Origin of the sequence: Microbacterium sp. (assembly GCF_031179285.1) — a bacterium.
Taxonomy (GTDB): Bacteria; Actinomycetota; Actinomycetes; order Actinomycetales; family Microbacteriaceae; genus Microbacterium.
On record NZ_JAPSHY010000020.1, the window covers coordinates 1,750 to 55,404 of the forward strand.

The following is a 53,655-nucleotide window of genomic DNA, read 5'->3' on the forward strand; positions in this document are numbered from 1 at the left end:
CGGGTGCGCCGCCCGGCGGGCGGGGGTGGGGGGTGCGGATGCCGGAGCATCCGCACCCTGGAGAGTCGCGGTCACTGGACCGCCGCTGCCCACTTCTCACCGAGCAGCGTGCCGGCGTTCGAGCTCTGCTCCTCGGTGGGGACGACCGTTTCCTCCGGAACCTCCGGGAGAGCATCCGCCGCGGCCTGGTCGATCGTTCCGGCTTCGATCATCGCCTCCATGCGTGCAGGACGGGCGCCGCCATCGAGCCAGAGGTTCTGCACCTCGTCGCTGTAGAGGAACTCCTGCCAGAGGCGTGCAGCAGCCGGGTGCGGGGCATCCTTGTTCACGGCCTGGTTGTAGTAGCCGGCATAGCCGACGCCGTCGAAGACGACGACCTCCCAATTGGGGTTGTCCGCCCGGTGTGAGGCGTTGAGGTAATCCCAGTCGAAGACGACCGGGGTCTCACCGCTCGCGACGGTCGCTGTGGTGACATCGACCTTGAGCAGGTTGCCGGCCTTCTGCATCTCGGAGAAGAAGTCGATCCCGGGCTGGAAATCGTCGAGCGTGCCGTCGGACTGGATGGTCGTGAGGCCGACGGCCGCGAAGGCGGCTCCCGCCTGCGTCGGGTCGCCGTTGATCGCCACGGCGCCCTTGTAGTCGGCGGAGAGGAGGTCTGCGAGCTCGGCCGGCGCTTCGTACTTCGACGAGTCGTAGCCGATGGACATGTACCCGCCGTAGTCTCCGACGAAGAGTCCGGTCGGCTCCTTGAGCGCGTCGGGGATGTCGTCCCACGTCTGCACCTTGTACGGCGCGAAGACGTCGGTGTTCTGCAACGCCACGGCGAGCCCGAGGTCGAAGACGTCGGGTGCGGTGTCGAGGCCCTCGTTGGTCTTCGCCGCCTGGATCTCCTCGGCGCTCGACACGTCGGGCGACGCCTCGTTGATGGTGATCTCGGGATAGCGCTCGGCGAAGAGGTCGAGGATCTCTCCGTAGTTGGCCCAGTCGCGGGGCAGAGCGATGACGTTGAGCTGCCCCTCCTCTCTCGCCGCGGCTTCGAGTTCTTCGAAGCCACCGAAGTCCTCGACGGAGGTGGCGGTCGCGGCGTCGACGGTGTCGGTGTCGCCGTCGCTGGCTTCACCGCTCTGAGCTGCGCACGAGGTCAGAGCGAGGGCGGCGGCGGCTGCCAGGGCGATGCCGGCGACGCCGCGCATACGGCGGGGGAAGGGTCCCATCAGGTGTTCCTCTCGGTTTCCGGCGCTGTGAGCCGGGCGGGTACGTCGGACGTTACGGGGCGGAAGTTACCCGCCTCGGCGCTGTCGGTGAACGAGAGATGTCCACCTCGTGTCCCGCCCGTGGCTCGAGGTGCCATCTCGCTCGACGCGATGGCTCGCGCTCGCCGGCGCCTCACGGCGAAGGCCGGGGAGGGATCGTGTCGATCCCTCCCCGGCCCGATGTCGACGTATCAGACTCGGCTCACCCGGATGCGCCGGATGAGCAGGAAAGAGCCCGCGCCGAGCAGAACCACGCCGAGAATCAGCACGCCGGCGGCGAGCTCCCCACCGGTCGCTGCGAGGTCGTCGTCGGAAGACCCGGGTGCGCCTGCCCCCGCGCCGTCCGACGGATCGGCGGGATCGGTGGGATCAGCCGGGTCGGTCGGATCGGTCGGATCGGTCGGATCGGTCGGATCGGTCGGGTCTGTCGGCTCCGGTTCGACCGCCGCGAAGGGCACGAGAGGGTTGGGGATCGTCACCTGACGAAGCTGCGTATCCGCGGCGAAGTCGTGGGCGGTGATCACCACTCGATCCCCGAACGAATCGACGGTCAGGCCGCGGTTGATGTCTCTGGTTGTGACCTCGCGGATCCCCGCAGTGTCCTCACCGACGGCATCCCACTCGGTCTGGATCGCGAGTGTGTTCACCGCATGGAAGCCGTCCGGATGACCGCCGTCCGTGCGGCGCTGCACCGACCAGTCGCCGAGCTCTGCCGGGTAGTGCGTGTGTCCGGTGAGGAGGATCACGTTCGGGTAGCTGCCGAACAGTGCCGTCAACAGGTCGTTGTGCTGGTGGTGCCGGTGATAGCCCGGGATCCAGCTGGCCGAGACGGTGTCGCCGAGCGGGAAGTGCGTGATGACGATGACCTGCGTGTCGAGCTCGGTCCAGTGCGCCAGCCGCTCCTCCAGGAAGGCGAGTTGCTCCGCGGACATCGCGACGTCGGACGGCCCTGCGGCTTCCTGGCCGACGGTGATCACCGGCAGATCTCCGGACGCGCCCTCGAGGACGTACTCGCCCCATACCCGATCGCGTTGCGCGAACGCCAGGAAGCGGTCGCGGTTCGCTTCGAACCCGCCTGCCGCGTAGCGTTCGTGATTCCCGATGGCGGCGACCGTCTGGCGCGGACGGATGTCGGACGTCTCGTCCATGACCGCGTAGATCTCGTCCCACTCGGCCTGTGTGCCGGACGAGACGATGTCACCCACCATGAGCAGGCCATCAGCGTCGGGGGAGAGACCGTTGAAGTCCCGCAGGCCGTGTGCGAGGTCCTGCGGGTGTCCCTGGATGTCGGACACGACCCAGGCGCTGGTCGCCTCCTGCTGAATCGGCTGAAGGGTGCGCTGAACGGTCACGGAGTCGATCGCCCAGTAGTGCGAATCGGCAGCCGCGGAGAACTCCCACGAGAAGACCGCGGTCTGTGCGCCGGCGGTCGGCTGGACGACGACCTCCTGCTCGCTGTTCAGCTGCATCCCGTCGAAGCCGATGGTCACAGTCGACTCGTCCAGACGCAGCAGTTCGATCGGCGCCCCGCCGTCGAAGCTGACCCGCACCGTGCCACTCTGATCCTGAGCGCCGCGGAAGTGGCTGTCGAAGGTGAGCACGAGCGGTCCCTCGTCAGCGACCGGCACGGGTTCGCTGGTGAGGATCGACGAGAAGCCCTCCGCGCCGAACTGTGCGGCGTCGGCCACCGCGATGACATCCTGCGCCCGCCCGAAGCGGCCACGCATGAGGTCGAGCTCGGCTGTCCAGTCGGTGCGGGTGCGGAAGGTCCAGCCGCGCCACTCGTCTGTGCCGACGCCGGCCATCGAGTCGATGAACTCGACATCCCACCCGGAGTCTGCCTCGAAGCCTTCGCGGTAGATGACGCCGTCGGTGCTCGGGTCCGTCTCGACGGGCTCGACCGGGGACTCGACCGGCGGAGAGGTCGGGGCTGCGGTCAGCGTGAACGGCACCGGAGTGCCGAGCGCTTCATAGCCGTCCTGAGCGAGGAACCAGACCACATAGGCGCCGGGCTCGAGGGTGGACATCGAGAAGTCGATGCTGCCTTCCGCGGCCGGCGCGTAGTCCCAGATGCGAGAGCCGGGGTCGCCGTCAGGGGTGCCGTCGCTCGCGCGATAGATCCCGATCCAGTTCTTCGCGTGCGGCTCGTCGGTCGACCAGTCGATGGAGAGCGTCTCGTCAGTGCGCAGGGTCGTCGCGCTGAGCGTCAGGGCCGATCCCTCCGGTACGGCCGCGGCGACCGGAGTGGCGGTGAAGGCCAGGGCGACGGCGAGGAACGCCGCGCCGATTGCGGCGAGCGGGCGTCGCAGTCGCGGTCTGCGAGCGGTGGGCGGGTTGGGCATGGGAGTTCCTTTCGCTCCGACAGGGGTGCACGACAGACGGTAGGGGTGCGGTGTGAATCGCGTCCGCCGGGTGAACCGTCCGCTGGCGACCCCGGGGGAAACAGCGCGTGAAGCACCCTGCCGATCCGTGCCGAATGTCAGCCGCCGAGTTCGCCGCATCTTCGGCCTCTGTTCACCTCCCCGCCACGCGTGACGCGGAGACTTCACGACGGACAGGACGAACATGACCGCAATCATCGACGCGCCTCGCCGGGGACCCCGGTTCGAGAGCATCACGAGCGATCTCGTCGATCGCATCCGCCGGAACGAGTTCCCCTCCGGAACGGCGCTGCCGTCCGCGACGGCGCTCGCGGCGGAGTACGGCGTCGCGCGGGGCACGATCCGTCATGCGCTGGAGTTGCTGGAAGAGCGGCACGCGATGCTCACCAGGAACGGCGTGCGCTGGATCGTCCACGAGCCCGCGCACCCGCACAGCTTCAGCGTGCTGCGCTCGTTCGCGCAGTGGGCCATCGCGACGGGACACCGCCCGTCGGGAAGGACGGTCTCCACCGAGCGCGGGCGGGCGAGCAGGGCTGAGGCGACGGAGCTCGGCATCCGCTATCGAGACCCCGTGCTGCGGTGCGTGCGGGTGAGGTCACTCGACGACCGTCCCGTGATGGTGGAGCGGACGACGTACCTCCGGCGCCTGGCGGACGTGATCGAGTCGCTTCCTGCGGACGTGCCGTCCGTGACGCAGATCCTCGCGGACGACCATGGCGTCATTCTCGCCCACGCCGAGCACCGCATCAGCGCTGTCGCCGCCAGTGGCGCTGACGGCGAACTGCTCGGAGTGAGCCGAGGTTCCGCTCTGCTCCGCGTGAGACGCGCGGCGCGTTCGCTGGACGGGCAGGCGTTCGAGTACAGCGAGGATCGTTATCTCGCCGACTCCATCGAGATCTCGGTCGTCAACTCGAAGTGATCTCCGTCGTCAGCGTGAAGTGATCCCGCGCGCGCTCTCCCCAGGGAAGCCCCGTCTGAAGCCCTTCATCGATCTGGCATTGTTGAACCGATGGACATCGGCACCGTGCTCGGGCTCGAGCAGCTCACCTGGGGCACTCTGCTGCTCATCGTCGCCGCGGCCTTCGCGGCCGGGTGGATCGACGCGGTGGTCGGCGGAGGCGGGCTGCTCCAACTGCCCGCCCTGCTGCTGATACCCGGCATCACCCCGATCCAGGCGCTCGCCACGAACAAGCTCGCCTCCGTGTTCGGCACGGCCACGAGCAGCGTCACGTACTACCGACGTGCGAAACCGGATATCCGCACGGCCCTCCCGATGGCGGCGATCGCGCTCGCCGGGTCGTTCGGCGGCGCCGCGGTCGCCACAGTGCTCCCGGCATCCGCCTTCAAGCCCATCATCGTGGTCGCGCTGCTCGCCGTGGCGCTCTTCACCGCGTTCCGGCCACAGATGGGCGCGGCGACCCGACTGCGCTTCAGCGGGCACAAGCATCACATCACAGCCGGCGTCGCGGGTCTCGTCATCGGGTTCTATGACGGCCTCATCGGCCCGGGGACCGGCACCTTCCTCGTGCTCACCCTCGTCGCCCTCCTCGGATACGACTTCCTGCAGGCCAGCGCGAAGGCGAAGATCGTGAACTTCGCCACCAACGCGGGAGCGCTGATCCTCTTCATCCCGCACGGCGCGGTGCTGTGGCTGCTCGGCGGCATCCTGGCAGTGGCGAACGTCGCCGGAAGCTACCTCGGCTCGCGCATGGCGATCTCGCGCGGGTCGACGTTCATCCGCGTCGTCTTCCTGGTGGTGGTGATCGCACTGATCGGCAAGCTCGGTGTGGATGTGTGGAATGAGAACGTCCTCCCGGCGCTGGCAACGCTCTGATCATCGCGTCGCGCCGCGATGAGTCAGGCCTCGTCGTCCCCCGGATCGACGTCGACGCCCGCCTCGGCGGTGTGTTCGTTGTGGACGAGCTCCCAGACGTGCCCATCCGGATCGCGGACATACGCAGTGAAGGATCCGTCGTGTTCAGCGGGACCTTCTGCGGTGCCGCCCGCCGATATCGCACGCGAGACGACCCTTTCGATCTCGTCCCTCGTGGCGATCGCCGCCGAGAGGATGCATGCGCCGTTCTCGAAGCGAGGTCGGCCGGGTACTCCGGCTCGATCGAGGTAGGTCTCGAATTCGTCCCGCTCGATCAAGAACAACGACAGGTTGGGCAGCTCGACGGCGACGACACCGCCGTCGGGGTCGGCGGGCGCGAGACCGAGGCCGTCTCGATAGAAGCGTGCCGAGCGATCGAGGTCTGTGACGGGGAGCGAGAGAACGGTTGTGACTGGTTTCATGCCAGCAAGTTAGCATGACTGACCGTTCATATGAAACATGAGTCATACTTGATTCATGGACGACTTCGCGGTGATCGCCGATCCCACCCGGCGCGCGATCATCGAGCGGCTTCACCGGCGAGAGCATGATGTCGGAGCGCTCGTCGATGCGCTCGGCATATCGCAATCCCTGGCCTCGAAACATCTGCGCGTCCTGCGTCAGGCCGGTGTGGTCGAAGCCGCTGCCGTGGGGAAGCGTCGCGTGTACCGATTGACCGACCGGCCGATGCCGGAGGTGATCGCCTGGGTCCGACCCTACGTGAGCCGGTGGGCCGACAGCTTCGACAGACTCGCGGAGGCACTCGATGCGGTGGAGGAACGGGAAGATGACTGAAGCCTCGCGCGACGAGTCCGTCGCTGCGCAGATCCGTTTCCCTCTCGAGATCCGCCTCGAGCACGATGAATCGGACTGGACGCTGGTGATGCGCCGACGATTCCCTCACACGCCCGCGCGGCTGTGGCAGATGATCACTGAGCCCGAGCTCCTCGCACGCTGGTCGCCGGTCGTCCCCGATCGCCCTCTCGACAGCCCAGGGCCTGCGACCTGTCGCGAGAAACCGGAGGACGAGCCACTCGACGCAGAGGTCCTCATCGCCGATCGGCCGCGCAAACTCGTGCATCGATGGGACGCCGAGATCCTCAGCTGGACGATCACGAGCGGTGATGACGGGACGACTCTCGAACTGCGACAGTCTCTCGGCGACCATCCGCGTGCGAGCCAGTACGCTGCCGGCTGGCATCTGTGCCTCGCGCGCCTGGCCGTGGAAGACGATGGCTTCGACCATGAGCGGGTCGTCGGCGGTCGCGCCTGGGCCTACGGATGCGGGGACCTCATCGAGCGATACCGGGACGTTCTCGGTTCGGACGCCGACGACGTGCACCCACAGCGATGATGCCAGAAGAGATCAGGCCTCGCCGTCCTCCGGCTCGACGTCGACGCCCGCCTCGGCGCGCTGCTCGGGCGTGATGGGGGCGGGGGCGGCCGTGAGCGGGTCGAAGCCGTTGCCGGACTTCGGGAACGCGATGACCTCACGGATCGACTCCGTCTTGGTGAGGTGCTGCATGACCCGGTCCATGCCGAGCGCGATGCCGCCGTGCGGGGGAGCGCCGAACTTGAACGCGTCGAGCAGGAATCCGAACTGCTCGTCCGCCTGCTCGTCGCTGATGCCCATCACCGCGAACACGCGCTTCTGCACGTCCTCACGATGGATGCGGATCGAGCCGCCGCCGAGCTCCGAGCCGTTGCACACGATGTCATAGGCATAGGCGAGAGCTGAGCCCGGGTCGGTGTCGAACGTGTCCTGGAACTCCGGCTTCGGACCGGTGAACGCGTGGTGCACCGCCGTCCAGGCTCCGGCGCCGACGGCGACGTCGCCCGAGGCGACCGCGTCTGCGGCCGGTTCGAACATCGGCGCGTCGACGACCCAGGTGAACGCGAACTCGTCCGGGTTCAGGTAGCCGAGGCGGCGACCGATCTCGACGCGAGCTGCACCGAGGAGGGCCCGGCTCTCCTTCGTCGAACCGGCGGCGAAGAACACGCAGTCGCCGGGCTCGGCGCCCACGAAGTGCGCAAGGCCGGCCTGTTCGGCCTCCGTCAGGTTCTTCGCGACGGGACCGCCGAGCGAGCCGTCCTCGTTGAACAGGACATAGGCGAGGCCGCGGGCACCGCGCTGCTTGGCCCAGTCCTGCCAGGCGTCGAGCTGCTTACGGGGCTGGCTCGCACCGCCCGGCATCCGCACCGCGCCGACGTACTCGGCCTGGAACACCCGGAACGGCGTCTCCGAGAAGTAGTCGGTCGCCTCGACCAGCTCGAGTCCGAATCGCAGGTCGGGCTTGTCGGAGCCGTACTTCGCCATCGCGTCGGCGTAGCTGATCCGGGGGAGCGGCGTCGCGACCTCGACGCCGATCGTGGCCCACATCGCGACGACCAGGCGCTCCATCAGCGTGATGACGTCTTCCTGGTCGACGAAGCTCATCTCGATGTCGAGCTGCGTGAACTCCGGCTGCCGGTCGGCGCGGAAATCCTCGTCGCGGTAGCAGCGCGCGATCTGGAAGTACTTCTCCACACCTCCCACCATCAGCAGCTGCTTGAACAGCTGCGGCGACTGGGGGAGCGCGTACCAGCTGCCCGGGTGAAGGCGGGCCGGAACGACGAAGTCGCGCGCGCCCTCCGGCGTCGATCGGGTCAGCGTCGGCGTCTCGACCTCGGTGAAGTCCTCGGCGTGCAGAACATCGCGCACCGCCTTGTACACGTCGGAGCGCAGGCGCAGAGCGGATGCCGCCACGGGACGGCGGAGGTCGAGGTAGCGGTACTTGAGGCGCGCCTCCTCACCGATCGTCTCGGTCTCGGCCAGCGCCGTCGAGACCTGGAACGGGAGAGGCGCGGACTCGTTGAGCACCTCGACGGTCGCGGCGATGAGCTCGACGGCGCCGGTGGGCAGGTTGGGGTTCTCGTTGCCGTCGGGTCGGCGGGCGACCTCTCCGGTCACTTTCAGCACGAACTCGTTGCGCAGCGGATGCGCGACCTCCTCGTCGCGGATCACGACCTGGGCGATGCCCGAGGCATCCCGCAGGTCGATGAACGCGACTCCGCCATGGTCACGACGGCGATCGACCCACCCGGTGAGGGTGACGGTCTGACCGATGTGCGAGGCATCGAGAGAGCCTGCCGGGTGAGTGCGGAGCACGGAGGATTCCTTCTGATCTGGAAAGGGGGAACCCGCCCATTCTACGTGCGGTGGCACCGCGTCCCCGGCGCCGGCCGATCCCTCAGTATGATCGCCGGGAACGGAAGGCGCACCCATGAATCTCGCTCTCGTCCCCGCGGAGGCGGGCGGCATCCTCCCCGGCTTCGAAACCGGCCACCCCGTCATCGGGGATGCGCTGCATCGCAGGGCCTGAGCGAAGGATGCCGGCGCAGAGACTTCACCTCGTCCGTCACGGAGAGGTGCACAATCCCCATCGCGTGCTCTACGGCCGCCTTCCGGGCTATCACCTGAGCAAGGCCGGTCGGCGGATGGCGCAGGCGGCGGCGGATCACGTCGCATCGCTGGGCCGTCCGTTGTCGGCCCTGTACTGCTCTCCGTTGGAGCGTGCCCAGGAGTCGGCGGAGCCGTTCGCCGCGACGTTCGATCTGGTTCCCGAGATCGACATCAGAGTGATAGAGCCGACGAACGTCTTCGAGGGCACGCGGATGCGTCGATCGCTGCTGAACCCCCTGAAGTGGTGGCACCTGCGACAGCCCTCGCTGCCGAGCTGGGGCGAGCCGTACACATCGGTCGCGCAGCGGATGCTCGGCATCATGGATGAGGCATGGGATGCCGCAGGCGACGGTGATGTCGTCATGGTCTCGCACCAGGCGCCGATCTGGATCAGCCATCTTCGCGTTGCCGGTCTGCCGCTGCAGCACGACCCGCGCACGCGCCGGTGCGCGCTGTCGAGCGTGACATCGTTCGAGCGCAGCGGCGACGTGTGGCGCGAGGTCGCCTATGCGGAGCCTGCCGCGACAGAGGGCGCCGTCGACGTCGGGGCCGTCTGACGTCGACTGTCCGGCTGGCCCATAGGATCCCGCGCGTAAACTGGGAATCGTGCCACTCGCCTCGACGGTTCATCCGATCCGCAGCGGCCGCCGCTCCCGTAATCGCCGTTCCGGTGGTGCGGTCGGAGCCGCGCTCGCCGCGGTGCTCGCCGTCGGCCTGAGCGCGTGTGCGCCGGATCCGGTGAGCGAATCGTTCCTGAACGGAGAGAACACCGGCTACGTCGCCGCCGACGGCGCCATCGTCGAGATCCCCGAGGCTGATCGTGGCGAGCCCGTCGACTTCGGCGGCGTCACCGAGACGGGCGAGCCGTTCGACAGTGCTGAGCTTGCAGATCAGGTCACGGTGGTGAACTTCTGGTACGCCGGATGCGCACCATGCCGGGTCGAAGCGAAAGACCTCGAGTCGGTCTGGCAGGAGTACCAGAGCGAGGGAGTCTCCTTCGTCGGCATCAACACCCGCGACCAGGCCGACACGGCCAAGGCGTTCTCCGACGAGTACGGCATCACCTATCCGAGCCTCATCGATGTCGACACGGCCGAAGCCAAGTTCGCGTTCGCCCAGGCCGTCCCGATCCAGGCCACCCCGACCACGCTCGTGCTGGACAAGCAGGGCCGCGTCGCCGCCCGGATCATCGGTCCGATCGATGGGACCTCGATCCTCTCCACGCTGGTGGGGGACGCCCTCGCGGAGTCGTCGTGACCTGCCGGACATCGCTGTGAACCCCGAAGCGATCATCGGATCCGGCGCCCTCTGGCTCGCGATTCCCGTCGCCATGCTGGCGGGTCTGGTCTCGTTCCTCTCGCCGTGCGTGCTGCCGCTCGTCCCGGGCTACCTCGGCTTCCTCGGCGGTGCGGTCGCTCCCAAGGCGCCGGCGCTGGCCGGTTCTGCGGCCGTGCAGGGCGAGCGAGGCCACGTGGCGACCGTGGAAGCCGCCCACACGACGCGCGGCCGACTGGTGCTGGGCGTGCTGCTGTTCATCCTCGGCTTCAGCCTCGTCTTCGTCGCCATCACGGCGCTCAGCGGCACCGTGGGCGTGTTCCTGCTGCAGTGGGGCGATCTGATCACCCGGGTCCTGGGTGTGGTCATCATCCTGATGGGGCTCGTGTTCCTCGGACTCTTCGGCTTCGCGCAGCGAGAGCTCCGCTTCCACGTGGATTCGAAGTACGGCGTGGTCGGCGCACCGCTCCTCGGCATCGCCCTCGGCATCGGGTGGGCGCCGTGCATGGGCCCGACTCTCTCGGCCATCATCGCGCTCTCGTTCAACGCCGGCGACCCGGTGCGTGCGAGCTTCCTCGGTCTCGCATACTCACTGGGTCTCGGGATCCCCTTCCTGCTCGTCGCCCTCGGTTTCGGCTGGGCGACGAGGACGATCGGGTTCCTCCGTCGCCACATCCGGGTCGTGAACATCATCGGCGGCGTGCTGCTGATCGTCCTCGGCATCCTGATGGTGTCGGGCCTGTGGACCGACATCATGTCTCGGCTGACGGCGGTGATGGGCAGTGTCCTCCTCCCGCTCTGAGACCGAGATCACGACGAGCAAGGATGCCGTGAACAGCGACGTGAGCGACCCCCTCCGCCCGTCCGACCACATCGACGGCGACGGGTCGATCGCGCAGCCGAAGCTGGGGCTCGTCGGATGGCTGCGCTGGGGCTGGCGTCAGCTCACCTCGATGCGCACGGCCCTGGTCCTCCTGCTCGTGCTGGCGATCGCGGCGATCCCCGGCTCGATCTTCCCGCAGCGCATGGCCGACCCGAACGGGGTCACCGAGTGGGAGCGGAACAACCCCGACCTCTTCCCGGTGCTCGACGCGCTGAAGCTGTTCGACGTGTACCTGTCGCCGTGGTTCTCGGCGATCTACCTGCTGCTGTTCACCTCGCTCGTCGGCTGCGTGATCCCGCGCATCCGCCACCACGCCAAGGCCCTGCGCGCCCGGCCGCCGCGCACCCCCGCCCGCCTGCAGCGTCTCGAGGACTTCCGCTCGGCGCAGCGCGATCTGCCGGCGAGCGCCGGTTCGTCAGCGGATGCCGAGGCGTCGGCCTCGATCGACATCGCGACGAAGCAGCTCAAGTCTCTCGGCTACCGGGTCGAGCGCTACGACAAGGGGCGCACCTTCTCGGTGTCGGCGGAGCGCGGATATTGGCGCGAGACCGGCAATCTGCTCTTTCACATCGCCCTCGTCGGCGTGCTCATCACCGTCGGCGTGGGCGGAGGCTTCGCCTACACCGGCCAGCGCGTGCTCGTCGAGGGAGAGACCTTCGCCAACACCCTCGTCGACTACGACTCGATGAACCGCGGCCGCTTCGTCGCCGACGATGCGCTCACCCCCTACGCGATGCGGCTGGACTCGTTCGACGTCACCTACCAGCCGTTCGGAGAGCCGGGCTCAGGGCAGGCCGGCGACTTCTCAGCGAACGTTGCGGTGACCGACCGCGAGGGTGACACGTCTGAGGGATCGGTCAGGGTGAACCATCCGCTCGACATCGCCGGCGACAAGATCTACCTGCTCGGAAACGGGTACGCGCCGACGATCACCGTGCGAAACGCCGACGGCGACGTCGTCTACCACAACAGCGTGCCGTTCCTGCCGCAGGACAACAACATGACATCGCTCGGGGTCATCAAGGTCACCGACGGCATGCCGGAGCAGCTGGGGCTGATCGGCTTCTTCTATCCGACGGCGGCATCGGGCAAGGACGGTGCGATCGCCTCCGGCTTCGGCGATCTCGTCAACCCCCTGCTCACGCTCGACGTGTACGCGGGCGACCTCGGCATCAACGACGGAGCGCCGAAGTCGGTCTACGTGCTCGACACGACGGGCATGACCAAGCTCGCCGGCCGCACGACTGACGTCGAGTCGATCGAACTCAGCCCGGGCGAGACCGGTGATCTGCCGAATGGCCTCGGCACCGTGACCTTCGAGGATGAGTCGCCGGAGGGCGCGACGGATGCGACGCAGTCCGTGAAGCGATTCGCATCGCTGCAGATCCATCACGATGCGTCCGCGGTGTGGGTGCTGGTCTTCGCGCTGCTCGCGCTCGGAGGCCTCATGCTCGCGCTCTTCGTGCCGAGGCGCCGCGTATGGGTCAAGGCCACCGGCGCGAATGACAGCGTCTTCCTCGAGTACGCCGGGCTCGCCCGCGGAGAGGACCCGACCCTCGCCGCCGCGGTCGACGCCCTCGTCGCAGGCCATGCGCGACTGATGGACGCGGCCGGCGGCTCCGTCGCTCGCGAGGAACAGACGTCGTCCGGCGAGCAGGCCCCGCCGGCATCCGAACACGCGAAAGTAGACTGACACCATGCCCGACCTCGATGTGCTCTCGCCGATCCTGCTGTGGACGGCGATCGCGATCTATGCTGCCGCCTTCGTGGCCTACGCGTTCGATCTCGCCCGGCGCTCCCAGGTCACCGCCGACGCGAAGAGCGTGCGTGAGGCCGAACTCGTCGTCGCCGCCGGTGGTGCGACGCCCGCTCGCCGCGCGGCATCCGGCGTTCCGGCATCCGGTGCACCGCAACGGTTCGTGATGGCGCGGATCGGCACCTCGCTCACCGTCCTCGGCTTCCTCTTCCATCTGGCCGCGACCGTCACCCGCGGTATCGCAGCCGGGCGCGTTCCCTGGGCGAACCTCTATGAGTTCGCGATGATCGGCACACTCCTCATCGTGGCGGTCTTCCTCGCCGTGCTGTCGCGCATCGATCTGCGCTTCCTCGGGACGTTCATCACCGGTCTCGTCGTCGTGCTGATGGGTGCGTCCGCCACCAACTTCTTCGTCGCCGTCGTGCCGCTGATGGACCCGCTGAAGAGCGTGTGGCTGATCATCCACGTGTTCGTGGCCTCGCTCGCCACGGCCTTCTTCGCTCTGGCGTTCGCGTTGTCGGTGCTGCAGCTGATGCAGTCACGGCGCGAGCGGCTCGTCGTCGAGGCCGCGGAGCGGACCGGTGCCGGCTTCCTGCGCACCCTTCCGCAGTCCGACCGCCTCGAGAGCCTCGCGTACCGGTTCACGATCATCGGCTTCATCCTCTGGACGTTCACCCTCATCGCGGGCGCCATCTGGGCGCAGGACGCCTGGGGGCGCTACTGGGGCTTCGACGTCAAGGAGACCTGGACCTTCGTGATCTGGGTGATCTACGCCGGGTACATCCACGCGCGGGCCACCCGCGGCTGGCGGGGCAACCCCTCCGCGTGGCTCGCGATCGTCGGGTTCTCCGCGGTGATCTTCAACTTCACCATCGTGAACGTCTTCTTCAAGGGTCTGCACGCGTACTCCGGCCTGAGCTGAGCCGCGCTCCCGTCCGCGCCCTGAGGGTGCCCGCGTTGATAGATGGAAAACGCGCCTCCCCGGCAGTCGAGAGGCGCGTTTTCCATCTATCGAAACCGGTCAGGCCCCGGCGAGCACCGCCTTCGCCGACGTCGTGCGTCGGAGGGCGACGGCGACGGTCGTCGCCGCGATCGACAGCACACCCCAGACGACGAGTCCGGCGATCGCCGCACCGTTGGCCGCGATCAGTCCGTCGAAGGCCGGAGCGGTCGGCAGCGCCGCACCGATCCCCGCGAGCCAGTCGGGCACCGTCGAGATGAGGCCGGTGGAGACGGCCACCACGCCGATGAGCGCGCTCACCCAGCGGCCGATCCCGCCGAACAGAGCGACGAGGGCCTGGTTCACGGCGGCGAACACGACACCGATGACGACCGCCGTGCCGGCGAACGCCCACCACGCGGCGGCGTCGTACTGCGCCACGATCTGCACGATGAGGGCGAGGAGAAGCCCCTGAGCGGCTCCGATCAGGGCCGCCGGCGTGAAGGCGCGGAGGGTCAGCGCGGCCGACGAACGCCGCGACGTGAGAGTCCTGCCGGTGTGGGCGCGCATCACGAGGAACGACGCGAGACCACCGAACCACAACACGACCGCAGCGAGCAGCGGGATGGCGGTCGGGCCGAAGATCGTGCTCATCGACGAGTCCGTCGTGACGGGATCGGCGACGACCGACGCCAGCGACGTCGATTCCTCGTCATTGAACGACGGCAGCGAGTCGGATGCCGTCCGCAGGCCGCCTGCGAGATCGCCGGTGCCGGTCGCGAGAGCATCGAGGCCGGTCACGAGCTCGGCAGCACCGGTCGCGAGCTGCGTCGCGCCGCCGGACAGCTCTCCCGCTCCGCTCGACAACGCCCGGGCGCCGGCCGCGGACTGGTCGACGCCGGCGGCGAGCTGGTTCAGGCCACCCCCGAGTGCGGTCGCACCGGCACCGGCCTCGCGGAACTGACCCGCGAGTGTCGACGGCAGTGCCTGAACCCCGGCGGCGACGGGGGCGAGATAGGCCTCGGCTGCGCCTGCGGCCTCGGCCGCGTCCGCGGCCTGGCTTGCTGCGGCGTTCACCTGCGCGCAGAACTCCTCGGAGGCGCCCGACTCGGTGCATGTCGCAGCCAGCGCGCCGAAAGATCCGGCCACCGTCTTCGTCTGCGCCCCCGCCGCGGTGAGATAGGGAGCCCCGCCCTTGGCTGCAGCCGCAAGCTGGCCGAACGACCCGTTCGGATCCTCGAGCGCTGCCGCACCCGCAGTGAGTCCCGCACCGAGCTGCGCCGCCCCGCCGGCGGCCTCCTGCGTCTTGTCGGCGATGGTCCCGAGCCCGTTCGCGAGGTCGTTCGCGCCCGAGCCGAGCTGCGAGGCGCCGGACGCGAGCTGCGTCGCGCCGTCGGGGATCGCGGCGGCTCCGGTGGCGGCATCCCGCGCGCCCGTCGCGAGTTCGAGCGCACCCGAGGCGGCGTCGCCGATCTGATCGCCGATCGTGGTGAATCCGACGAGCACGTTCTCGAGCGTCGCTTCGCTGAGCATCGTTCCCATGGTCGAGGTGGCGACCGACGCGATCTGTCCCGTGATGAGGTCGTCGGCGACGAGGCCGTCCTCGGGCGTGGTCACGCTGATGGTGGCCTTCTCCGCCTCACCGCCGCCGTCGGCGATCGCCTGGCCGGCCGAGGTGGCTGCCGCCGAGAACTTCTCCGGAATCGTGATCACGGCCTGGTACGAGCCGTCGGCGAGCCCGGTGGCGGCGTCATCCTCGTTCGAGATCACCCAGGTGAGGTTGGAGTCGAGTTCCTCAGACCCTTCGACCAGGCCCGATGCGAGCTGGCGACCGAGAGGCGTGACCTGTCCGTCGATCTCGACCGGTTCGTCCAGGTTGACGATCGCTGCGGTCATGGAGTCCAGGCGCTCGGTGGGGTTGTGAAGCGCCGCCACGAGGATGCCTCCGACGGCGGCGGGCAGCAGCAGGATCCCCAGGATCGTCAGCCATGTGATGGGCTTCTGGGAGCGTGCGCGCTCGATGGACAGAGTCATGCGTTCACCTCGGTTGATTCCTGTGGCGTCCGTCGCGCGGCCGCCGGTGTCGAAAGGTCGAGCGTGCGGACGCCGGGCCAGCCGGCCTCGGCGAGCAGCAGGCGGGCGGAGGCGGGGTCGGATGCCGTCGCGAAGACGGCGAGGGGGCGTGACGACGCGGCATCCCTCAGCATCGCCGTCGCCTGGTCACGCCGCGCGCCGCCGAACCGGTCGAGGCCGTCGATCACCACGATCTCGGACCTGCCGCGCAGCGCCTCGCCGAGTTCGATGAGGGCGGCATCCGCGTCGTCGACGAGAACGCAGCCGACGTGCGATCGCACCCACGCCGCTCGCCCCGGCAGCAGATGACCGGCGACGCGAAGGCGGCCGGCATCCGAGTGCAGGCGCCCCGCCACCGTGAGGGCGAGCGCCCTTCGCGTGCGGGTGTCACGCCCACCGGCGACGATCGCAGCGCGCGGAGCCAACCGCAGGCTGACGTCTTCGAGCACGGGCGTGTCGTCGCCGATGGTGAGGTCGTCCGCCGCGACGATCGAGTCATCTCCCGGCCAGTCGGCGAGGTGGCGTTCGCGCTCGACCGCCTCTCCCTCGACGTCGACGCTCGGCAGGATCCTCTCGAGCCAGGTCGGGATCTGCCAGGCGCGCTCACCGAGGATCGCCATCAGCGCGGGGATCAGCGTCATCCGCACGAGGAAGGCGTCGATCGCGATACCGGCCGCGAGACCGAGGGCGATCGGCTTCAGCGACGAGTCCCCCTCCGGGACGAACGCGACGAAGACCGCGAACATGATCAGACCGGCCGCGGTGACGACCTTGGCCGACCCGGTGAAACCGGAGCGGACCGCACGCAGCGCCGCCTCGCGGCGAGTCCTGCGGTCGACGGGCCCGGCGGAGCGGCGGATGGCGGGGTCGTGCACGAAGTCCTCGCGCATCCGCGACACCAGGAAGACCTGATAGTCCATCGCCAGCCCGAAGAGCACACCCATGAGCACGATCGGCATGAAGCTGATGATCGGCCCGACCTTCGCCACGTGCAGCGCGTCGGCGAACCAGCCCCACTCGAACACGGCCGACACGACACCGAACGCGGCGACGATCGACAGCAGATACCCGAGAGCCGCGGTGATGGGGACCCACAGCGAACGGAAGACGATCGTCAGCAGGATGAGCGAGAGCCCGATCACGAAGATGCCGAACGGCAGCAGCGCCGACCCGAGCTGGTCGGAGATGTCGATCGCGACCGCGGTGAAGCCGGTGACCTTCAGGTCGATGCCGAACTCGTCGAGCCACTCGTCGTGGTGCGAGCGCAGCTCGCGGACCAGATCGCTGGTGGCCGGGTCATCCGGCGCCGTCTCTGGGATGATCTGCACGATGCCGGTGTCGGCGGTCTCGTTCGGCGCGGCCAGCGCCACCTCGCGGACGCCGTCGATCTGCTCCACGGCCTCACCGAGATCTTCCATCAGCGCCAGCGGATCCGTCGACGTGACGATCGTGCCGGTGAGGATGAGCGGTCCGTTGAACCCGGGGCCGAACTCCTCGCCGACGAGGTCGTAGCTCTGACGGGCTTCCGAGGCCTTGGGCAGGACGCCCGCGTTCGGAAGCGCGAGATTGAGGCTGAGGGCGGGGACCGCGACGACGCCGAGGCCGACGATGACGGCCAGGGAGACGAGCACCGGCCGCTTGATGACGCCACTGACCCACCGGTCGCTGAACGAGCGGCGCGGCACGCTGGCGGCTGCGCCCCTCTTCGGCGAGCGCTTGCGTCTCGGACGGCCGGCGACCCGTCCCTTCATGAAACCGAGGACCGCAGGGGTCAGGGTGACGGCGATGGCGACGGCGATGGCGACCGCGACGGATGCCGCGATCCCCATGGTCGTGAGGAACGGGATGCCAGCGAAGCCGAGGCCGATGAGGGCGATGAGGACGGTGACACCGGCGAAGACGACGGCGGAACCGGCGGTACCGACCGCGCGTGCCGTGGATTCCTCGGGATCGACCCCCTCGCGCACCTGGTCCTGATGCCTGGCCATGATGAACAGCGCGTAGTCGATGCCGACCGCGAGCCCCAGCATGAGGGCCAGCAGCGGCGTCGTCGACGAGACGGTGGCGAAGGCTGTCGCGGCGAAGATGCCGGCCATCGAGATGCCCACGCCGAGGATCGCCGTGAGAAGGGGGAGGCCTGCCACGACGAACGACCGGAACGTGACGACGAGCACGAGCAGAGCGATCAGCAGCCCGACGGCCTCGGTGATCGTGACGCCGGGGATCGACATGGCGAAGAGGTCGCCGCCCAGCGCGGTCTGCGACCCGTCGGGCAGCGCCCCTGCCAGGTCATCGACGACCGCGTTCAGCTCGTCCTTGGTCTCGGCGGACACATCCGTGGCCTGGCCGTCGAACTGCAGGCGCACGATCGCGGCGGTCTCGTCCTCGTTCACCATCCCCTCGACCATCTCGTCGTACGGGGAGGTGACCGCCAGCACATCGTCGAGATCGCCGAGTTCGTCGACGGCATCCTCGATGCTCTTTCGGTAGGCGTCGTCGGTGACCTGGTCGCCGTCGGCCGCGACCACGATGAACTGAGCGTTGGTCCCGCTCACCTGCGGGAAGGAGCGCGAGAGCTGTTCGAGGCCGGCCTGTGACTCCGTCCCGGGGATCGAGAACGTGTTGTCCGTGCCCGATCCGAGCACCAGTGCGCCGGTTCCGGCGAGGCCCAGGACGAGCAGCCAGGAAGCGAGGACGCGCCACGGATGCCGGTACGACCAGCGACCGAGCGATGACAGGAGTGTGGACACGCGTTCCTCCCGGGGATGTTCACTGGATACACAGATGTATCCGATACATAGATGTATCGTATGGTGATCGACGCGCGAGAGTCTGTGTGCCGGGTGTGAGTATCACCCGACCCGGACGTGCGAGAGTGAAGGCAGGAGGTTTCGACGATGACGACATCCGTGACGCGCAACCGCGAGAACACCCGCACCCGCCTTCTGGAGGCGGCGGCTCAGGTGTTCGCCGAGGTCGGTCTCGACGGGGCGACGGTCGAGGCTGTCTGCGAACGCGCTGGATTCACGCGCGGCGCCTTCTACTCGAACTTCGAATCCAAGGACGAACTCTTCCTGACGCTCGCCGGCAGTGTGGCCGACGTCAGGGTGCGCGCGGTTCGGGCACGTGTGGAAGAGCTGGCGGCGACGGGTGCGCTCGCCGACGGATGCGATCCGCTGGTCCTCGTGCAGCAGGTGATGGATGCCGGTGGCGACGATCGCCTCGACGTGATGCTGATGAGTGAGATCCGGCTCCGAGCGCTGCGTGATGAGCAGTTCGGAGCGGGATACCTCGCGCAGGAGCGAGAGATGGTCGCCGGCATCGCGCAGATCATCACCGACATCGTGGCGGCCGGGCACCTGGCCGTGCGTCTTCCGGCCGAGACCGCCGCCCGCATGCTGATGGTCATCTGGGAAGGCATGGCCGTCCGCGGTGCGATGGCGGGTCAGGATGCCGCCCAGCTGCGCCATGCCGGTACTGCCGAACTCGGGAACTTCGTGCAGCTGCTTCTGGAGCAGTGATCCAGGTCAGTCCCTCTCAGTGAGGAGCCGGTGGCAGCGCTCGAGACGCCCCAGCCACCACGAACGCCGGTCTTCGGTCGCCGCGAGCCTGTCGACGGCGTCGGCGTCCGGTGTCACGCGACCGACGGCGACGCTGCCATCACGTGGGCGGAGGTCGGCGACGTCGTCGAGGAACAGCGAGGAGGTGCCGAGTCCGCAGTCGTAATCGAGCTGTGGGAGCGCTGCGGCGAGGGCCGCGCCCTGAGACAGGCCGACGGCGGTGTCGAGGGCACTCGAGACCACCACGGGCAGTCCCGCGGCCGTCACGATCTGCAGGGCGTGAGTGATGCCACCCAGTGGCTGAGCCTTGACCACCAGGAGATCCGCCGCTCCCGCACGCGCGACGGCGAGCGGGTCTGAGGACTTGCGGACGCTCTCGTCTGCGGCGATCGGGATGCCCATGTATTTCACGCGGGTGCGCAGTTCGGCGAGTTCCGCCACCGTGGCGCACGGTTGCTCGAGGTACTCGAGGTCGTATTCGTTCAGCGCGTGCACGGCGTGCTCCGCCTCGTCGACGTTCCAGGCGCCGTTCGCGTCGATGCGGATGCGGCCCTCCGGGCCCATCGCCTCGCGCACTGCGCGCACCCGGGCGACGTCATCGGCGAGGGTCTGGCCGGGCTCGGCGACCTTGACCTTCGCCGTGCGGCATCCGGGGAACCGGTCGAGGACGTCCGCCACCCGTGCCGCGTCGATCGCGGGCACCGTGGCGTTGACGCCGATCCGGTCCCGCACCGGCGCGGGCTGCGGCCGCCAGGCGAAGTCGATGGCTGCCGCAAGCCACTCCGACGCTTCCTCGTCGTCATACTCCACGAAGGGGGAAAACTCCGCCCAGCCCTCCGGACCCTCGAACAGCAGCGCCTCGCGCGTGTCGATGCCTCGGAATCGGGTATGCATCGGGAGAGAGACGACCCAGGCCGAATCGAGGAGTTCTGCGAGCGTCGGGAGCATGTGCCCATTGTGCCCTCTTCGCGCCGCGCGACGGCATCCGCGCCGCCGGTCGGTTCACAACTCCGCAGAAATCTTCGCGCGGCTCCGAGTCCGGTCTGCGAGGCCCCGTGATCTCGCCGGTTCCGGCAGCTACCGCGCACGATTCTGAGGAGTTGTGAACACGTGCCGCCGTCTCGTCAGGTGTGGGTGTCGGCGTGAAGCGGTAGGCGGATCTTGCCTCACCCATGCACGTGTGGTTGACAATGGTGTGTTACACACAGTAATGTGAACGACATGAACGAGATCCTCGATACGCACCTGCAGGAGTTGCGCCGCGGCACGATCGTGCTGGCCTGTCTGCAGCTGCTGCGCACGCCGGGGTACGGCTACGGGCTGCTCGAACAGCTGGAACAGCGGGGGTTCGCGACCGATGCGAACACCCTCTACCCGCTGCTGCGGCGGCTCGAGAAGCAGGAGTACCTCACGAGCGAGTGGAACACCGACGAGGCACGGCCTCGCAAGTTCTACCGCACCTCGGTCGCCGGCATCCGCCTCGCCGACACCCTCACCCAGGAATGGCTCGCCCTCACCGACGCCATCGCCTCGCTGACCGATCAGGAGCACTGACATGTCATCCACCCTCACCGAGCGGTACATCGCCGCCACCGTCAAGAGCCTGCCGCCGACGTCGCAGGACGACGTCCGCGCTGAACTCGAAGCCTCGATCTCCGACGCCGTCGAAGCGCGCGTGGAACAGGGGGAGACCCCGACTCAGGCCGAGCGCGCCGTGCTCACCGAACTGGGAGACCCGGCGGCCCTCGCGGCTGGCTATGCCGACCGCCCGCTCCACCTCATCGGACCCCGCTACTACCTGGTCTGGTGGCGGCTGCTGAAACTGCTGCTCTGGATCGTGCCGGTGTGCGCGATCATCGGTGTGTCGATCGCGAAGGTCCTCGAGTTCGCCACCATCGGCGAGCTGATCGGCGCGGCCGCCGTCGCCGGAGTCATGGCGATCGTTCACACCGGCTTCTGGACGACGCTGGTCTTCGCGATCCTCGAGCGCACCGCCACCGATCCCGGCGTGAACTGGGACGTCGATCAACTGCCCGAACCCACCGAGAACGGTGCCGGACGATCCGAGCTGATCGCATCGGCGATCTTCCTCGCGCTGGCGGCCGGCGCCATTCTGTGGGATACGCTGCGCGGGTTCGTCCGTCCCGATGGCGAGGCTCTCCCGATCCTGAACCCGGCGCTCTGGCCCTGGTGGATGACCGCGCTGCTCGTACTCCTCGTCGCCGAGATGCTGCTGGCGATCGGCATCTACGTCGCCCGCCGTTGGACCGTCGGATTCGCGGTCATCAACACGATCCTCGCCATCGCATTCGCGGTGCCGGCGCTGTACCTGCTGGTGACCGGTCAGCTGGTGAATCCGGCCTTCGTGGAGTTCCTCGCGACCGATCACGCGGCCGAACTCGCGAACGCGAACGCGGGCGCGGCGGAGCAGGGCGGGGTGCTCCGGGTCATCGCGGTGATCTTCGGCGCCCTGATCGTCGGCATCGGCATCTGGGACATCGTCGACGGCTGGCTCAAGACCGCGAGGGCGCGCCGCGCCTGAGCCGGCTCACCGCAGATGTGTCGCCCTCGAATCCGGGGGCGACACATCTGTGTCGCGCGGATGGGCGGACCGCGGCATCCGGAACTCGCGGGCATAGGCTGGATGCCGTGACCAGCGCATCCGTCTCCGAGTTGTTCGACCCAGCCGAATGGGTGCTCGCGCCCGGTGCCGAGGAGTACACCGACATCACCGCGCACGTCACGCACGACGGCGGCGTCGCCCGCATCGCGTTCGACCGCCCGGAGGTGCGAAACGCGTTCCGCCCGCACACCGTCGACGAGCTGTACCGCGCGCTCGACGTGGCCCGGCAGGATCCGAAGATCGGCGCGGTGCTGCTGACCGGCAACGGTCCGAGTCCGAAGGACGGCGGCTGGGCGTTCTGCTCCGGCGGCGACCAGCGCATCCGCGGCCGCGACGGCTACAAGTACTCCGATGACGAGACGGTCGTCCACGACCCGGCACGGGCCGGCCGGCTGCACATCCTCGAAGTGCAGCGCCTCATCCGATTCATGCCCAAGGTCGTCATCGCCGTCATCCCAGGGTGGGCGGCCGGCGGCGGACATTCGTTGCACGTCGTCTGCGATCTGTCGATCGCGTCGGCCGAGGAAGCGCGTTTCAAGCAGACCGACGCCGACGTCGGCTCCTTCGACGCCGGATACGGGTCGGCCTACATGGCGCGCCAGACCGGGCAGAAGTTCGCGCGCGAGGTGTTCTTCCTCGCGGAGGAGTACTCCGCCCAGCGCGCCTATGAAGCCGGCGCCGTGAACCGCGTCGTGCCCCACGCGGAGCTGGAGCGCGAGGCGCTGAAGATGGCGCGCACGGTGCTCACGAAGTCGCCGACCGCGATCCGGATGCTGAAATTCGCATTCAACGCGGTCGACGACGGACTCGTCGGGCAGCAGGTGTTCGCCGGCGAGGCGACCCGACTCGCGTACGGCACCGACGAGGCGGTCGAGGGTCGCGACTCGTTCCTCGAGAAGCGCGCGCCGGACTGGTCGTCGTTCCCCTGGCTCTACTGAGACTCCGATGACATCGAGAACGCACGAACCGCCCTTCCGCGGGCCTCGGAAGGGCGGTTCGTGCGTTCTCGGCGCGGCGGGTGACCGGCGATGACAGCGCTGATCCCCATCGACGCCGACGATCCGCGCGGTCTGCAGGACGCGCTTCGCCGGGCGCTGGACGGCGGACCGGCGCTCGGGTTCGGGATGCTCGCGGAGCCCGCGGTAACCGTCCCGGACGGCACGGCCGCGGTCATCGCGACCTCCGGCTCCAGCGGGCTGCCGAAGCGGGTGGTGCTCAGTGCCGAGGCGCTGCGCTCCAGCGCCGAGGCGACGGCCGCCCGGATCGGCAGCGGGCGCTGGCTGCTCGCCCTTCCCGCCGGATACGTCGCAGGGCTTCAGGTGCTGGTCCGGTCGGCGCTGGCGGCCACCGAACCGGTCACGCTGGCCGGCGCATTCTCGCCGCGCGGCTTCACCGAGGCGACGCTGTCGATGGTGCGCACTGGCGACGAGACGTTGTTCACCTCGCTCGTGCCGGCTCAGCTGGCGACGCTTCTCGAAGCGGTCGACGAACCCGGGGTGCGCGCCGCGCTCCGTATCTACCGCGCGATCCTCGTCGGCGGGCAGGCGCTTCCTGAGCCGTTGCGCGAGCGAGCGGGCGAGCTCGGGGTACGGGTCGTGCGGACCTACGGGTCGACCGAGACGAGTGGCGGATGCGTGTACGACGGCGTCCCGCTCGACACCGTCGGCGTCCGCACGATCGAGGGCGAGCTGCAGATCGCCGGGCCGATGCTCGCCGACGGCTACCTCGGCGATCCGGCGCTCACCTCACGTGCGTTCGTGCGTGACGAGCGCGGCATCCGCTGGTACCGCACCGGCGACCTCGGCCTCGTCGAGGACGGCGTCGTCCGTGTGCACGGTCGCGCCGACAACGTCATCGTGTCGGGTGGGATCAACGTCTCGCTCGACCGCGTCGAGCGGATCGTGAGACGGGTTCCGGGGCTCCACCAGGCTGTGGTCGTGGGCGTGGAGGACGAGCGCTGGGGCGAGGCGTCGGTGATCGTCGCGGCCCGCGGTGAGCTGCTGCGACGCAGCGAGCCGGAGCAGCTGGCACACGCGCGGGATGAGGTGGCACGGGAGGTCGGGAAGCACGCCAGGCCGTCGCGTCTGATCGTCGTCGACGAGCTGGCGACGCTGCCGTCCGGCAAGCCGGATCGGGAGAGCATCCGCCGGGCCGTGCAGGATCTCCGCTGACCCGATGAGCGTGCCTGCCTATGGTGGGTTCATGGAGATACTGCGGCTGGCGGGCGTGCCAGGGGTCGGCAAGAGCGCGGTCGGATGGACGGTCGCGCGTCGCCTGGCCACGGAGGGGGAGCGCTGCGGATACGTCGACATCGATCAGCTCGGTATGTGCTACCCGGCCCCGTCGGCGGACCCCGACCGCTGGATGCTGAAGGAATCGGCGCTCGCACGGGTGGCGAACCAGTTCCAGTCGGCCGGGGTCGAACGCCTCGTCGTCTCGGGCGTCGCCGACCCTTCCGCCGCGCCGCCGCATCCCGGGCACCCGACGACCTCGCTCTGGCTGGATGCCGCGGGAGCGACGAGACGCGCGCGACTGGCGTCCCGCGGCTGGCCCGAGGCGCAGGTCGAGGCCGTCCTGGCCGTCGGTGACCGCGAATCGGCGGGCGCGCATCGATCCTGGTCGAGGCTCGCCACCGACGCGCTCACGGTGGCGGAGACCGCGGATGCCGTGCTGGAACGGTGGTCGCCGACGGGCGATGAGGCGAGTGTGGCCGGATCGGAAGATGATCCGGCAGCAGCGCGCCCGGCGCGAGTGATCTGGATCACCGGGCCGCGCTGCGCCGGTGCGTCTCAAGTCGGGTGGGAGATCGCCTCGGCACAGTGGCGGGCGAAGCGCCGCACCGGGTTCGTCGACGTGGCGCAACTCGCCTTCGCCTGGAACACGCCGCACGATGTCGGCCTTCGCAACACCGTCGAGATGCACCGTGCCTTCTCCGACGCGGCGGCGGGGATGCTGGTCGCCGTCGCTCCGTTCCGGTTCGAGCCGGCGGAGGTGATCGCCGCGTTCCCCGGAGCCGAGGTGTCGTTCGTCCGGCTCGACGCCGACGATGATGCACTCCGTGACCGCGTCGAGAAGCGAGCCGACGGCTCCGGCGAAGTGATGCTCGCCGGAGACGATCTGGCCGGCGCTTCGCAGGAAGCAGTGGCGGCCGTCATCGCTGAAGGAATCCGGCAGCGGCGAGTGCCGGTACGGCCGGGAGAGCGGATCGTCGACACCACGGGCGTCGGTCCGGACGCTGTGGCGGAGCGGGTGCTCGAGCTCTGAGCGACCTGCCAGACTGAGCGACATGGCCAGGTACACCCACGGGCACCACGAGTCCGTTCTCCGCTCGCACAACACCAGGGACATCTCGAACTCCGCGGAGTACCTTCGGCCGCACCTCGGACCGTCCACGCGCCTTCTCGACATCGGCGCGGGCCCGGGGACGATCACCGTGGACTTCGCGCGCGTGGTCGGTCGGGTCATGGCCACCGAGATCGACGACGGCGCCCTGTCGCTCTCGCGCGCGCTGGCCGAGAGCCGAGGGCTCACGAACATCGACTTCTCGATCGCGGACGTGCATGCCCTGAGCTTCGCCGACGCGGCTTTCGACGTCGTGCATGCGCATCAGGTGCTGCAGCATGTCGGCGATCCGGTGCAGGCGCTGCGCGAGATGCGCCGCGTCACCGCACCGGGCGGCGTCGTCGCCGCGCGCGACGCGGACTACGCCGGGTTCATCTGGTTCCCGCTGCTGCCCGAACTCGATCGCTGGCTCGAGCTCTACAGCGCGGCCGCCCGCGCGAACGGCGGCGAACCGGACGCCGGCCGACGGCTGCTGTCGTGGGCGCGGCAGGCCGGTTTCGACGACTTCACGGCGACGGCGTCGACCTGGTGCTACGCGACGCCGGAGGAAAGAGACTGGTGGGGCGGGATGTGGGCCGACCGCATCGTCGAATCCGCCCTCGCACGGCAGCTCGTCAGCGAGGAGCTGGCCACCGGCGCCGACCTCCGTGCCATCAGCGACGCGTGGAAGCGGTGGGCCGACGCCGAGGACGGCTGGTACCTCGTTCCGCACGGCGAGATACTCTGCCGCGTCGCAGCTTGAGCGCCGCGCCGCCTGGTCGCCGCGGCGCGCGCCGGAGACATCGCGCGGCGGAGACATCGCGCGGCGGATACATCGCTCGGCGGATGCGGGCGGCTTCGGCGTTCGCGTACGGTGAGGGAGTGATCCGCCCGCTCTCACGGGTGGCGCTGACCCTCGACATCTCAGGGGCGGCGCTGCTTTTTCTCGTCCTGATGCCGTCGTCGCTGGTGTTCTATGCACCGGCACCGGCGAATCAGGCCGTTCAGGGTGTCGCGGCCTTCGCGATCGTGCTCGCCAGCATCCTGATGTTCGCCGGTGTCGCGATCGGGCGACTCGCGCCCGGGCTCGCGCTGATCGCGGCGTGGGCGGGCGCCATCGTGCAGATGCTCGCAGGCTTCGGCCCGCTGCCGATCAATATCGCGGTGCTTCTCGTGCTCTATGCGACTGCCGCATGGGGGTCGCGCCGCGTGCTCTGGTGGGGGCTCGCGTCGGCCATCGCGGGCGGCGTCGTCGCCGCGGTGTACATGGTGGTCGTCACGGGTGTCGCGGTGGGGACCGGGACCGGGTGGGACCTGCTCACGGCGGGCACGCTGATTCTCGTGGCGTCCGAGCTCGCGCTCGGATTCGCGTGGGTGTGCGGCCTGCTGTGGAGGGTCATCCTCCGCTCGCGACGCATCCGCGAGGCGCAGATGAAGGCGGAGGCCGCGACCGCCGAGGAGCAGGAGCGGGTGCGCATCGCGAGAGACATGCACGATGTCGTCGCCCACTCCCTCGCCGTCGTGATCGCACAGGCCGACGGGGCACGCTATGCCGCCGCGACCAAGCCCGAGCTCGCGCAGGAGGCGCTCGGCACGATCGCGCAGACCGCGCGGGGTGCGCTCTCCGACGTGCGGATGCTGCTCACCCAGCTCCGCCATCGACAGGGTGACGGACCGCAGCCGACGCTCGGCGACCTGGAGACCCTCTTCGCGCAGATGCGGCAGGCGGGTGTGGATCCGCAGGTCACGGTCGATCCGATGCCGCCGGGGGAGCCCCCCGCCGCCATCCAGCTCGCCGTCTACCGGATCCTGCAGGAAGCACTCACCAACGCGCTGCGCCATGGCGACGGCTCCGTCGACGTGCACCTCGCCTGGCTGCCGGACAGTGTCGATGTCGAGGTCCGCAACACCGTGCCCTCGGACGCGTCGCCCGGTCCTGGCGGGCACGGCCTCATCGGCATGCGCGAACGCGCGCAACTGGTGGGCGGTAATCTACAGGCGGAGCGTCTGGGAGCGCAGTTCATCGTGCGGGCGACGCTCCCGATCGGCGATTCGGCGGATCCGGACGCCCCCCATTGACGTACTCGCGAACGACAGGAAGCACCGCATGATCAAGGTCGTTCTCGTCGATGATCAGGCACTGTTCCGTGCCGGCATCCGCATGCTCGTGGCCTCGCAACCCGATCTCGACGTCGTCGGCGAAGCGGGGGACGGACGCGAGGGAGTGCAGGTCGTGCGCTCGACGAATCCCGACGTCGTGCTCATGGACATCCGGATGCCGGTGATGGACGGACTCGCGGCGACGGCCGAGATCCTCGCTCAGCCGAACCCGCCGCGTGTGGTGATGCTGACGACGTTCGACCTCGATGAGGCCGCCGCGAGGGCGATCCGCCAGGGTGCCAGCGGATTCCTCCTCAAGGACGCCGACCCCGAGTTCCTGCTCGCCGCGATCCGCACCGTGCATGCCGGCTCGTCGGTGATCGCGGCATCCGCCACCAGAGAACTGTTCCAGCACTTCACCGAGGCGCCCAAGCCCGTGCCGCCGCAGTATGCGGCGCTCACGGAGCGCGAGCAGGAGATCTTCGCCCTCGCCGCACGGGGGCTGTCGAATGCCGAGATCGCGGCGCGCGAGTTCCTCAGCGAGGCGACCGTCAAGACGCACATCAGCAGGATCCTCACGAAACTCACCCTGCGCGACCGCGTTCAGCTGGTGGTCTTCGCCTTCGAGCACGGGCTGGCCTGAGCCGAGCCGCTCCGGGATTCCGCGCGGGTCGGGATCATCCTTGCGATGTACGCGGATGCTCCGCCAGGGCGACGCGCGGCGGCATCCGCGATCCGTAGCGTCGAAGGCATGGAGATCACGACCACCGACCTCGGGCTCGCCGCCCGCGTCCAGCACCTGAAAAAGACCTACGGAACCGGCGAAGGAACCGTGCACGCGCTCGACGGCGTGAGCGTCGGCATCCGTCGTGGCCAGTTCACTGCGATCATGGGACCTTCGGGCTCGGGCAAGTCGACCCTCATGCACATCATGGCCGGCCTCGACAGCCCCACCGAAGGCCGGGCCTGGATCGGCGATACCGAGATCACCGGACTGCCCGACCTCGACCTGACCATCCTTCGTCGTCGCCGCGTCGGGTTCATCTTCCAGGCGTTCAACCTGGTTCCGACGCTCGACGCCCTCGGCAACATCATGCTGCCCTTCGAACTCGACGGGCGCCGTCCCAGCGCGATCGAGCGCGCCCGCATCGACGGACTCGTCGAGACGCTCGGCCTCGGCTCGCGACTGCGACACCGTCCGCACGAGCTCTCCGGCGGTCAGCAGCAGCGCGTCGCCATCGCCCGCGCCCTCTCGACCGCGCCCGATCTCGTCTTCGCCGACGAGCCCACCGGCAACCTCGACTCCAAGACCGGTCGCGAGGTGTTGCAGCTGCTGGCCACCGCGAGTCGCGAACACGGTCAATCGATCGCCATGGTCACCCATGACGCGATCGCGGCCAGCCACGCCGACCGCGTCCTCTTCCTCGGTGACGGGCGGATCGTCGCCGACCACCCGCGTCAGAGCGCCGAGGAGATCTCGGCGTACATGCTCGCGGCCGAGGTGGCGGCATGACCGCCGTCGCCGCCGTGGTCCCCGAGACGACGGCGACCGGGCCGCGACTCGGGTGGCTTCGCGATCGCGGGATGGGCGCCAGCGTGCTCGTCGCGGCGCTCTCCGCCGGGTTCGGTGTCGTCCTCGTCGAGATCACCGCGTACATCGGCGCCGTGCTCCAGGCCGATCCCTTCATCGGCGACAGCGGCACGCTCGCCTTCGTCGTCGCGCTGCTCTCGGTGCTTCTCACCGCCGTCGCTATGTACGTCGCAGCCATCGTGACCGCGAACACCTTCTCGACGATCATCGCCGGTCGCACGCGCCGTATCGCCCTGATGCGGCTCATCGGGGCGACGGCTCGCTCGCAGCGCGCCGAGGTGGGCCGCCAGGGTCTCATCGTCGGAGTGATCGGCGCAGCCCTCGGCCTGCTCGCCGGTCTCGTGCTCGCCGTGGCGGGTGTGCAGATCGGCGCGCAGCTGATCGACAATGCTCCGAGTGCCTTCTCGATCGGGCAGCCGCTCGTCGCGCTCCCCGTCGTCGGTGTCGCTCTCACGACCTGGGCCGCCGCCTGGGTCGGCTCGCGGCGCGTCCTCGCGGTGACACCCCTGCAGGCGCTCGGCGGCTCGGTCGAGCGCACCCACCATGACGTCGCGGGCCGCCCGGGGCGCCACGTGGGCGCCTGGGTCCTTCTCCTCAGCGGGGCGGCTCTGCTCGCCGGCGGCGTGGTCATCGGACTCATCACCCCACTCGGTGTGGTCGTCGCCTTCGTCGGAGGCGTCCTGTCGTTCACAGGCCTGGCGCTCGGCTCGGTGCTGTTCATGCCGCCGGTGCTGCGTCTCGTCGGCCGCCTGTTCGGCTCGAGTGCGACTGCCCGGCTCGCGGCCGAGAACGCCCTGCGCTACCCGGAGCGCTCGTCGCGGATGGCGATCGGCGTCGTCATGGGCGTCACGCTCGTGACGATGTTCGCCGTCGCGCTCGAGTCCGCCAAGCGGCTGATGATGAGCCAGGTGACCGGCGACGTGCCGGCTGAGTTCTTCGCCCCGATGGACGCCTTCGCCGCCATCATGATGGTGCTCGTCGCCATCTCGGCGGTGATCGCCGCGGTCGGGCTGGTGAACCTGCTCACCATCGGCGTCGTGCAGCGCCGCCGCGAACTCGGACTGCTGCGCTCGATCGGCCTCTCCAACGGACAGGTGCGCGCGATGGTGCTGCTGGAGGCGACGCACATCACGGTCGCCGCGACCCTGACCGGCCTCGTGCTGGGTGTCGCGTACGGGTGGATCGCCGCGCAGTCGCTGCTGGGGTCCGTGCCGACCCTCCCCGAGATGACTCCGGCGGGGCTGGTGGCGCCGCAGGTGCCGTGGCTTCCGGTGGTGATCATCGTGGTGGCGACCGGTCTGCTTACCCTCGTCGCCGCTGCCACCCCGACGCGCCTGGCCACGCGCGTGGCGCCGGTCGAGGCGCTGGCCGCCGACTGAGCCGGGTTCTCGCGAGGCCCGCTTCCGGGAAGCGGGCCTCGCGCAGCGGCGCATAGGCTGGACGGATGCCTTCGCCCTTCGACCAGTCCACGTATCAGGTCCGTCTCGAGTGGGGTGTCTCCGGGCTCCACCGACTGGCGCCGACCGACGTCGTGATCGCCGTCGACGTGCTGCGGTTCTCGTCGACGGTGGCGGATGCCGTCGCCGCGGGCGCGACGATCGATCTCGACGGTGCCCTGCGCTGGTCGACCAATGGGGCTGCGGTGACCGCTGCGGCGACCGCGGACACCGTGCTCGTCGGTGGCATCCGTAACGCCGCCGCGGTCGCCCGCGCTGTGCAGGTCATCCAGGGGTCGCGCGGCCGGCGCACCTCGGTGGCCGTGATCGCCGCCGGCGAGCTGGACGACGCCGGCGCGATCCGCTTCGCCGTCGAGGATCATCTCGGAGCCGGCGCGATCGTCGCAGCGCTCACGGACCTCGGCATCGACCACACCTCGCCGGAGGCGGCGGCCGCGGCCGAGAGCTTCCGTTCGCTGCGTGGCGCACTTCGGCATCTGCTCGGGGCGAGCGGCTCGGGTCGCGAACTCGAGATCGGCGTCGCATCGACCGCTCGGATGGAAGCGGCGGGCATCGTGCCGACCTCGACCGAGGATGCGGCCACCCTCGACGCCGTGTCGGTCGTACCGATGGTCGACCGGGGCAGGATCGTCGCGTTCGACGGCTGACAGGCCGGCAGCCTGGCGACGGATGCGGTGCCGCGCCGTAGGGTCGAGGCATGAGGTTCGTCCCCGCCATCATCCTCGACGCCCTGCTGGTGCTCGTGTTCGCCGCGATCGGTCGCGCATCGCACCAGGAGGATCCGGCCGGGTTCCTTCTCACCGCGTGGCCGTTCCTCGTCGCGCTCCTGATCGGACATGCACTCGCCGCACTGCTCGGTGGGCGACCGCGGCGGCCGTGGTCGGTGCGGTGGGGGGCGATCGTCTGGATCGCCACCGTGGCGGCGGGGATGCTGCTGCGCGTCGTCAGCGGTGACACCGCTCAGCTGCCGTTCATCATCGTCGCGACGCTCACCCTCGGCGTCTTCCTCGTCGGCTGGCGCACGGCGGCGGGCTGGCTTCGTCGGCGCCGCGGTGCGAGCTCGACCGGTGGATCGCTTGCCGGCGACTTCTCGGCCACGGAGGCGACCGAGGCGACTGATGCGCCTGGCCCGGGTCGCGAGGGCTGAGAGCCGGGGTCGCGGCTCCGGTCGCGGTCAGCGCGGCATCTGGGCCGCGAGGCGGATGTCGGCGCTGATCTCACGCCGGGTCCAGTCGAACTGATGGCGGGGATCGAACGTGCGCGAGCAGCGGGCGCACGAGGTCGGCCTGGTCGGGCGGCGGTGGCGATAGGTGACGTGTCCGGCCGGGCATCGGCCGACCCACGGTGCGAGCTCGACGGCGGTCTCACCGCGATGGGTCGCTCCTCCGACATAGCCGAGATCTTTCGCGACGCGTTTCCACGCGGCTCCGTGCGCTGCGGCATGCCCTGCGAGCGCGTGGGCGACCTCGTGCAGGAGCACCTGATGGATCTCGTCGTCTTCGAACCGCGCGGCCAGGTAGCGCGACACTGTGATGCGCTTGCGCGTGTAATCGCACTGGCCGGCGCGACGCTTGGCATGGTCGAAGCCGAACGACCAGGAGTCGTCGAGGTGAATCCTGATCAGCGCCTCACCCCAGATGCGCACACGGTCGAGATCGGCCATGCGCTCAGGTTAAGCCATACCGGGGACACTCGGCACGCATCGACCGCGACCACGGGGCTCGGCCGCGGCAGTGCGAGATCAGCCGGCGAGCAGCTGCGACGACCGGCGGCGTTCAGCGGCCTCGATCGCGAGCAGTGCTGTTTCGAGTTCGTGGTCCTCGGCGCCGGCCTCGCGGCGCAGGAACAGTGAGCGTTTGAAGCTCTCACGCGCGGTGTCGTAGTCACCGGCCTCATAGGCGTTCTTGCCGTGGTGCTGATGCGCGAAAGCGGCGATGGCGAGCCAGCGATGACCCTCGGCCTCCGCGGCGCACGTCGCCAGCTCCTGCTCGGCGGCGGCATGCGCGCGACGGAACTGCAGGACGGTGGCGTGCAGCACTCTGGCGCGCAGCACGTCCTTCCGGGTGCCGGCCATCCGGGCCTGGCGCACGGTCTCATCGGCCAGCGTGAGCGCTTCGTCCAGCCGCCCGAGCACCTTCAGCAGCCACACCCGCTCCAGAAGCGCGGGGAGGCTGCGCTGTGCCTCGATCTCTGCGAGGCGCACGGCGCAGGCGTCGAGATCGACCAGCTCACGCAGGCTCTCCTGGTCGTATCCCTGGATGAAACTCATTGCTCTCCTTCCGCTGCGTCCCCGCCGTCCAGTCTGCCTGCAGGCGGACCCAGCAAGCGGGCGGCACGCCTGCAAGCGCCGGACCCGATCGCACACGTCGCCGGGCACGGAGCCGTCAGCGCAGGAACAGCGAGTCGTCAGGGCGGGGTGAGGCCACGGCATCCGCATCGGTGACGATTCTGGAGCCCTGAACGAACGACGTCACCTCGGCGCCCTGAGCGATCTTCGCGGGATGCGGGCCCGCAGCCAGCACTCGCGGCAGCCACTGTGTCGGCAGGGGAGTGGCGGATGCCGCGATGACGAGGTTGCCGAACCTCCTGCCTTTCAGCACCTGGGTGTCGGCGAGGACCGCCACCTCCGGCAGCACCTCGGCGATCGTCGCGACCTGCCGGCGGGCGAAGGCGAGCCCCGGACCATCGGCGACGTTCACCAACAGCACACCGGCGGGTGCGAGCAGGTGCGACAGCTCGCGGTAGAACTCGATGCTCGTCAGGTGTGCGGGAGTCTGGGCGCCCGAGTAGACGTCGGAGACGACCAGATCGCAGCTGGCCTGCAGGGAGGGAGGAAGCCGGCGCACGCCTCCTCTGGCGTCGCCGATGCGGATGCGGATGGCGGCTCCGCGCGGCAGCGGCAGGTGCTCTTTGACCAGACCGGCGATGAGCGACTCGAGTTCGATGACCTGCTGGCGCGAACCGGGGCGGGTGGCCTCGATGTAGCGCGGGATTGTCAGGCCGCCCGCGCCCAGGTGCACCGCGGTGAGCGGGGCGCCCTCCGATGCCAGCTGGTCGATCACCGCACCCATCCGCACGATGTACTCGAAATGCAGATGCGTCGGGTCGTCGAGGTCGATGTGCGATTGCGGGGTGCCGTTCACGATGAGTTCGAAACCCGCGGTGAACGGGGAGGGGATGATCCGCGCGAAGCCGCCGTCGTCCAACCGGACCTCGGGATACTCGGCGTCCTTCGATCGCATCCTGCCCATGGGTCGAGCCTAGGCGCCGCAGGCGGATCGCGACGCCGTCACCGCAGGTTGCCGACCGAGCAGGTCTCCTGCTCCAGGGTCTGCCCCGACACATCGGGTGAGAGTGTCGCCCTGGCCGCCGGTGTCTCACTCGGCGACGGTTGCGGCGCGTCCGGCGGCGTCGGCGGCGCGGGAGTCACGAGCTCGACGCCGTCATTGGTCGCGACGTCGCCGGTGAGCTGGATCGGCTGACCGGCGCGCAGCGCCGCCCAGAGTCCGGCCGCGGCCTCGTGGTTGGGCACGACCTTGATGCCGGGATTGTCCGGATCGTCCACGTTCGGGTACTGCACGAATACGAAGTCGCTGAAGGGCACGTCGTTCAGTGCGAGCGCGAGTTGGGGCAGTCGCACGGGATTGGCCAGCTCGACGCTCGGGACGATGTTGTCGGCGATGGTGTCCGCCAGCCGCATCACCGTGGGCACGTCGCCGAGCACCTCGTCGCTGAGCATCTTCTTGGCCAGCCGTGACATGTACTGCTGCTGGTTCGAGATGCGGGCCAGGTCGCTCTCGTCACCGACGCCGTGCCGAGTGCGAAGGAACTTGAGGGCGTCTTCACCGGCGATCGTCCGGGTGCCGGGAGGCCAGTCGATCCCGGCCTGCCGATCGCGGATGCCGTCGCCCGAGATGCACACCTCGACACCGCCGATGTCGTCGGTGATGGCCATCACCCCGTCGAAGCTGATCTTCGCGGCGAACTCGATCGGCATCTCGGCGAGGGCGCCGATGGTCTTCGCGACGCAGGACAGCCCGGCGTGCTGGAACACGCTGTTCAGGGGCTGCTTGGTCATGGCGGATGCGGTCGAGCCGTCCTCGCGTTCGCAGGTGGGCACCGGAACCATGAGGTCGCGGGGGAAGGAGACGACGGTGACGTTCCGCGGCTCGGCCGACACGTGCACGAGCACATTGACGTCGTTGCGGATGCCCTCGTCGGATTGCTCGCATCGTTCACCGAGCAGCTGGGTCGAGACTTCTCCGCATTCATCTGTGCCGACGACGAGGATGCTGAAAGCACCCGGGTACGCGCTGAGGCTCGGCGGGGCGACCTCGCCGCCGTCTTCGAGCGGCACCGCGCCGTCGCCGACGCGCGAGGTGAGGTCGACGACGAAGAAGACTCCGACGGCGATCACCGAGACGAGGATCACCGCTGCTGCGGCGCCGAGGAGCTTCAGCCCGACGGACAGCCGAGAGGGCGAAGGCAGGGTCGCATGCCGAGCCACGGTCGATCGATCCTCGTGCCCACCCCGCATGGCGCCGAGCCTAGGGCACCGACCTGCAATGGGGCCGGAAGTCGCCCGTGTTACGAGGCGATGACGATCGCGGGAATAACTTGCAGCGAATTAGTTAGTCGTGGATACTTTTTCCTAAGTGGCGCGCACCCGATGCCGCCAGGACGTTTTTTCAAAGAGGAGATCCCTGATGCACAAGCGCATTCTTCCGGCCGTGGCGCTCGCCGCCGTGGCCACTCTGGGCCTCGCGGCCTGTGCCGGCGGCAGTGCGCCGGCTGAGGGCGGCGGCACCGACGGCGAGGGCAAGGAGCTCTCCGTCTGGATCATGAAGGGCACCAACCCCGACGCGACCGCGTTCTACGACGCCGTGGCCGAGGCCTTCGAAGAAGAGACCGGCGCCACGGTCAAGATCGAAGAGGTCCAGTGGGCCGACGCGCACGACCGCTTCGTCACGGCGATCGCCGGCGGAACGACACCCGACATCGCCGAGACCGGCACCACCTGGACGGCTGAGTTCGCTGACGCCGGCGCCCTCGTCGAGCTCGATGAGTACGTCGATGCCGAGAAGGGGCTGCGCGACGACCTCGTCGAGGGGCTCGAAGTGGCCGGCACCTACGACGAGGGCCTCTACGGCATGCCGTGGTACGCGGGTGTCCGCTCCATCATCTACCGCGCCGACGTCTTCGAAGAGCTCGGTCTCGAAGCTCCCAAGACGTGGGACGACATCATCGCAGCGGGTGAGGCCATCAAGGCCGCCAAGCCTGAGATGCTCGCCTTCCCGGTGCCGGGCGACGCCGAGTTCCAGGTGTACCCCTGGGTGTGGGGTGCCGGTGGCGAGGTCGCGACGCTCGACGGCGACACCTGGACCTCTGAGCTCGACAGCGAGGAGTCGCAGGCGGGCATCGAGTTCTACACCGACCTCGCGGTCGAGCACGGCTTCTCGTCGGCCGGTGCCACCACCTGGAAGGAGACCGACCTGCGCGATGCGTTCACCCAGGGCAACGTCGCGATGATGCTCTCTGGTTCCTGGACGCCGAAGTCGCTCGTCGAGGCGAACCCCGACCTCGAGGGCAAGCTGGGCGCCGCGGTCATCCCCGGGCAGGACGGCGGGATCGCCCCGTCGGTGCTTGGCGGCTCGCACCTGTCGATCTTCAACTCGACGGAGAACGCCGACCTCGCCTGGGAGTTCGTCAAGCTCATGACCACCGGTGAGTTCGCGGAGCAGTGGGCAGCGGACACCGGATACTTCCCCGGTGTCCAGTCCGCGATGGAAGAGGCGCTCGCCTCGACCGACCCGCTCGTCGCGCCGTTCGCCGAGCAGATGGTCGAGGGTGGAGCTTCGGTTCCCGTGACGCCGAACTTCGGCGCCGTGCAAGCGAAGAAGACGACCAACGCGATGATCCAGGCCATCCTCAGCGGGCAGAAGGACGTCGCGACTGCGACGAAGGATGCTGCCGCCGAGATGACCGAACTGCTCAACCAGAAGTAAGTCCTCTCTATGTCGATGGTGCAAGCGCCGCTGCCGACCACGAAGGTGGAGTCCTCCTCCGCCTCCGTGGCCGGCGGCCGACCCCGCCGGGGTCTCAGCATGGTCACGGCGCGGCCGTGGCTGCTGCTCGCCCCGGGCCTGATCATCCTCGCGGTGCTCATGCTCTGGCCGCTGGTGCAGGTGGTCGTGTACTCGCTGCAGGACTACGGCCTGCGCGAGATCAACACCGGTGAGAGCAACTTCATCGGCCTCGACAACTACGTCGAGGCTCTCACCGACTCCACGCTGTGGACGGTCGTCCTGCCGAACACCGTCGGCTTCGCCGCAGTGGCCGTCTTCGTGACGGTCGCCGTCGGCACTCTCGTCGCACTGCTTCTCGCGCGTCTCGGCGTCGTCTGGCGCACCATCGTCTCGAGCTGCATCATGGTCGCCTGGGCGATGCCCGCGGTGACCGGAACGTACGTCTGGACGTTCATCTTCGATGCCGATCGCGGCATCTTCAACTCCGTGCTCCAGGACCTCGGCCTCATCGACGGCTCGGTGAACTGGTTCACGAACCAGTGGACGTTCTACGCCATCGTGCTGCTGAACGTCGTGCACCACGGCTTCCCGTTCGTGGCGATCACCGTGCTCGCGGGCCTGCTCGGCGTCTCGAAGGAGATGCTGGAGGCGGCGGCGCTCGACGGTGCGGGGGCGTGGCGCCGCTTCTGGCAGATCATCTTCCCGACCCTGCGTCCGGTGTTCTCCGTCGTCATCATCCTGTCGACGATCTGGGACTTCAAGGTCTTCGCCCAGGTGTACCTCATGCCCGGCGGTGCCGGGTCCAACCGCACCGTGCTGAACCTCGGCGTGTGGTCGTATGTGGAGTCCTTCGGGCAGAACCGCTACGGGTTCGGTGCGGCGCTCGCCGTGCTGCTGACCCTGGTGCTCATCGTCATCACCATCGTCTACATCCGCTCCCTGATGAAGGAGGACGAGCTTTGAGCACCCGCCGACCACTGCTGTCGCGCATCGGCATCGGCGTGGCCATCGCGGCCGTGCTGATCTTCACGCTGTTCCCGGTGTACTGGATGGTCTCCAGTGCTTTCGACAAGAAGGCGTCCAGCGGCGGTCAGTCGTTCCTGCCCCAGGAGTTCACGTTCGATCACTTCGCCTTCGTCCTCACCGAGGGCGGCTTCGGCACGTTCCTTCGCAACTCCGCCATCGTGGCGCTGGCGACCGTGCTCGTGAGCGCCCTGGTGTGCCTTCTCGCGGCGGTCGCCGTGGCGCGGTTCCGGTTCAAGCTCCGCACCACGGTGCTGATGCTCATCCTCATCGTGCAGATGGTTCCGCTGGAGGCCCTCGTCATCCCGCTGTTCCTTCAGGTGAAGAGCCTCGGCCTGCTCAACAGCATCCTCGGCCTCATCATCGTCTACATCGCCCTCTCACTCGCCTTCGGGATCTGGATGCTGCGCGGATTCGTGCAGGCGGTGCCGGTGGAACTCGAGGAGGCGGCATACATCGACGGCGCGAGCTGGTGGCGCATGTTCCGGTCGATCCTGCTGCCACTGGTGATGCCGGGGCTCGTCGCCACGAGTGTCTTCAGCTTCATCACCGCCTGGAACGAGTTCATCTTCGCCATGACGATGCTGGGCGGGGCCGCCGACCAGTACACGGTCGCGATCGGCCTGAAGTCCTTCTTCGGGCTGCACTCCAACGACTGGGGCAGCATCATGGCGGCATCCACGATCATCACGATCCCCGTCATGATCTTCTTCGTCGTCGTGCAGCGCAAGCTCTCCAGCGGCCTGGTGGCCGGGGCGGTGAAGGGGTGACCGACGAGCTCGAGCGCCTTGCCGCATCGGTGCTCTGGCCCGGCTTCCTCGGCACTGAGGCGCCCGAGTGGCTCCTGGCGGAGCTCCGCGACGGGCTTGCGGGCGTCGTCTACTTCGGTCAGAACATCGGCGAAGGACTGTCGTCGCTCAGCGCCTCCATCCTCGCGGCGAACCCCGACGCGCTGATCGGGATCGACGAGGAGGGCGGCAGCGTCACCCGGCTCGAGTCCGCCACCGGGTCGACCCTCCCGGGAGCCGCCCAGCTCGGCGTGCTCGACGATGTCGCCGCGACACAGGCCACCGGGGCAGAGCTCGCGCGCCGCGTGCGCGCCGTCGGCGCCAACGTGGTCCTCGGCCCTGTGGCCGACGTCAACACCGATCCGCGCAATCCCGTCATCGGCGTGCGATCCTTCGGGTCGGACGAGCGCCTCGTCTCTCGCCACGTGGTCGCCCAGGTCGGCGGCATCCAGCAGGGTGCGGTCGCCGCGTGCGTCAAGCACTTCCCGGGCCACGGGGACACCCACCTCGACTCCCATCACTCGCTGCCCGAGATCGCTCTCGACATCGAGGAGTACGAGCGCGTGCACCTCGCGCCGTTCCGCGCGGCGCTCGAGGCGGGCGTCGCCTGCATCATGACCGCGCACATCGTCGTCCCCGCCTGGGGCGACGAGCCAGCCACCCTCAACCCGCGTGTGCTCGGCATGCTGCGCGAGTGGGGGTTCGACGGCGTCATCATCACCGACGCTCTCGACATGGCGGCGATCCGCGAGACCGTCGGGATCGGGCCGGGAGCGGCGCGAGCACTCGCCGCCGGTGCCGACCTCATCTGCATCGGCAACCCGACCAACCCGGGCATCGCGGCGGCGCCCGATCAGGACCGCAGGGACTATCTCGCCGCCCGCGACGGCATCGTCGCAGCGCTCCGGGACGGCACGCTCGCGCGCGAGCGCATCGCAGAAGCGGCCGCTCGGGTCAGGACGCTCGCCGCGCGGCTGCGCAGCGCGGATTCCGCCCTGCCGCGGGACCCCGCGGGCTACGACCCCGCCGACGTCGTGCGCCGAGCCGTCAGCGTCACCGGTTCCGGCGTCGTGGCGGCATCCGCCCTCGCCGTCGTCGACGCACGCCGTCGCTCGTCGCTCGCCGTCGACAGTGCCGCCGGTTACGTGTCGCGCGCGCTCGCGGACGGCGATCTCGCCGTCCGCCTGGACGTCGAGAGCACCAGCCAGGAGACACAGGACTCGGTGCTCGCCGACGCCATCGCCGCGAACGGCACCACCGTCCTGCTCGTCGACCGCCCGGATGCGGATGCCGGTCAGAGAAAGCTCGTGGAGCGCGCCGCGCTGCGTGATCCCGGTGCGGTGGTGGTCAACGTCGGCCTCGCCGCCCGGCATCCGCTGCCCCTGCCGACGATCGAGGTGGGCGCCGCGAGCCGCGTCGGGGCGCAGGTCGCGCGAGAGAGACTGCTCGGCAGGATCGGCTGACGACAGTGGGCGCCGTCGATGGAGACGTTCTCGCGCTGGTCCGCCGCTCGATCTCGCGCCTGAGCGCAGCGGAGACGAGGGTCGCCGAGACGATCCTCGCCGATCCCACCCTCGTGGTCGACCTCGCCATCAACGACCTCGCCAAGCTCTGCCGGACCTCGCTCTCCACGGTCGCCCGCTTCGCGCAGTCGCTGGGCTTCACCGGCTATCGGGAGCTGCGCGTCGCGGTGGCGCGCACGGTCACGCTCGCCCAGGCGCAGCAGGCGCGATTCAGCCTGGACAGCACCGCGATCGACCCGGAGGACGGGCCATCGGCGATCGCGGCGAAGATCGCAGCGCAAGAGGTGGACGCGATCGAGAAGACCGCGTTCGCTGTCGACGCCGCCGCCCTCGACCGCGTCGCGTTCGCGATCGTCGCCGCCCGCCACATCGACGTGCTCGGCCAGGCGTCGTCGTCGCTGACAGCGCAGGATCTGCAGCAGAAGCTCGCGCGCATCGGATGCTCCGCGACCCATTCGCCGGATCCGCATCTGGCTCTCACCGCGGCATCGCTGCGCACGAAGGGCGATGTCGTGATCGCGATCTCGCACGGCGGAGAGACCGCCGAGACTATCCGTGCCGTCGAGGTGGCACGTGATGCCGGCGCCCTCGCCGTGGCGATCACGAATGCCCCCGAGTCGACGCTCGCACTGGCATCCGACGTGGTGCTGCTCACCCACGCCCGTGAGTCGCCGTTCCGGATGGCGGCGATGTCGAGCCGCATCGCACAGCTGGCGCTGGTCGACATCCTGTTCGTGCGTGTCGTGCAGCATCGGGGAGAGCCGGTGTCGATCCCGCTGCAGCTCACCCACGACGCCGCCGCCGGCCGCTCGCCTCGCTGAGTCCCGCCGTCGGCGGTCAGTACCGCGCTCTGAAAATGATCCCGGCCGGATGCCGGATGCCGGCCGGACGGCCGGTCAGTCGACGTGGTCGCGGGTGCTCGTGAGCGCGCGGGTCGCGATCCGATGGGCTCGGGCGAGGCTGCCGGTGAGGGAGAGGCCGGTGAGCACTCCGGCGAGGAAACCGGCGGCGAAGGCGTCACCGGCACCGATGGTCTCGACGACGTGCGCCTCGAGCGCCTCGCTCTGCGTGCGTTCCGTGCGGTCGAAGGCGGTGGCCCCCGTAGGGCTCGTGACGATGAGGTGTCGTGGCTCGGGGATGAGCTCGCGCAGACGCTGCGGGTCGGCGGTGCCGAAAACGGCCTCGGCGTCTGGACGGGTGCAGAACACCGCGTCGGCTCGATGCGCGTACTCGGCGAGCACGGCCCTTCCCGCCTCCTCGCGGCCGCGCCAGAGCGCGGGGCGCCAGTTCACGTCGAAGCTCAGCAGACGGTCGCCTCGGGTCTCAGCGAACAACGCGTCCTGCGCCGCCTTCGTGCTCGGAGAGAGCGCCGGCGTGATGCCCGAGGTGTGCACCAATGCCGCCTCGTGCAGCAGCGCGGATGCCCGCTCGGCGGTGAGTGTCGCCGGCGACATCGCGGCGGCTGCGGATCCGCCGCGGTAGTAGTGCATCGTGCCGTCGACCGAGCCGTCCGCCAGCGGGGTGAGCTCTTTCACATACAGGCCGGTCGGCGCATCGGGGTCGACCTCGACTGCCGAGTCGTCGACCCCATGACGGCGCAGCTCCGCGGTGAGGAAGCGGCCGAACCCGTCGTCTCCGACCCGGGACACCACCGAGGTGCGAATGCCGGCCGACGCGAGCGCGATGGCTGTGTTCCACTCCGCGCCGGCCAGCGACCGGTGAAACGTCCGGCAATCCTCCAGCGGCGCGGTTGTCGCGGGAACGAGAGCCACCAGACCCTCGCCGAAGCAGACGGCGAGCGCAGGGGAATCGGGCACGATCTGGACACTACCGGATCGGCATGGACGTCACCGGGTCGATACCGGATTGCAACCTCGCAGCATTTGGCATCCGGCGCATCGCTGGGTAGCGTCAGAGGATCACGTGCGGATGCGACGAAGCATCCGGTACGCGCAGAGAAGCGCTCACTCAGGGAAGGTCACCACCATGCACCACACACCCATGCGCCGGCGAGGGCTCCTCGCCGTCAGCGGCGCCGCACTCGCCGCGCTCGTCCTGGCAGGATGCGTCGCCAGCGATCGCGGCGACGACAGCGGTGATGCGGAAGGCGACGTCGACGGCACGTTCGTCTTCGCGGCGTCCTCAGACCCGGCAAGCCTCGACCCCGCCTTCGCCCAGGACGGCGAGACCTTCCGTGTGTCTCGTCAGATGTTCGAGGGCCTCGTGGGCACGGAACCCGGCACAGCCGACCCGGCGCCCCTGCTCGCCGAGGAGTGGGAGTCGTCCGAGGACGGCATGTCGCACACGTTCACGCTGAAGGAGGGCGTCACGTTCCACGACGGCACGCCGTTCAACGCGGAAGCCGTCTGCGCCAACTTCGACCGTTGGTACAACTGGACCGGGCTCGCCGCCTCGGAGGCCTTCGGCTACTACTACAACAAGCTGTACAAGGGTTACGCCTCCAACCCGGCGGATGCCGTGTACAAGTCCTGCACGCCCGACGGCGAGACGTCGGTCACCATCGAGCTGAACAAGCCGTTCGCCGGCTTCATCGCCTCGCTGTCGCTGCCGGCATTCTCGATGCAGAGCCCGTCGGCGATGCAGGAGTTCGGAGCAGACCAGGTCAGCGGCTCGGCCGAGGCGCCGGTGCTCTCGGAGTACGCGATGGGACACCCGGTCGGTACCGGTCCGTACCAGTTCGACGAGTGGGCGCCGGGCGAGCAGGTCACCCTCACGGCGTACCCCGACTACTGGGGTGAGGCCGGTCAGGTCGACGAGATCATCTTCCGCACCATCGATGACCCCACCGCCCGCCGTCAGGCCCTCGAGTCCGGCTCGATCGACGGCTACGACCTGGTCGGTCCCGCCGACACGAAGGCGCTCGAGGACGACGGCTTCACGATGGTCTCCCGCCCGCCGTTCACCATCCTCTACCTCGCGTTCAACCAGGCCGTGCCCGAGCTGCAGGACCCGAAGGTCCGCGAGGCCCTGTCATACGCCATCGACAAGGATGCGCTGATCACGCAGGTCCTGCCGGAGGGCACCGAGAAGGCGACGCAATTCGTGCCGCCCGTCGTCAACGGCTACAACCCCGACGTCACGACGTACGAGTTCGACCCCCAGAAGGCCAAGGACCTCCTCGCCGAGGCCGGATACACCGAGGCCAACCCGCTGAAGCTGACCTTCAACTACCCGGTCAACGTCTCGCGTCCCTACATGCCGGACCCCGAGCAGATCTTCACGGTTCTCTCGACCCAGCTCGCCGAGGTCGGCGTGGAGACCACCCCGGTCTCGGAGGAGTGGGTCGAGTACCTCGATCGCACCACCGGAACGTCGGATCACGGCATCCACCTGCTCGGCTGGACCGGTGACTACAACGACACCGACAACTTCGTCGGCGTGTTCTTCGGCCAGCAGAGCTCCGAGTGGGGCTTCGACAACCCCGAGCTGTTCCAGAAGCTCACCGAGGCGCGTGGTGTGTCGAGCCTCGAGGAGCAGACCCCGCTGTACGAGGAGATCAACGAGGATGTCGCGAAGTTCATCCCCGGCGTCCCGCTCGCGCACCCGGCTCCCACCCTGGCCTTCGACCCGCGGGTCGAGAGCTACCCGGCCAGCCCCGTCAACGACGAGGTCTTCACGGACATCGTCCTGACCAAGTAGGTCCCGACCGACCGAAGTGCCGCTTCCCGGTCCTCGCTCGCGCGAGGACCGGGACGCGGCACGGCACCTGATCAACGGAGACCTCTTGCTGCGCACCATCGGCAGGCGACTGCTGTTCCTCGTCCCCACCCTGATCGGCCTCAGCATCCTGCTGTTCGCCTGGGTCAGGGCTCTGCCCGGCGGTCCGGCCGTCGCCCTCCTCGGCGAGAAGGCGACACCGGACGCCATCGCCAGGGTCAACGAGCTCTACGGATTCAACAAGCCGATCCTGGAGCAGTACTTCATCTGGATCGGACGACTCGTCCAGGGAGACTTCGGCTCCTCGATCCAGACCAACCGCCCGGTGCTGGAGGAGTTCTTCCGGCGCTTTCCCGCAACGCTCGAGCTCAGCGTGATGGCGCTGATCTTCGCGGTCGGCATCGGCATCCCGCTCGGCTACTGGGCCGCCCGCCGGCACGGGAAGTTCACCGATCACGCCTCCGTGGTCCTGAGCCTGGTCGGCATCACGATCCCGGTGTTCTTCCTGGCCTTCATCCTGAAGTACGTCTTCGCGGTCCAGCTCGGCTGGCTGCCGTCGGACGGCAGGCAGAACCCCCGGATCGATGCCACCCATCCCACCGGCTTCTACGTGTGGGACGGCATCATCACCGGCGAGTTCGACGCGTCGTGGGATGCCATCCTGCACCTCATCCTGCCCGCGCTGGCACTGGGCACCATCCCGCTCGCGATCATCGTGCGCATCACCAGGGCGAGCGTCCTCGAGGTGCAGAACGCCGACTACGTGCGCACCGGACGCGCCAAGGGGGTCGCCGGCTCCACTCTGCGCAGCCGCTTCATCCTCCGAAACGCCATGCTGCCGGTGATCACCACCATCGGTCTGCAGACCGGACTGCTGATCTCCGGGGCGGTGCTCACCGAGACGGTGTTCGCCTTCCCCGGCATCGGATCGTTCCTCGCCCGCGCCATCTTCACCCGAGACTTCCCGGTGCTGCAGGGCTTCATCATCTTCATCGCGATCGCCTACGCCCTGATCAACCTCGCCGTCGACGTCTCGTACAGCTTCATCGATCCGAGAGTGAGAGTGCAGTGATGGCCCGATCGACCGCTCGAAAGGAGGTCGCGTCATGAGCGTCGCGCTCCCACCCGCACAGGGCGGCGAGATCATCGACACCGTCGCGATCGCACAGGCCGACCTGAAGGACGGCTCCGGCGGCTTCTGGCGCGACGTCTTCCGCCGGCTGCGCCGCAACCCCACCGCGTGGATCGGCGCCGGCATCGTGCTGGCCTTCCTGCTGATCGCAGCTCTCGCCCCGATCCTCGCCCCGTATCCCGAGACGGCGCTTCCGGGCGCCGAGTTCATCACGCCGACCGACATCCCGGGCCCGGGTGAACTCTCGCAGTTCCCGCTGGGCCTTGACCGCTTCGGCGGTGACGTGCTCTCGAAGCTCATCTGGGGTGCTCAGGCGTCGCTCATGGTCGGCGTCATCTCCACCGCCCTCGGACTCGCGGGCGGCATGATCCTGGGACTTCTCGCCGGCACTTTCGGCGGCTGGGTCGACACCATCATCATGCGCATCGTCGACATCATCCTGTCGGTGCCGAACCTGCTGCTCGCCGTGTCGATCGCCGCCATCCTCGGGCAGACGCCGTACGCGGTGATGTTCGCGATCGGCGCCTCGCAGGTGCCGATCTTCGCGCGACTGCTGCGGGCATCGATGCTGCAGCAGCGCTCCAGCGACTACGTGCTCTCGGCACAGACCCTCGGCCTCGGCCGCGGGCAGATCACGATGTCGCATGTGCTGCCCAACGCCATCGGCCCGGTGATCGTCCAGGGCACGCTGACCCTCGCCACCGCCGTGATCGACGCCGCCGCGCTGTCGTTCCTCGGCCTCGGCGGTGGCCGCCCGGAGACGGCGGAGTGGGGGCGGATGCTCACCTATGCACAGGCCGAGCTGGCGATCGCGCCCTGGCTCGCCTTCCTCCCCGGAATCTGCATCGCGGTCACCGCGCTGGGCTTCACCCTGTTCGGCGAGGCGCTCCGCGAGGCCATGGACCCGAGAACGAGGGCGCGATGAGCGCCGCGAAGGAGAATCAGATGACGGGTGCTCCATTGCTCTCGGTCGAGGGACTGGCCGTGGACTTCGCGACCATGGACGGCGTCGTGCATGCCGTGGAGGGCGTCGATCTCGAGATCGCCGCGGGCGAGACCGTCGCGATCGTGGGGGAGTCCGGCTCGGGCAAGTCGACCACGGCCATGGCCATCATCGGCCTGCTCGCCGGCAGCGGAAAGGTCGCCGCCGGCAGCATCCGCCTGGACGGACGCGAGATCACCCGCGCGTCGGAGCACGAGATGCGGATGATCCGCGGCCGCGACATCGGACTCGTGCCGCAGGACCCGATGTCGAACCTCAACCCGGTCGCGAAGATCGGTACCCAGGTGGCCGAGACGCTGCTCGCCCACGGGCTGGCGAACCGCCAGAACGTGCAGGCCCAAGTCGTCGAAGCGCTCACCGCCGCGGGGCTGCCCGATCCGGCACGTCGTGCCAAGCAGTATCCGCACGAGTTCTCCGGCGGAATGCGCCAGCGCGCGCTGATCGCCATCGGCCTCGCCTGCAAACCGCGGCTGCTCATCGCCGACGAGCCGACGAGCGCTCTCGATGTCACGGTGCAGCAGACGATCCTCGACCAGATCGGGGCGATGACCCGCGAGCTCGGCACCGCCGTGCTGCTCATCACGCACGACCTGGGCCTGGCCGCTGAGCGCGCCGAGCGCGTCGTGGTGATGCACCGGGGCCGCGTCGTGGAGCAGGGACCGGCGGTGCAGATCCTCGAAGACCCCCAGCATCCGTACACCCAGTCGCTGGTTCAGGCGGCGCCCTCGGTCGCGGTGGCGCGCCTACGACCTGAGGCGTTCCGCAACGAGGACCGGCCGGTGCCGGAGACAGTCGACGCCCCCGAACCCGACGCCCCTGTCGACCACATCGTCGAGTTCGAGAATCTCACCAAGGTGTATCCGATCCGCGGGCGCGGCGAGGACTTCGTGGCCGTGAACGACGTGTCGCTGTCGATCCCGCGCGGCGAGACGGTCGCGATCGTGGGGGAGTCGGGGTCGGGCAAGACCACGACCGCCCGGATGCTGCTGAAGCTGATCGAGCCGACCAAGGGGCTCATCCGCTACGAGGGCAAGGACATCGCCTCCCTCAGCAGGGCCGAGACCAGGGAGTTCCGGCAGAAGGTGCAGCCGATCTTCCAGGATCCGTACTCCAGCCTGAATCCGATGTTCACCATCGAGAGGCTGATCGGCGAGCCGCTGGACTTCTACAAGCGGGGAAGCAGTGCGGATCGGCGAAAGCGCGTGCGACAGCTCCTCGACGACGTCGCTCTTCCGCAGTCGATGCTGCGCCGGTATCCGTCAGAGCTCTCCGGCGGCCAGCGGCAGCGCATCGCGATCGCGCGGGCGCTCGCCCTCTCACCCGAGCTGATCGTGTGCGACGAGCCGGTGTCGGCACTCGATGTGCTCGTGCAGGATCAGATCCTGAAACTGCTGAGCGACCTGCAGTCCGAGTACGGGCTGTCGTATCTGTTCATCTCGCACGATCTCGCCGTCGTGCGGCTGATCAGCGACTACGTGTGCGTGATGAAGGACGGAGCGCTGGTGGAAGCGGCATCCTCCGAGGAGATCTTCACCAACCCGCGCGACCCGTACACGCGCCGGCTGCTCGCCTCGATTCCGGGCAACGAGCTGAACATCGCCTCCTGAGCATCGGATGCTTTTACCGCAGGCTTCGACGAAGGTCAAGGACTTGGCTTGCCCTGTCGTGGATTCGTGCGTATAGTAGGTAGTTGCGCTCGCTTCTCCCTGCCCTCATATGGTGGTCGGCAGCTGTTGAGCATTCGACCGCGCAACTCCACCTGACGACAAAGGAATCGAGAAGCCCTGCGGGGCTCACGGAGGTTATTCCCTTGGCTGCTGCTCGCAACGCATCCACATCCACCACCACCAAGAACGGACGCGGAGCATCCCGTCTTTCGTTCGCCAAAATCTCCGACACGCTGACGGTCCCCGACCTTCTCGCCCTGCAGACCGAGTCCTTCGGCTGGCTCGTCGGGAACGAGGCCTGGAAGGCTCGCGTCGAGGAGGCCAGGAAGGCCGGCCGCACCGACGTCAACGAGATCTCGGGTCTCGGCGAGATCTTCGAGGAGATCTCCCCGATCGAGGACCTCGGCGAGACGATGCAGCTGTCGTTCACGAACCCGTACCTCGAGCCGGAGAAGTACTCGATCGAGGAGTGCAAGGAGCGCGGCAAGACCTACGCCGCTCCTCTCTACGTCGAGGCCGAGTTCATGAACCACCTCACCGGTGAGATCAAGACTCAGACCGTCTTCATGGGCGACTTCCCGCTGCAGACCGACAAGGGAACGTTCATCATCAACGGCTCCGAGCGCGTCGTCGTCTCGCAGCTGGTGCGTTCACCCGGTGTGTACTTCGACAAGACGCCGGACAAGACCAGCGACAAGGACATCGTCTCCGCTCGCGTGATCCCGAGCCGTGGTGCATGGCTCGAGTTCGAGATCGACAAGCGCGACCAGGTGGGCGTGCGCATCGACCGCAAGCGCAAGCAGTCGGTCACGGTCTTCCTGAAGGCGCTGGGCATGACCAGCGAGGAGATCCTCGCCGAGTTCGCCGGCTTCCCCTCGATCGAGGAGACCCTGGCGAAGGACACCATCGTCACGAAGGAAGATGCGCTCCGCGACATCTACCGCAAGCTCCGTCCGGGCGAGCAGGTCGCCGCTGAGGCCGCCCGCGCGCTGCTGGACAACTTCTACTTCAACTCCAAGCGCTACGACCTGGCCAAGGTCGGTCGCTACAAGATCAACCAGAAGCTCGGTCTCGACCAGCCGCTGAACTCGTCGGTCCTGACCGTCGAGGACATCGTCGCGACGATCAAGTACCTGGTGCGCCTGCACGCCGGCGTCGAGACGTTCGAGGGCATCCGCTCGGGCAAGAAGGCCGAGATCCGTCTCGCGACCGACGACATCGACAACTTCGGTAACCGTCGCATCCGCGCGGTGGGCGAGCTGATCCAGAACCAGGTCCGCACCGGTCTGTCCCGCATGGAGCGCGTCGTCCGCGAGCGCATGACCACGCAGGACATCGAGGCCATCACGCCGCAGACCCTGATCAACGTGCGCCCCGTCGTCGCCGCGATCAAGGAGTTCTTCGGAACCTCGCAGCTGTCGCAGTTCATGGACCAGAACAACCCGCTCGCGGGTCTGACCAACAAGCGCCGTCTGTCGGCGCTCGGCCCCGGCGGTCTCTCGCGTGACCGTGCCGGTGTCGAGGTCCGTGACGTCCACCCGTCGCACTACGGCCGCATGTGCCCGATCGAGACCCCGGAAGGCCCGAACATCGGCCTGATCGGTGCCCTCGCGACGTTCGCGCGCATCAACTCCTTCGGCTTCATCGAGACGCCGTACCGCCGGGTCGTGAACGGTCAGGTCACCGACCAGATCGACTACCTGACGGCATCCGAGGAGAACGACTTCATCGTCGCTCAGGCCAACGCTCCGCTGAAGAAGGACGGTCGCTTCCGCGAGGACCGCGTCCTCGCACGCCGCCCCGGTGGCGAGGTCGACCTGTTCCACCCGGACGAGGTCGGCTACATGGACGTCTCGCCGCGCCAGATGGTGTCGGTCGCGACCTCGCTCGTGCCCTTCCTCGAGCACGACGATGCACAGCGCGCGCTCATGGGCGCCAACATGCAGCGTCAGGCCGTGCCGCTGCTGCGCAGCGACTCGCCGCTCGTCGGAACCGGTATGGAGGGGTACACCGCCATCGACTCCGGTGACGTGCTCACCGCCGAGAAGGCCGGTGTCGTCACCGAGGTCTCCGCGGACCGCGTCGTCGTCATGCTCGACGAGGGCGGCACCCAGGAGTACCACCTGCGCAAGTTCGACCGCTCCAACCAGGGCACGTCGTACAACCAGAAGGTCGTCGTCTCCGAGGGCGAGCGGGTCGAGGTGGGCGAGGTCATCGCCGACGGACCCGCCACCCAGGATGGCGAACTGGCGCTCGGGAAGAACCTCCTCGTCGCGTTCATGACGTGGGAGGGCTACAACTTCGAGGACGCCATCATCCTCAGCCAGGACCTCGTGAAGGACGACACCCTCTCCTCGATCCACATCGAGGAGTACGAGGTCGACGCCCGCGACACGAAGCTCGGCAAGGAGGAGATCACCCGTGACCTCCCCAACGTCAGCCCTGAGCTGCTGAAGGACCTCGACGAGCGCGGCATCATCCGCATCGGCGCCGAGGTCCGCCCCGGCGACATCCTCGTCGGCAAGGTCACGCCGAAGGGTGAGACCGAGCTGTCGGCCGAGGAGCGTCTGCTCCGCGCGATCTTCAACGAGAAGAGCCGCGAGGTCCGCGACACGTCCCTGAAGGTGCCTCACGGCGAGCAGGGAACGATCATCGCGGTCAAGGAGTTCAACGCCGAGGACGGCGACGACGAGCTCGGCTCCGGCGTCAACCGCCGCGTCGTGGTCTACATCGCCCAGAAGCGCAAGATCACCGAGGGTGACAAGCTCGCCGGCCGCCACGGCAACAAGGGTGTCATCGCGAAGATCCTCCCGATCGAGGACATGCCGTTCCTTTCGGACGGCACCCCGGTCGACATCGTGCTCAACCCGCTCGGCATCCCTGGCCGCATGAACTTCGGTCAGGTGCTGGAGACCCACCTCGGGTGGATCGCCAAGCAGGGCTGGAAGGTCGAGGGAAACCCCGAGTGGGCGGCGAAGCTGCCTCAGGAGGCCTTCGAGGCGGCTCCCGGCACCAAGGTCGCCACCCCGGTGTTCGACGGTGCGAGCGAGGAGGAGATCGCAGGTCTTCTCGACTCGACGCTGCCGACCCGCGACGGCGTGCGCCTGGTGGACTCGACCGGAAAGACGCAGCTGTTCGACGGCCGCTCCGGCGAGCCGTTCCCGGCGCCGATCTCGGTGGGCTACATGTACATCCTGAAGCTGCACCACCTGGTCGACGACAAGATCCACGCCCGTTCGACCGGTCCGTACTCGATGATCACCCAGCAGCCGCTCGGTGGTAAGGCGCAGTTCGGTGGCCAGCGCTTCGGTGAGATGGAGGTGTGGGCCCTCGAGGCCTACGGCGCCGCGTACGCCCTGCAGGAGCTCCTCACGATCAAGTCGGACGACATTCTCGGCCGCGTCAAGGTCTACGAGGCGATCGTCAAGGGCGAGAACATCCAGGAGCCCGGCATCCCGGAATCGTTCAAGGTGCTCATGAAGGAGATGCAGTCGCTCTGCCTGAACGTCGAGGTCCTCTCGGCCGACGGCACCGCGGTGAACCTCCGCGACACCGACGACGAGGCCTTCCGCGCAGCGGAGGAGCTCGGAATCAACATCTCCAGCCGCTTCGAGGCCGCCTCGATCGACGAGATCTAACCCTTCGGCGGGCTCGGCTCTCTGAGCCCGCCGAAGCCAGACTTCTCAAAAGAATTCCGACACAGGAGAACTAGTGCTCGACGCAACAACCTTCGATGAGCTTCGCATCGGCCTGGCCACCGCTGATCACATCCGCGCGTGGTCATACGGCGAGGTCAAGAAGCCTGAGACCATCAACTACCGCACACTGAAGCCGGAGAAGGACGGCCTCTTCGGTGAGCAGATCTTCGGCCCCTCCCGCGACTGGGAGTGCGCCTGCGGCAAGTACAAGCGTGTCCGCTTCAAGGGCATCGTCTGCGAGCGCTGCGGCGTGGAGGTCACCAAGAGCTCCGTCCGTCGTGAGCGCATGGGCCACATCGAGCTCGCCGCCCCCGTCACCCACATCTGGTACTTCAAGGGTGTGCCGTCGCGACTGGGTTACCTGCTCGACATGGCGCCGAAGGACCTCGAGAAGGTCATCTACTTCGCCGCCTACATGGTCATCTCGGTCGACGAGGATGCTCGTCACCGAGACCTGGGCACCCAGGAGAACAACATCCGTCTCGAGCTGAAGACGCTCGGCGACCGTCGCGACGCGAAGATCGCTGAGCGCCTGTCGCGCCTGGAGGAGGAGCTCGCTGCCCTCGAGGCCGAGGGTGCCAAGGCCGACGCCAAGAAGAAGGTCAAGGACGCCGCCGAGAAGGAGATGTCGCTCATCCGCAAGGGTGCAGACGACCAGATCGCCAAGCTCGAGCGCGTCTGGGAGGACTTCCGCACCCTCGAGGTCGGTGCCCTCCGTCCTGAGGATGACGTCTTCCACGAGTTGCAGGACCGTTTCGGACAGTACTTCGAGGCCTACATGGGCGCGGAGTCGATCCAGCGTCGCCTCGCCGCCTTCGACCTGAAGGCCGAGGCCGAGAACCTGCACCTGCAGATCTCCGAGGGCAAGGGTCAGCGCAAGATTCGCGCGATCAAGCGCCTGAAGGTCGTCAACTCGTTCCTGGAGACCGGCATGAGCCCGGCCGCCATGGTGCTCGACGTCGTCCCGGTGATCCCGCCGGAGCTGCGCCCGATGGTGCAGCTCGACGGTGGTCGCTTCGCGACCAGCGACCTCAACGACCTCTACCGTCGTGTGATCAACCGCAACAACCGCCTTCGTCGTCTGATCGACCTCGGTGCCCCCGAGATCATCGTCAACAACGAGAAGCGGATGCTGCAGGAGGCCGTCGACGCACTGTTCGACAACGGCCGCCGCGGTCGCCCCGTCACCGGTACCGGAAACCGCGCGCTGAAGTCCCTGAGCGACATGCTCAAGGGAAAGCAGGGTCGTTTCCGCCAGAACCTGCTCGGCAAGCGCGTCGACTACTCGGGCCGTTCGGTCATCGTCGTCGGCCCGCAGCTGAAGCTGCACCAGTGCGGCCTTCCGAAGCAGATGGCTCTCGAGCTGTTCAAGCCGTTCGTGATCAAGCGCCTGATCGATCTCGGTCACTCGCAGAACATCAAGGCGGCCAAGCGCGCCGTCGAGCGCACCCGTCCCGAGGTCTGGGACGTGCTCGAGGAGATCATCCGCGAGCGTCCGGTGCTGCTCAACCGTGCACCCACGCTTCACCGTCTCGGCATCCAGGCCTTCGAGCCGCAGCTCGTCGAGGGTAAGGCCATCCAGCTGCACCCGCTCGTCTGCGCGGCGTTCAACGCCGACTTCGACGGTGACCAGATGGCTGTGCACCTGCCGCTGTCGGTCGAGGCTCAGGCCGAGGCCCGCGTGCTGATGCTCGCCTCGAACAACATCCTGAAGCCGTCGGACGGCCGTCCGGTCACCCTGCCCTCGCAGGACATGATCATCGGTCTTCACCACCTGACCACGGTCAAGGAGGGTGCGAAGGGCGAAGGCCGCGCGTTCGGCTCTGTCTCCGAGGCGATCCTGGCGAAGGACGAGGGCACCCTCGACCTGCAGGCCAAGGTCCGCATCCGCATTCCGGGACTCACGTTCCTCGAAGGCGAAGCCCCCGACGGCTACGAGCGTCACGGCCTTGTGGACGCCTCGCTCGGTCAGGCGATCTTCAACGACACCCTCCCGAAGGGCTACCCGTTCGTTCGCGAGCAGGCAGACAAGGGCAAGCTGTCGCAGATCGTCAACAAGCTGGCCGAGGAGTACCCGAAGACCGAGACCGCGGCGACGCTGGACCGCATCAAGGATGCCGGTTTCTACTGGGCCACGCGCTCGGGTGTGACCGTCGCCCTCAGCGACATCCTCACCCCGCCGAACAAGGCGGAGATCGTCGCCGGCTACGAGAAGCAGGCCGCGAAGGTCCAGTCCCAGTACGAGAAGGGTCTCACCACCGACGCCGAGCGTCGTCAGGAGCTCATCAAGATCTGGACCGAGGCGACCGACGAGGTGCAGACCGCGATGCGGGCGCACTTCCCCGAGGACAACACCATCAACCGCATGGTGACCTCCGGTGCTCGTGGTAACTGGCTGCAGATCCGGAACATCGCCGGTATGCGAGGCCTGGTGAACAACCCCAAGGGTGAGATCATCCCGCGTCCGATCATCTCCTCGTACCGCGAGGGTCTGTCGGTGGCGGAGTACTTCATCGCGACGCACGGTACCCGTAAGGGTCTGGCCGACACCGCTCTGCGTACCGCCGACTCGGGTTACCTGACCCGTCG

The 53,655-nt window shown here is 68.5% G+C and carries 45 protein-coding genes; 33 read left to right on the plus strand and 12 right to left on the minus strand.

The window, feature by feature from the left end; translation table 11 throughout:
- Positions 1-71: 71 nt before the first annotated feature.
- On the minus strand, positions 72-1,214 hold the full coding sequence (locus tag RIN18_RS12575; protein ID WP_309104321.1) for an extracellular solute-binding protein: 1,143 nt from the start codon (positions 1,212-1,214) through the stop codon (positions 72-74).
- A 230-nt stretch (positions 1,215-1,444) separates the two neighbouring features.
- Complete coding sequence (locus tag RIN18_RS12580) at positions 1,445-3,595, minus strand: DUF4073 domain-containing protein (RefSeq protein ID WP_309104322.1); 2,151 nt, start codon at positions 3,593-3,595, stop codon at positions 1,445-1,447.
- 223 nt (positions 3,596-3,818) lie between these two features.
- Here RIN18_RS12580 and RIN18_RS12585 point away from each other — a divergent pair, with 223 nt between their 5' ends.
- Together RIN18_RS12585 and RIN18_RS12590 are read left to right on the plus strand one after the other, a co-directional pair.
- The gene (locus tag RIN18_RS12585) at positions 3,819-4,553 is read left to right on the plus strand and encodes a GntR family transcriptional regulator (protein WP_309104323.1); all 735 of its coding nucleotides are present in this window, start codon (positions 3,819-3,821) and stop codon (positions 4,551-4,553) included.
- A 90-nt stretch (positions 4,554-4,643) separates the two neighbouring features.
- Positions 4,644-5,468: a TSUP family transporter gene (locus RIN18_RS12590; protein WP_309104324.1), complete on the plus strand. Its 825-nt coding sequence runs from the start codon at positions 4,644-4,646 to the stop codon at positions 5,466-5,468.
- A gap of 23 nt (positions 5,469-5,491) precedes the next feature.
- Here RIN18_RS12590 and RIN18_RS12595 read toward each other — a convergent pair whose 3' ends face one another.
- Positions 5,492-5,929, minus strand: a complete 438-nt coding sequence (locus RIN18_RS12595) for a VOC family protein (RefSeq protein ID WP_309104325.1) — start codon at positions 5,927-5,929, stop codon at positions 5,492-5,494.
- A gap of 55 nt (positions 5,930-5,984) precedes the next feature.
- On the opposite strand from RIN18_RS12595, the gene RIN18_RS12600 reads away from it, so the two are divergent.
- Together RIN18_RS12600 and RIN18_RS12605 are read left to right on the plus strand one after the other, a co-directional pair.
- The gene (locus RIN18_RS12600; RefSeq protein WP_309104326.1) at positions 5,985-6,302 is read left to right on the plus strand and encodes a metalloregulator ArsR/SmtB family transcription factor; all 318 of its coding nucleotides are present in this window, start codon (positions 5,985-5,987) and stop codon (positions 6,300-6,302) included.
- Positions 6,295-6,861 carry an SRPBCC domain-containing protein gene (locus tag RIN18_RS12605; protein WP_309104327.1) on the plus strand — a complete coding sequence of 189 codons (567 nt, stop codon included), beginning with the start codon at positions 6,295-6,297 and terminating at the stop codon, positions 6,859-6,861. Before RIN18_RS12600 ends, RIN18_RS12605 begins: the two co-directional genes overlap by 8 nt.
- A 12-nt stretch (positions 6,862-6,873) precedes the next feature.
- Here the strand turns inward: RIN18_RS12605 and aspS are convergent, their stop codons facing one another.
- A complete protein-coding gene (gene aspS, locus RIN18_RS12610) occupies positions 6,874-8,655 on the minus strand; it encodes an aspartate--tRNA ligase (RefSeq protein WP_309104328.1) in 1,782 nt (593 codons plus the stop codon).
- A gap of 221 nt (positions 8,656-8,876) precedes the next feature.
- Here aspS and RIN18_RS12615 point away from each other — a divergent pair, with 221 nt between their 5' ends.
- From RIN18_RS12615 to ccsB, 5 genes are read left to right on the plus strand one after another with little or no spacing between them, the layout of a single operon-like run.
- A complete protein-coding gene (locus RIN18_RS12615) occupies positions 8,877-9,506 on the plus strand; it encodes a histidine phosphatase family protein (RefSeq protein WP_309104329.1) in 630 nt (209 codons plus the stop codon).
- A 49-nt stretch (positions 9,507-9,555) separates the two neighbouring features.
- Entirely contained in the window at positions 9,556-10,206 is a 651-nt protein-coding gene (locus RIN18_RS12620; RefSeq protein ID WP_309104330.1) for a TlpA disulfide reductase family protein, read from the plus strand.
- A 16-nt stretch (positions 10,207-10,222) separates the two neighbouring features.
- Positions 10,223-11,026 carry a cytochrome c biogenesis protein CcdA gene (locus RIN18_RS12625; RefSeq protein WP_309104331.1) on the plus strand — a complete coding sequence of 268 codons (804 nt, stop codon included), beginning with the start codon at positions 10,223-10,225 and terminating at the stop codon, positions 11,024-11,026.
- The gene (locus RIN18_RS12630) at positions 11,007-12,800 is read left to right on the plus strand and encodes a cytochrome c biogenesis protein ResB (RefSeq protein ID WP_375163530.1); all 1,794 of its coding nucleotides are present in this window, start codon (positions 11,007-11,009) and stop codon (positions 12,798-12,800) included. The genes RIN18_RS12625 and RIN18_RS12630 overlap by 20 nt, the downstream gene beginning before the upstream one ends.
- 4 nt (positions 12,801-12,804) lie before the next feature.
- Positions 12,805-13,785, plus strand: a complete 981-nt coding sequence (gene ccsB / locus RIN18_RS12635; protein ID WP_309104332.1) for a c-type cytochrome biogenesis protein CcsB — start codon at positions 12,805-12,807, stop codon at positions 13,783-13,785.
- 99 nt (positions 13,786-13,884) lie between these two features.
- Here ccsB and RIN18_RS12640 read toward each other — a convergent pair whose 3' ends face one another.
- Together RIN18_RS12640 and RIN18_RS12645 are read right to left on the minus strand one after the other, a co-directional pair.
- Positions 13,885-15,837 (minus strand): YhgE/Pip family protein, encoded by a 1,953-nt coding sequence (locus RIN18_RS12640; protein ID WP_309104333.1) that lies wholly within the window; start codon positions 15,835-15,837, stop codon positions 13,885-13,887.
- Positions 15,834-18,626, minus strand: a complete 2,793-nt coding sequence (locus RIN18_RS12645; RefSeq protein WP_309104334.1) for an MMPL family transporter — start codon at positions 18,624-18,626, stop codon at positions 15,834-15,836. The genes RIN18_RS12640 and RIN18_RS12645 overlap by 4 nt, the downstream gene beginning before the upstream one ends.
- Before the next feature lie 147 nt (positions 18,627-18,773).
- Here RIN18_RS12645 and RIN18_RS12650 point away from each other — a divergent pair, with 147 nt between their 5' ends.
- Positions 18,774-19,397 (plus strand): helix-turn-helix domain-containing protein, encoded by a 624-nt coding sequence (locus RIN18_RS12650; RefSeq protein WP_309104335.1) that lies wholly within the window; start codon positions 18,774-18,776, stop codon positions 19,395-19,397.
- 6 nt (positions 19,398-19,403) lie between these two features.
- Here RIN18_RS12650 and RIN18_RS12655 read toward each other — a convergent pair whose 3' ends face one another.
- Positions 19,404-20,384 (minus strand): o-succinylbenzoate synthase, encoded by a 981-nt coding sequence (locus RIN18_RS12655; RefSeq protein WP_309104336.1) that lies wholly within the window; start codon positions 20,382-20,384, stop codon positions 19,404-19,406.
- Positions 20,385-20,657: 273 nt separating this feature from the next.
- On the opposite strand from RIN18_RS12655, the gene RIN18_RS12660 reads away from it, so the two are divergent.
- The 12 genes from RIN18_RS12660 (at position 20,658) to RIN18_RS12715 (ending at position 31,675) form a co-directional block, all read left to right on the plus strand.
- Positions 20,658-20,990 carry a helix-turn-helix transcriptional regulator gene (locus RIN18_RS12660; RefSeq protein ID WP_309104337.1) on the plus strand — a complete coding sequence of 111 codons (333 nt, stop codon included), beginning with the start codon at positions 20,658-20,660 and terminating at the stop codon, positions 20,988-20,990.
- 1 nt (position 20,991) lies between these two features.
- Positions 20,992-21,978, plus strand: coding sequence for a permease prefix domain 1-containing protein (locus RIN18_RS12665; protein WP_309104338.1), 987 nt, complete (start codon positions 20,992-20,994; stop codon positions 21,976-21,978).
- A 107-nt stretch (positions 21,979-22,085) separates the two neighbouring features.
- Positions 22,086-22,997: a 1,4-dihydroxy-2-naphthoyl-CoA synthase gene (locus RIN18_RS12670; RefSeq protein WP_309104339.1), complete on the plus strand. Its 912-nt coding sequence runs from the start codon at positions 22,086-22,088 to the stop codon at positions 22,995-22,997.
- A 90-nt stretch (positions 22,998-23,087) separates the two neighbouring features.
- Positions 23,088-24,230 (plus strand): AMP-binding protein, encoded by a 1,143-nt coding sequence (locus RIN18_RS12675; RefSeq protein WP_309104340.1) that lies wholly within the window; start codon positions 23,088-23,090, stop codon positions 24,228-24,230.
- A gap of 31 nt (positions 24,231-24,261) precedes the next feature.
- Positions 24,262-25,323, plus strand: coding sequence for a hypothetical protein (locus RIN18_RS12680; protein ID WP_309104341.1), 1,062 nt, complete (start codon positions 24,262-24,264; stop codon positions 25,321-25,323).
- A gap of 22 nt (positions 25,324-25,345) precedes the next feature.
- Positions 25,346-26,143, plus strand: a complete 798-nt coding sequence (locus RIN18_RS12685) for a class I SAM-dependent methyltransferase (protein WP_309104342.1) — start codon at positions 25,346-25,348, stop codon at positions 26,141-26,143.
- 119 nt (positions 26,144-26,262) lie between these two features.
- Positions 26,263-27,459: a histidine kinase gene (locus tag RIN18_RS12690; protein ID WP_309104343.1), complete on the plus strand. Its 1,197-nt coding sequence runs from the start codon at positions 26,263-26,265 to the stop codon at positions 27,457-27,459.
- 28 nt (positions 27,460-27,487) lie between these two features.
- On the plus strand, positions 27,488-28,123 hold the full coding sequence (locus RIN18_RS12695; protein WP_309104344.1) for a response regulator transcription factor: 636 nt from the start codon (positions 27,488-27,490) through the stop codon (positions 28,121-28,123).
- Between the two features lie 108 nt (positions 28,124-28,231).
- Positions 28,232-28,993 carry an ABC transporter ATP-binding protein gene (locus RIN18_RS12700; RefSeq protein ID WP_309104345.1) on the plus strand — a complete coding sequence of 254 codons (762 nt, stop codon included), beginning with the start codon at positions 28,232-28,234 and terminating at the stop codon, positions 28,991-28,993.
- Positions 28,990-30,450, plus strand: a complete 1,461-nt coding sequence (locus tag RIN18_RS12705) for an FtsX-like permease family protein (protein ID WP_309104346.1) — start codon at positions 28,990-28,992, stop codon at positions 30,448-30,450. Before RIN18_RS12700 ends, RIN18_RS12705 begins: the two co-directional genes overlap by 4 nt.
- Before the next feature lie 65 nt (positions 30,451-30,515).
- Entirely contained in the window at positions 30,516-31,175 is a 660-nt protein-coding gene (locus RIN18_RS12710) for a 2-phosphosulfolactate phosphatase (protein ID WP_309104347.1), read from the plus strand.
- Positions 31,176-31,225: 50 nt separating this feature from the next.
- The gene (locus RIN18_RS12715) at positions 31,226-31,675 is read left to right on the plus strand and encodes a DUF3054 domain-containing protein (RefSeq protein ID WP_309104348.1); all 450 of its coding nucleotides are present in this window, start codon (positions 31,226-31,228) and stop codon (positions 31,673-31,675) included.
- Positions 31,676-31,702: 27 nt separating this feature from the next.
- Here RIN18_RS12715 and RIN18_RS12720 read toward each other — a convergent pair whose 3' ends face one another.
- The 4 genes from RIN18_RS12720 to RIN18_RS12735 form a co-directional block, all read right to left on the minus strand.
- Complete coding sequence (locus RIN18_RS12720; RefSeq protein ID WP_309104349.1) at positions 31,703-32,191, minus strand: SprT-like domain-containing protein; 489 nt, start codon at positions 32,189-32,191, stop codon at positions 31,703-31,705.
- 78 nt (positions 32,192-32,269) lie between these two features.
- On the minus strand, positions 32,270-32,797 hold the full coding sequence (locus RIN18_RS12725; protein WP_309104350.1) for a hypothetical protein: 528 nt from the start codon (positions 32,795-32,797) through the stop codon (positions 32,270-32,272).
- Between the two features lie 115 nt (positions 32,798-32,912).
- Entirely contained in the window at positions 32,913-33,779 is an 867-nt protein-coding gene (locus RIN18_RS12730; RefSeq protein WP_309104351.1) for a fused MFS/spermidine synthase, read from the minus strand.
- A gap of 38 nt (positions 33,780-33,817) precedes the next feature.
- A complete protein-coding gene (locus RIN18_RS12735) occupies positions 33,818-35,035 on the minus strand; it encodes an LCP family protein (RefSeq protein WP_309104352.1) in 1,218 nt (405 codons plus the stop codon).
- Positions 35,036-35,234: 199 nt separating this feature from the next.
- Between RIN18_RS12735 and RIN18_RS12740 the strand changes: the two genes are divergently transcribed.
- From RIN18_RS12740 to RIN18_RS12760, 5 genes are read left to right on the plus strand one after another with little or no spacing between them, the layout of a single operon-like run.
- Positions 35,235-36,533 carry a sugar ABC transporter substrate-binding protein gene (locus RIN18_RS12740; RefSeq protein WP_309104353.1) on the plus strand — a complete coding sequence of 433 codons (1,299 nt, stop codon included), beginning with the start codon at positions 35,235-35,237 and terminating at the stop codon, positions 36,531-36,533.
- A 9-nt stretch (positions 36,534-36,542) separates the two neighbouring features.
- Positions 36,543-37,517: a sugar ABC transporter permease gene (locus tag RIN18_RS12745; RefSeq protein ID WP_309104354.1), complete on the plus strand. Its 975-nt coding sequence runs from the start codon at positions 36,543-36,545 to the stop codon at positions 37,515-37,517.
- Complete coding sequence (locus RIN18_RS12750) at positions 37,514-38,347, plus strand: carbohydrate ABC transporter permease (protein WP_309104355.1); 834 nt, start codon at positions 37,514-37,516, stop codon at positions 38,345-38,347. Before RIN18_RS12745 ends, RIN18_RS12750 begins: the two co-directional genes overlap by 4 nt.
- Entirely contained in the window at positions 38,344-39,828 is a 1,485-nt protein-coding gene (locus tag RIN18_RS12755; protein WP_309104356.1) for a glycoside hydrolase family 3 N-terminal domain-containing protein, read from the plus strand. The genes RIN18_RS12750 and RIN18_RS12755 overlap by 4 nt, the downstream gene beginning before the upstream one ends.
- 5 nt (positions 39,829-39,833) lie before the next feature.
- A complete protein-coding gene (locus RIN18_RS12760; RefSeq protein ID WP_309104357.1) occupies positions 39,834-40,709 on the plus strand; it encodes a MurR/RpiR family transcriptional regulator in 876 nt (291 codons plus the stop codon).
- 75 nt (positions 40,710-40,784) lie between these two features.
- Here the strand turns inward: RIN18_RS12760 and RIN18_RS12765 are convergent, their stop codons facing one another.
- Positions 40,785-41,705 (minus strand): sugar kinase, encoded by a 921-nt coding sequence (locus RIN18_RS12765; RefSeq protein ID WP_309104358.1) that lies wholly within the window; start codon positions 41,703-41,705, stop codon positions 40,785-40,787.
- A 169-nt stretch (positions 41,706-41,874) separates the two neighbouring features.
- Here RIN18_RS12765 and RIN18_RS12770 point away from each other — a divergent pair, with 169 nt between their 5' ends.
- From RIN18_RS12770 to rpoC, 6 genes are all read left to right on the plus strand, one after another.
- Entirely contained in the window at positions 41,875-43,548 is a 1,674-nt protein-coding gene (locus RIN18_RS12770; RefSeq protein ID WP_309104359.1) for an ABC transporter substrate-binding protein, read from the plus strand.
- An 85-nt stretch (positions 43,549-43,633) separates the two neighbouring features.
- Positions 43,634-44,638, plus strand: a complete 1,005-nt coding sequence (locus RIN18_RS12775) for an ABC transporter permease (RefSeq protein ID WP_309104360.1) — start codon at positions 43,634-43,636, stop codon at positions 44,636-44,638.
- 34 nt (positions 44,639-44,672) lie between these two features.
- On the plus strand, positions 44,673-45,623 hold the full coding sequence (locus tag RIN18_RS12780) for an ABC transporter permease (RefSeq protein ID WP_309104361.1): 951 nt from the start codon (positions 44,673-44,675) through the stop codon (positions 45,621-45,623).
- On the plus strand, positions 45,620-47,308 hold the full coding sequence (locus RIN18_RS12785; RefSeq protein ID WP_309104362.1) for an ABC transporter ATP-binding protein: 1,689 nt from the start codon (positions 45,620-45,622) through the stop codon (positions 47,306-47,308). The genes RIN18_RS12780 and RIN18_RS12785 overlap by 4 nt, the downstream gene beginning before the upstream one ends.
- 203 nt (positions 47,309-47,511) lie before the next feature.
- Positions 47,512-51,006 carry a DNA-directed RNA polymerase subunit beta gene (locus RIN18_RS12790; RefSeq protein ID WP_309104363.1) on the plus strand — a complete coding sequence of 1,165 codons (3,495 nt, stop codon included), beginning with the start codon at positions 47,512-47,514 and terminating at the stop codon, positions 51,004-51,006.
- A gap of 73 nt (positions 51,007-51,079) precedes the next feature.
- The coding region (gene rpoC / locus RIN18_RS12795) for a DNA-directed RNA polymerase subunit beta' (protein WP_309104364.1) at positions 51,080-53,655 on the plus strand (2,576 nt) is incomplete at its 3' end.

Coding starts and splice junctions, on each gene's coding strand:
- RIN18_RS12725 (WP_309104350.1), bottom strand. CDS start 32,797: ATGAGTTTCATCCAGGGATACGACCAGGAGAGCCTGCGTGAGCTGGTC.
- RIN18_RS12665 (WP_309104338.1), top strand. CDS start 20,992: ATGTCATCCACCCTCACCGAGCGGTACATCGCCGCCACCGTCAAGAGC.
- RIN18_RS12605 (WP_309104327.1), top strand. CDS start 6,295: ATGACTGAAGCCTCGCGCGACGAGTCCGTCGCTGCGCAGATCCGTTTC.
- RIN18_RS12740 (WP_309104353.1), top strand. CDS start 35,235: ATGCACAAGCGCATTCTTCCGGCCGTGGCGCTCGCCGCCGTGGCCACT.
- RIN18_RS12705 (WP_309104346.1), top strand. CDS start 28,990: ATGACCGCCGTCGCCGCCGTGGTCCCCGAGACGACGGCGACCGGGCCG.
- RIN18_RS12590 (WP_309104324.1), top strand. CDS start 4,644: ATGGACATCGGCACCGTGCTCGGGCTCGAGCAGCTCACCTGGGGCACT.
- RIN18_RS12675 (WP_309104340.1), top strand. CDS start 23,088: ATGACAGCGCTGATCCCCATCGACGCCGACGATCCGCGCGGTCTGCAG.
- RIN18_RS12640 (WP_309104333.1), bottom strand. CDS start 15,837: ATGACTCTGTCCATCGAGCGCGCACGCTCCCAGAAGCCCATCACATGG.
- RIN18_RS12660 (WP_309104337.1), top strand. CDS start 20,658: ATGAACGAGATCCTCGATACGCACCTGCAGGAGTTGCGCCGCGGCACG.
- RIN18_RS12580 (WP_309104322.1), bottom strand. CDS start 3,595: ATGCCCAACCCGCCCACCGCTCGCAGACCGCGACTGCGACGCCCGCTC.
- RIN18_RS12615 (WP_309104329.1), top strand. CDS start 8,877: ATGCCGGCGCAGAGACTTCACCTCGTCCGTCACGGAGAGGTGCACAAT.
- RIN18_RS12720 (WP_309104349.1), bottom strand. CDS start 32,191: ATGGCCGATCTCGACCGTGTGCGCATCTGGGGTGAGGCGCTGATCAGG.
- RIN18_RS12745 (WP_309104354.1), top strand. CDS start 36,543: ATGTCGATGGTGCAAGCGCCGCTGCCGACCACGAAGGTGGAGTCCTCC.
- RIN18_RS12585 (WP_309104323.1), top strand. CDS start 3,819: ATGACCGCAATCATCGACGCGCCTCGCCGGGGACCCCGGTTCGAGAGC.
- RIN18_RS12700 (WP_309104345.1), top strand. CDS start 28,232: ATGGAGATCACGACCACCGACCTCGGGCTCGCCGCCCGCGTCCAGCAC.
- RIN18_RS12785 (WP_309104362.1), top strand. CDS start 45,620: ATGAGCGCCGCGAAGGAGAATCAGATGACGGGTGCTCCATTGCTCTCG.
- RIN18_RS12655 (WP_309104336.1), bottom strand. CDS start 20,384: ATGCTCCCGACGCTCGCAGAACTCCTCGATTCGGCCTGGGTCGTCTCT.
- RIN18_RS12575 (WP_309104321.1), bottom strand. CDS start 1,214: ATGGGACCCTTCCCCCGCCGTATGCGCGGCGTCGCCGGCATCGCCCTG.
- RIN18_RS12770 (WP_309104359.1), top strand. CDS start 41,875: ATGCACCACACACCCATGCGCCGGCGAGGGCTCCTCGCCGTCAGCGGC.
- RIN18_RS12680 (WP_309104341.1), top strand. CDS start 24,262: ATGGAGATACTGCGGCTGGCGGGCGTGCCAGGGGTCGGCAAGAGCGCG.
- RIN18_RS12695 (WP_309104344.1), top strand. CDS start 27,488: ATGATCAAGGTCGTTCTCGTCGATGATCAGGCACTGTTCCGTGCCGGC.
- RIN18_RS12780 (WP_309104361.1), top strand. CDS start 44,673: ATGAGCGTCGCGCTCCCACCCGCACAGGGCGGCGAGATCATCGACACC.
- RIN18_RS12730 (WP_309104351.1), bottom strand. CDS start 33,779: ATGGGCAGGATGCGATCGAAGGACGCCGAGTATCCCGAGGTCCGGTTG.
- RIN18_RS12715 (WP_309104348.1), top strand. CDS start 31,226: ATGAGGTTCGTCCCCGCCATCATCCTCGACGCCCTGCTGGTGCTCGTG.
- ccsB (WP_309104332.1), top strand. CDS start 12,805: ATGCCCGACCTCGATGTGCTCTCGCCGATCCTGCTGTGGACGGCGATC.
- RIN18_RS12685 (WP_309104342.1), top strand. CDS start 25,346: ATGGCCAGGTACACCCACGGGCACCACGAGTCCGTTCTCCGCTCGCAC.
- RIN18_RS12650 (WP_309104335.1), top strand. CDS start 18,774: ATGACGACATCCGTGACGCGCAACCGCGAGAACACCCGCACCCGCCTT.
- RIN18_RS12600 (WP_309104326.1), top strand. CDS start 5,985: ATGGACGACTTCGCGGTGATCGCCGATCCCACCCGGCGCGCGATCATC.
- RIN18_RS12595 (WP_309104325.1), bottom strand. CDS start 5,929: ATGAAACCAGTCACAACCGTTCTCTCGCTCCCCGTCACAGACCTCGAT.
- RIN18_RS12710 (WP_309104347.1), top strand. CDS start 30,516: ATGCCTTCGCCCTTCGACCAGTCCACGTATCAGGTCCGTCTCGAGTGG.